The sequence below is a fragment of the Methylobacterium oryzae genome (assembly GCF_021398735.1).
Lineage (GTDB): Bacteria > Pseudomonadota > Alphaproteobacteria > Rhizobiales > Beijerinckiaceae > Methylobacterium.
In genome coordinates, this window is sequence record NZ_CP090349.1 from 782,539 (window position 1) to 840,209 (window position 57,671).

The window sequence follows — 57,671 nt, forward strand, 5'->3', positions numbered from 1 at the left end:
ACGACCACGTCGACGGTATCGCCCGGAAGCTCGGCGCCGACCCGGCCGATCAGGTGCCGTTCGAGAAGTACGCCAAGGCCGCCGAGAGCCTGCTGAAGCCGTCCTCGGCCGCGCGGGCCGTGGCGAACGGCGCGCCCTACATCGAGCGGGTCGACCTGCTGGTGAAGCTCATCTCGCACCAGCTCGGCGAGCCGAACGCCGAGATCGACCGCACCGTCGAGACCGTCGACCGCAAGCTCGACGAGCGCATCATCGAGGGCTGACGGGCGCTGCCCTCGCTTCGCTCCGTCATCACGAGCGGAGCGAAGTGACCCGGGGCGGCGCGCCATCGGTCGGCGTGGCGCCGCTGGATTGCGTCGCTGCGCCCGCAAAGACGGTGGCGAGGGCTCCAACCGGAAACGGTATCACTCCGCCAGATCCAGAAAATGCCGCCCCTGGCGGTCGTCGATCTCGACGATCCAGAGATCGGAATCGAACCGGATCTCCTTGGTCAGGCGCTCCTCCACGTCGAGCGGGCTGCCGCCGGTGACGATCGCGGCGAAGCGGCGGTCGCCGCTCTCCTCGGCCTCGAACAGCGCTTGCGGCGCCGGTCCGTAGAGGTCGGCGCTGCCGTCGAGCCGATCGACCTTCACGAAGATCGCGCCCGCCTCCGCGGATCCGCGCCGGCGCAGCACCGCCGGGATGCCCGCGACGTCCAGGCGCCGCAGATGGGCCGAGACCCAGAAATCGGAGCGCAGGCGCATGCGTCTGTAGCCCTGTGAATCGCGCGGCCCGCGCCGCGGGCGGGCGATCCGGCGCGGCGGTCTGCCCCTGAAACCCGGCCGGTTGTGAGCGGCGCAAGCCCCGCCATGCGTGAAAGCGCCGGCACGGGCAAGCGCGGATGCGCGACGCCGCACCTCTAGAGCAAACGACTCAGCGCGGCGAATAATCCGTCAAAAAATCCAGTATTCTTCGGGATTAAAAAAAAACTGAACGATGTGCGGCAGCGCACATCTATAGTATTTTCTGCTGCCTAACTGAGCAAAGGGCGCCCGAATTCGCATGCCACGATGATTTGAGGAGCAATCCGATGCGGAGAATGACCTCGCTCGCGACGCTGATCGTCGCCTGCCTGTGCTTTGCTGTGCCGTCGGCCCACGCCCGTCCGGAGACGCTCATGGATTTACTGGGCCACCGCGACTCCGCGTCCTGCCCGCGCTACCAGCGGACGCCGAGCGATGCCTGCAACATCGTCGTGCACCGGCCCGGCGGTAATCCCACGCAGGACATGACCGGATCGATCGGCCACGCGAAGTCCTGGCAGGCCAATGGCGGCCCGCGCTGCAAGACGATCTGCCGGTTCACCGGCACGCAGTACTGAGGGACGCGCTCTCACGACGACCGGCACCCGCACCGCTTCCGCGGAGCGGGCGCCGCTTCCGTCCCGCTAGCCGTGGCCCGCCCGCGCCATCAGCTCGCGCAGGGTCCGGCCCGTCGCCTCTCCAGTCACCGGCAGCTTGGCGCCGCGCTCGAACTTCTCGATCGCCGCGCGGGTGCCGGGGCCCATCGCGCCGTCGGGCTTCACCGCGTAGCCGAGCTTCGACAGCGCCTTCTGGGCGCGCAGCACCGGATCGCCGTCCTTCTCGGACTTTGCCGCCTTGGCGTCCGTCTCCTTCGCGGCCGGCTTGGCGGCCGGCCGAACCGGCGACGCCTTCGGGGTGACCGAGGCGGTGGTCTCCTCGGACCGGATCAGCTCGCCGATCGCGTCCCGGGCCGCCGGCTTGGCGGGGACCGGCGCGGCGGCGCGGTCGGCCTCGATGACCCGCACCGGATCCCGCGCGGGTTCCCGGAGGGCCTCCCTGGCGGCCGGCGCCGCCTCGCGGGGGGCGGGCGCCTTCTGGGCGAGCTTCGGCAGGATCGGCGCCGGGTGGCGCCCGGTCTGGTAGCCGAGGGCGTTGACGCAGACGAAGCCCGCCGCGCCGAGGGCGACGAGGCTGCCGAGAACGGCGCCCGGGCTGGTCCGGCAGGTGGCGCCCGTCGCCTTCAGCGCGCCGACGAGGACGGCGCGCCAGTCGCCCTGGACCGCGGGGTGGCGCGGCGCGGCGCGGCGCGCGCGGCCGGGTTCGCCCGGTACGGTGATCTCGCGGTAGCCTGACATCATGTCTCCTTCCGGGGATCTTCGGGTCAGCCGGTGCGGCGCAGGACCGGGTCGGCCGGGGCCGCGGCGAGGCCCGGCTCCGCGTCGAACAGGCCGAGCGGCAGGCGCACCACGCGGCGGGGCGCCGGGGCGCCGCGCACGGCCGTGCGGATCGGGGCCGGGCCGTGGGCGGCCGCGGGGGCCTGGCAGACGAGGGGCAAGGTGACGGTCACCACCGTCCCGGCCTGGGGCGCGCTCTCGATCAGCAGGGAGCCGCCGTGGAGGCCGACGAGGCCCTGGACCACCGACAGGCCGAGGCCGGTGCCCTCGTGCTGGCGCTTGTAGCCGCCGCTCCCGGCCTGGAAGAACGGTGTGCCGAGCTTGGGCAGGTCGTCCGCGCCGATGCCGACGCCCGTATCGGCCACGACGATGTCCAGGGTGCCGACGCCGCGCCGCAGGGACAGGTCGATGCGGCCGCCCGCCGGGGTGAACTTCACGGCGTTCGAGATGAGGTTGATCAGCACCTGCCGGCAGGCGGCGGGATCGGCCGTGATCTCCACCGGTCCCGACGGGGCGGCGGTGACGACGACGCCGGCGGCGTCGGCCTTCAGGCGCATCATGTCGCAGCAGGCCCGGAGCAGGTCCGCGATGTCGAACGCCTCGGGGGCGCAGTCGAAGTTGCCGCTCTGGATCCGGCTCATGTCGAGCAGCGTGTTGACGACGCCGAGCAGGTGGTGGCCGGAGGCGCCGATGATGCCGGCATATTCCCGCGCCTGGACCGGTCCGAGGCTGACGGCGCCTTCGCCGGCGAGGACCTCGGAGAAGCCGATGATCGCGTTGAGCGGCGTGCGCAGCTCGTGGGTGACGTTGGCCAGGAACCGGCCCTTGATCGCGTCGGCCCGCTCGGCCTCGGCGCGGGCGCGCTCCAGCTCGACGGCGTGCCGGTGGTGCTCGGTCATGTCGCGGGTGACCGCCACGACCGCCGTGGCGGCGTCGTGCGCGCCGTGCTCGATCCGGTGGGCGCGCATCTCGGCGTAGATCAGGCTCGCGCCGTCGGCGCGGCCGGTCTCGGGCTCGACGTGCAGGCGCAGGGGCAGGGTCGCGGGCCGTCCGGTCGCGGCGACGTCGCTCACCGCCTTGAGGAAGGCCGGGCGGTCGGCGACGTGGACGCGCTCCAGCAGGCCGTGGCCGCGCAGGCGGGCCGGGTCGCTGCCCAGGAGCCGGACGGCCGAGACCGAGGCCTCCAGCACGCGGCCGTTGCGGTCGTGCCAGGTCACGAGGTCGTCGATCGCCGAGAGCAGCAGCCGGTCGCGGGCCTCGTTGTCGCGCAGTCGCTCGCGCCAGACGCCCTCGTTGCGCATGTGCTCCAGGGCCTGGGCCGCGACGTGGCCGATCGCCGTGATGGCGAAGGCCGGCAGGGCGATCGCGGCCGAGATGTCCATGACCGGCAGGGAGCCGGCCCAGGCGCCGAGGGCCACCACGGTCAGGACGCCGAGGACCGCCATCGCGGCGGCCGCGATCGTCGCGCGGAGCGAGCCGGAGACCAGCGCCTCCAGGGGGATCGCCACGAGCCAGACCGCGGCGGGCGAGGTGACGCCGCCGGTGACGCCCGCCAGGGCGACGACGAGGCCGGTCAGGCCCGCCGACGAGACCGCGTGGGCGACCCAGAGGGAGCCGGTGCGGGTGAGGAGGACGGCGGCGAAGACCGGCAGCAGCAGGCTCGCGATCGCCAGGACCTCGAAGCCCGACGGCACCCCGCGCCACAGCAGGTAGGGCGGCAGCCCGGCCATCATCACGGCGCCGGTCGCCAGCCGCGACACCAGGAAGCGCTGGTGGCGCGCGCGGGCGGCCGGGTTGTCGGCCGCGGATTCGTGGACGAGGCCCGCGAGCCGGTCGTCGATCAGCGACGTCAGGACAGTCTTGATGGTCAAGGTTGGCACGCGTCGCGCTGGCTGCGTTCCCGCATCCGTCGCGCCTCCGGTTCGACTTCGAACGACTACCGGACGGTCGCAGAGCCGGCTTAAACGAGTGTTGCGGGACTTGTCCGAATGGTCGGGATGCTTTCCGCGAGGTAACCAGCCGATCGCGAACAAGCTTCATTCACCATCGTGCGGGAAAGCTCGGGTCGGTAGAGGCCCGGTTCACGAAATCCGTCGAATGCTTCGCGCGATCTCGAGCGGAGAAACCGTTCCATGACCGTCCTGCTGCGCGCCGCGCTGGTGATCGGTGTGCTCTCCTACTTCGCCATGCTTCGCACCGGAGCGGACCCGGCCGCGGAGGCCCGCAGGCTCGCCGGGGCGGTCCCGAGCGCCCAGGCGGTCGTGCCGGCCGCCCTGGAGGCGGTCCCGCCCGAGACCCGGGAGCGGGCGGTCCGCGCCGTGCTGGCCCGCGGCCTGATGGCGGAGCTGAGCCGCCGCGCCGCGGAGGCGCCCTCGAACGACACCCTGCAGGAGACGGACCGGCAGCCCGCTTGGCGGGGCGCCGATCCGGAGAGTGATCCGCAGAGCGATCCCCGGACCGGCCCGCGCTGACGGCCGGCCGGTCAGCCCGGCTCCCCGCCGCTCGCCGTCCGGGCCCGCGCCGGCAGGGGCGGCCGCTGCGCGGCGACGCGCTCGGCGCCCTGGCGCAGCTTGGCCTCCGGGCCGTGTGCCGGCTGATGGGCCTCGCTCCGACCGCGCTCGGCGAGCGGCCGGTCGAGGATCGCGGCGATCAGGTCCCGCGAGGCCGGACGGCTCACGGTGCGGAACAGCCGGACCAGATCGGCGACGCGCTCGGCCGAGCGCGCCACCCCCTGGTTGAGGGTCAGGAAGATGTAGACCGCCTCCTCCTCGTGCAGGCCGGCGGCCCGCAGGCCGAGGGTCAGGAGGTCGTAGCGGGTGCCCGCGTCGGCGACCACGGTCAGGAAATCGCGGGGCAGGCCGAGCCCGTCGGCCAGCGCCGCCATGAAGGCGGGAACGTCGCGAGCGGCGGACAGGCCGGTCAGGGTCTCGCCGAGGCCGCGGGGCGGCGGCGGGCAGGGGCGCAGGGCGGCGGTCGCCTCGACGGCCCGGCCGATCACCGTGCGGCGCATCGGGTCGGCGTGCAGGTACAGGGGCACGAGGTCGGCGGCCGAAACGTCGGGCCGGACCAGCAGCAGCCGGGCGAGGTCGGGGGCGGTGCGGCCGCGGTCCACGAGCCGCGACAGGGCCGCGCCCCGCAGGGTGTGGCCGAGATTGGCCGCCAGCGCGCGGTCGATCTCGGGGCGGCCCTCGCGGGAGAGTTCGTCCACCGCCTCCCGGCTCAGCCCGGCCCGGGCGGCGATGCGGGCGGCGATGTCCGACCCCTCGGCCAGGGCCGCCTCGATCAGGCGGTGGCTCAGGGTCGGGGCCAGCTCCACCACCGCATCGCGGGCACCGCCGCCGCGCAGGGCGAGCGCCTCCAGCACCGCGGGCGGCGTCTCGGGGCAGGGGGCCAGCTTGCGGGCCACGACCCGGGCCGTCTCCTCGTCCACCGTCGGGATGAGTCCGCAGGCCAGGGACTCGAAGATCTCGATCTCGGTCCGGTCCCGGGCCGCGGCCCGGACGAACAGGTCCGTCTGAACCCGGAGGATCACCGGCTTGAGATCGAGATTCTCGATGCGTGACAGTTCGAGGAGCCCGGACAGGTCCGGCGGAGCATCGACGGAAGGGGGCATGGAGGATCGGTTACGCAAGACTGCAGTAAGGTCACGCTAACCGCATCGACGTGAATCGACCTTTAAACCGCCTCCGCGGCGACCGTGCCGTCCTGCGCCAGGATGGCACCGGCGCGGTCCCGCCCCGGCCGGACCGTCAGCGCATCCGTCAGCGCGTCAGCCAGAGCACGAGGCCGAGCCCCACGGCGGCCGCGACGATGATGCCGGCGTAGAGCGGCAGGACCCAGGGCTGCCGCTGGTGCGGGTAACCCTTGGCCGCCCGCTCCGAGGGCGCCCGCTCGTTCTGCCGGGCGATCCGGACCTCCCGGGGCGTCGGCGGCGTCCCGCCGGCCTCCTCGCAGGTCCCGAGCGGGGCCGCGCCGATATCCATGTGCGGGGTCTTGTCGGCGGTGCGGCCGCTGTCGATGTCGCCCTTGAGCTGCGCGGCGGTCGGCGCCTCGGAATCCGGCGGCGGATCGCAGGGCAGGTTCGCGGGCGGTGGCGGGGTCTCGGATCGCAGCGTCATCGGGGGGCTCCACTCTCCGGGGGTAACGCCCGGTGAGCCCCGCCGGCTTCGGCCAGGATGTCGCGGATCTCAGCCGTCTCCGGTGCCCCGCTTCAGCAGCGGCCGCGCGAGCACGGTCCCTTCGTCGGCGAAGCCGGCGGCGGCGCAGAAGGCGCGCAGGGCGGCCTGGTCCGGCCCCGCGGCCAGGAGCAGCCGGTCGCAGCCCGCCTGCCGCGCCGCCCGGCCGGCCGCCTTCAGCAGGACCCGACCGATGCCCCGGCGGCGCGACTCGGCGGCGACCGCGAGGCCGGTGATCAGGCCGAAGGGCCGCGGCGCGTCCAGCGTCCGCACGGGGGCGACGGCGATGAGGCCACTCGGCGGCCCCCATTCCACGGCGACGAGGGCGATGCCGCCTTCCCGCTGCAGGGCCTCGAGCCGGGCCGCGAGGTCCGCGGCGCCGACCGCGACCCCGACCTCGCTGAGCAGCGCCGCGAGACCCGCGGCGTCCGGCCCCGCGGCGGCGCGGATCTCCAGCCCGTAGCGATTGCCCAAATCCCGCTCCCGATCGGCATGTCCGGCGCATGCATGTCCGGCGGTTCAACGCGTGGCGACGCCTCTCGACACGGCGCGTCGCGCTCCTGAGGCTCAAACGCGGCGCCATCCCGCAGATCGCGATCACCGCGGGATCGGCTCCGTCGCGCGCGGCGCCGTCGTGATGCGGCGCGCGCGGAACGCGCCGGGCCGTCCGCGCTTTGCTCTCCCGTCGGCGGATCGGGGAGCGCGCAGCATGGCGGGGCGGGTGACGGATCGAGCCTCCGAAGGGGAGGCCGGCCAGGCGCGGCCGGAGACAGCGCCGGCGCCCGAGGGGCCGGGCCCGCGGCCCGGCATGACCGAGGCAGAGGTCGGGCCGGAGATCGGGGCGGAGGCCGAGGCGGTCGAGCGGCACAAGGCCGAGACGGAGATCGCCGCGGGCGACGTGGCCGACGACCTCGCCGATTTCGCGTAACGGACCGGCGCGCGGGTCGCGCGCCGGCCGGTAACCACGAGCCCGGGCGTTGCCGGGCTCAGGCCGGGCTCAGGCCGTCTCCTTGGCCTTGCGGGTGCGGCTGGCGCGCTTCGGCTTCTCGGCCACTTCCGCGACGGGCTCGGGCTCGGGCGCCGGGGCGGCGGACTTGCGGCGCTGCTGGCCGAGGCCGAGGCTGCGGGCGAGTTCCGAGCGCTGGGCCGAGTAGCTCGCGGCCGTCGACGGATAGTCGCGCGGCAGCCCGAAGCGCTCGCGATACTGCTCGATCGTCAGGCCGTTGCGCGACAGGTGCCGCTTGAGCGTCTTGTACGGCTTGCCGTCGATGAACGAGATCAGGGCGTCCGGCGTCACCGACTTGCGGATCTGGGCCGGCGTCGGCTTGTCGGCCGCCTCGGTGACCGTCGCCGTGGGGGCGGACAGCTTCGTCAGCGCGGCGTGAACGCCGGCGAGCAGACCGGGCAATTCGCTGATCGGCACGGAATTGTTCGAGACATACGCCGAGACGATGTCGGACGCCTGCTCGATAAAGGTCTGCTGCTGCTCAGTGGCGTTGTCGTCCATCGATGATTCCCTCTATCCGACCGTCGTGAGACGGTTCTAACGTCTGTGCAGCAAAATCAAGTCGTCGTCGAGCATTTCCCTACACAATGCCCCCGCCATGAACACGCATATTATTCAAACCGTGGGTCGAGCTGAAATCGACCGTCGAGCAAACCGACACCCCGGAGCCGAAGTTGGACGAGACCGGGCGACGCGGACGGGCGCCGGTTATGCCTTCCGCCGCGATCTCGCCGCGGGCTTCCTCTGCGAAGATCCGTCTCCGGTCTGATGAGAGGCGCAGAACTTCACGCGGCGGCCCGCCGCGATGTCCCGTGAGCCTTCGGGACGGGACGAACGTTTCGGCCGGACTGTCACGTGATCTGCCGCGGACCGGTCATGGCCTCGGAGGCGGCCGGGCGATAAGGATCCGGGCGGGGCAGGATCCGGGGCGATCGGCGTGGACCAGCAAGGGGATCACCAAGTGGATCAGCAAGTGGATCAGCGCTCGGAGACGGGCACCGTCTTCGGCGCCATCATCCCGTTCGTGGATCACTGCGGGATCGAGGCGCTCGACGTGCGCGCGGGCCGGACGCGGCTGCGCCTCGCCCTGCGGCCGGAGCACGCCAACAACCTCGGCATCGCCCATGGCGGCGCGCTCTGCACCCTGCTCGACGTCGCCCTGGGGACGGCGGCGCGGCTGCGGGCGGGGCGCCCCGTGGTGACCCTCGACATGCAGACCCGTTTCCTCGCCCCCGGCCGCGGCGTCCTGACCGCCGAGGGACGGGTCACCCGGGCGGGGCGGTCGGTGATCTTCTGCGAGGCCGAGATCCGCGACGAGGCCGGGGAGCTGGTGGCGACCGCCACGGGGCTGCTCAAGCCCGTCGGCGAGCGGCCGGCGCTCGCGTAGGGGCCGCGTAGGGGCCGCGTAGGGGCGTTGTCGCCGGTCGGGACACCGGCGCGGGAGCCCTGCGCGCGAGCCCTGCGCGCCCGTGCGGGGCCGCGACCGCATTGACGTGCGCCCGGCAGGGTGGAAAAGCCTGTGTCATGACGATGCCGGACGACGCGCGCGCAGCCCTGGCTGCGCCTCCCTCCGAGGCCGACGTGACGGCCATGAAGTCCGAGGCCGCGGCGTGGTTCGAGACGCTGCGCGACCGGATCGTCGCCGCTCTGGAGACCCTCGAGGCGGAGGCGGCGGGCCCGTTCCACCCCGACGCGCCCGAGGGCCCCGGGACGTTCGAGAAGACCCCGTGGAACCGGACCGACCATACCGGGCGGCCGGGCGGCGGCGGCGTCATGGCGATGCTGCGGGGCCGCGTCTTCGAGAAGGCCGGCGTGCACATCTCGACGGTGCACGGCGAGTTCGCGCCGGAATTCCGCGCCCAGATGCCCGGCGCCGCCGAGGATCCGCGCTTCTTCGCCACCGGCATCTCGCTGATCGCCCATCCGTGGAACCCGCACGTGCCGACGGTGCACATGAACACCCGGTTCGTCGCGACGACGCGGGCGTGGTTCGGGGGCGGGGCCGACCTGACGCCGGTGCTCGACCGGCGCCGCACGCAGGACGATCCGGACAGCCGCCACTTCCACGCCTGCCTGGCGCGGGCCTGCGCGGCGCACGGCATCGACCACGCCCGCTACAAGGCGTGGTGCGACGAGTATTTCCACCTCAAGCACCGGAACGAGCCGCGCGGCATCGGCGGGATCTTCTACGATTACCTCTGGAGCGGGACGCCGCAGGCCGACCTCGCCTACACCCGCGACGTGGGCCGGGCCTTCCTGGAGGCCTACCCGAAGATCGTGCGCGACAATCTCGGCACGCCCTGGACCGAGGCGGACCGCCACGAGCAGCAGGTGCGGCGGGGCCGCTACGTGGAGTTCAACCTGCTCTACGACCGGGGCACGATCTTCGGCCTGAAGACGGGCGGCAACGTCGCCTCCATCCTCTCCTCGATGCCGCCGACCGTGCGCTGGCCGTGAGTGCGGGTCTGCCGGCCGCCTACGCGCCGCAGCAGGACGCGGCGCTGAAGGCGATCGCCGCGTGGCGGCGGGACGGGGGATCGCAGGTGTTCCGGCTGTTCGGCTATGCCGGCACCGGCAAGACGACGCTCGCCCGCCGGATCGCCGAGGATGTCGACGGCACGGTGGTCTACGGGGCCTTCACCGGCAAGGCGGCCTCGGTGATGCGCCAGAAGGGCTGCTACGACGCCGCCACGATCCACTCGCTGATCTACCGCACCAAGGAGGCGGAGGAGGGCGGGCCGACCTTCACGCTGAACCGCTCGGGCCCGGCCGCCAAGGCGGACCTGATCATCATCGACGAGTGCTCGATGGTCGATTCCGACCTCGGCAACGATCTCTTGTCCTTCGAGCGGCCGGTCCTCGTCCTGGGCGACCCGGCGCAGCTGCCGCCGGTGCGCGGCGGCGGCTTCTTCACCGAGGCCGAGCCCGACGTGATGCTCACCGAGGTGCACCGGCAGGCCAAGGACGACCCGATCGTCCGCATGGCCATGACCGTGCGCGAGGGCGGCCGGCTGGAGCTCGGCAGCTACGGGCAGAGCCGGATCGTGTCGCGCCGCGCCCTGGATCCGGCCGAGGTGCTCGAGTGCGATCAGGTGCTGGTCGGCTTGAACAAGACCCGCCGCCTCTACAATGCACGGCTGCGGGAGCTCGCCGGCCACACGGACCCGATGCCGGCGATCGGCGAGAAGCTGGTCTGCCTGCGCAACGACCGGGTGAAGGGCCTGCTCAACGGCTCGACCTGGACCGTGCAGGCCCTGCGCGCGCCGCCGCGTCCGGACCTGATCCGCCTCGACGTGGTGCCGGAGGACGACCCGGCGCTCCGCCGGAAGCCCACCGACATCAAGGTGCTGCGCGCGATGATCTCCGGCACGGACGAGGAGATCCCGCTGTTCCTGCGGCGCGAGACGGACGAGTTCACCTACGGCTACGCGCTGACGGTGCACAAGGCTCAAGGGTCGCAGTGGGATCGGGTCACGCTGTTCGACGAATCCTACGCGTTCCGCGAGCACCGGGCGCGCTGGCTCTACACCGGCCTGACCCGCGCGGCGCAGGCGATCACCGTGGTGGTCTGATCCGGCGCCGCGCGACGTCTCGCTTGTGAAGCGGGACCACGCGTGCTACGCACCGCCCGTCTCATCGAGGCACCTTGCGGAGAGGTGGCAGAGCGGTTGAATGCACCGCACTCGAAATGCGGCATGCCTGCAAGGGCATCGGGGGTTCGAATCCCCCCCTCTCCGCCACGTACTTGAATTTAATCGTTGATTTAACTGAGTCTTCTGACGGGGTTGCAGTAGCCGGCCCACGTTGCGCCCTACATTTCGAAACGGCTTGTACCGGATGTAGATTGACGATGTGCCCGCGCGCGAGGGCGAACCCGTTGCTCGCTATCATCACCAAGGCCGATTTCTTCGAGAGTCATTCTGATAGCGCAGCCGGGGCGAGGACCCATGCGGCAGCGGTCATGCTCGCTGCCGGACACATGACTATAGTGATTGGGAGTTCAGATCCGCCCACCGACAGTCAGCGTGAGAGGGCGAGTCGCATCCCGATGACCGGCTCGATCTTGCCCCAGAAGAACGCCGAGTACTGCTCCGCGCGATCGGCCGGGCCGGCGTAGCCAAGTTGGTCAGAGGCCGACCTCGGCGAGTTTTGGCTCGCGACTGCCGATGGTACGCTGATAGGCGAGCGCGAGATGCTCGCCGAGCGCGTCGGCCAGTATCTTCTCACATCGAGTATGGGTGGTGTCTCGTGACCTGACCGGCTGGCTTTGGACCGGGCTGATTGAGAGGATCAGCCAGGACCGAAGGCGTCGGACCTGCGGCGAGGTCAGAAGACGAGCGGGCAGCAGGTCGTGCTGAAGCTGCGCCAGATCGAGGTGCAGACGGCACAAGGCAAAAGCTTGGCGCTGGCGTGCGAGGAGGCGGAGATCTCTGAGCAGAGCGACTCACGCTGGCGCAAGGAGTACGGCGGCCTCCAAGTCGACCAAGCCAGGAAAATGAAGCAGTTGGAGCGCGAGAACGCTCGGTTACGGCGGCTCGTGGCGGACCTGTCTTTGGAAAAGCAGGTACTGGCGGACGTCGCCTCGGGAAACTTGTAGCCCCCGAGCGGCTCCGGCAGGCGGTCGATGGCATCCGGGAGAAGTACGGCCTCTTCCGAACGTCACGCCTGCCGGATCGTCGGCCTGCACCGGGGCACGCAGCCCTACGTGCCCACGCTACGTGCCCACACTGCCGGCCGACGCGGATGCGCTGACCCGCGCCATCATGGCCCTGGCGTCCGAGTACGGCGCGACAGATACCGCCGTTTCACCGCGCTGCTGCAGGCAAACGGCTGGCCGGTGGGCAAGGATCGGGTTCATCCTTCGAGAACCTCAGGACGAGGGCATCTGGCCTCGCGAGGGGCTGAAGGTCCCCCGGGAGCACCGGCCGCGCAGCCGTATCTGGCTGACCGACGGCTCATGCGTGCGACTGCGGCCGCTCCGCCGCAGCCATGTGGGGAGCTTCGACTTCGTGCAGGCGCAGACACATGACGGGCGCAGCTTGCGCGTCCTGACGCTGATCGATGAGCACAGTCGGACATGCCTGGCGCTGAAGGTGGCCCGACGCATCAACAGCGTAGGTGTGATCGAGACGCTGGCCGATGCGATGTGCCTGCACGGCCTCCCGGAGCACATCCGCTGCGATAACGGCCCCGAGCTGATCTCGAAGGCGCTGCGCAAATGGGTCGCCAAGACGGGGCCACAGATTCAGTACATCGCACCCGGCTCGCCGTGGGAGAGCGTGTACTGTGAGAGCTTCAACGGTAGGCTGCGCGACGAGTGCCTACGCCAAGAGATCTTCTGCTCGCTGAAGGAGGCGCAGATCGTGATTGGTCGATGACAATCTACCTACAACCGCGTCCGACCGCATTCGTCGATTGGCTATCGGCCACCTGCGCCTGTCAGCTTCCCAGATCTGGCCTTCCGGCTCTCCATGGCCGCCACCATGCAGTGGTCTCTCAATCGGCTCGGTCCAAAATACCGGTCAGGTCAAGGAGACACCCGAACCGAGGCTATGAAGATGGGGGCATATGCGGACGTTCCGCTGGCGACCCATGCCGGCCGCCCGGATCGCGGCCAAGCTTTCGCCCAAAGCGGTCATCTGCGACCGGCCGCGCACGGTCGGTAGGCATCGAAGTCGGCGGCGACTGTACCTGAGATTCCCTGTTCGAAGCAGTTCAACGCGGCGAACTCGTAAACTCGAGCAGTTTATGTCGCGAGCAACGTCGGTACTCTCGCCCCACGGCGAACGCAGCCGTCGCCGTGAGTGCGCTCATCGACCGGTCCCCTGCTGCATCCGCTGGCGGGGCTTCGAATGCCGTCGCTTGCTCACCCTGCCGAAGGGCAGGCGCAACGTTGCGATCACCGGATAGACGGCGGGAAGAACGACGAGCGTCAGCAGCGTCGCGGTGATCAGGCCGCCGATCACCACCGTGGCGAGCGGGCGCTGCACTTCCGCACCCGCGCTGGTCGAGAGCGCCATCGGCAGGAAGCCGAGCGCTGCGACAAGGGCCGTCATCATCACCGGGCGCAGGCGCCTCTCGGCCGCCCGGGTGGCCGCCTCCCGCGGGTCCAGGCCGGAAGCTTCGAGGTCGCGGATGGTGCTCGTCAGCACCACGCCGTTCAGGATCGCGATGCCGAAGGTCGCGATGAAGCCGATCGCCGCCGAGATCGAGAACGGCATGTCGCGCACAGAGAGGGCAAGGATGCCCCCCGTCGCGGCCATCGGCACGTTGAGGAAGATCAGCCCGGCGCGGCGGATGTCGCCGAACATCACGACGAGGAGGACGAGGATCCCCGCCAGCGCCGCCGGCACCACCACCGAGAGGCGGGCGGTAGCCTCCTGCAGGTTCTGGTACTGGCCGCTCCATTGCAGCGCGTAGCGGGGCGGCAGCTTGACCTGATCGGACACGGCCTTCTGCGCGGCGTCCACGAAGCTCTGCACGTCGCGGCCGCGGACGTTGGCCTGGATCGAGATCCGCCGCTGCAGCCGCTCGCGGCTGATCTGGGCCGGGCCGGAGGTGACCTCCACCGAGGCCACCATCGCGAGCGGCACCGTCATGGCGGGACCGGTCTCCTTGCGCGGCCGCCCCACCGGCAGGGCGCGGATGCGCTCGATGTCGCTGCGGTCGGCCGGGTCGAGCCGGACCACGATGTCGGTGATGGAATTGTCGTCGCCGTAGACCATGCCGGCGGGGCGCCCGCCGATGCTCTCGACCACGTCGAGCACGTCCGAGACGTTGATCCCGTAGCGGGCGGCCTTGACCCGGTCGACCCGGATCGAGAGCGCCGGCATCCCGGCCTGCGCCTCGGCCTTCACGTCCGCCGCGCCCTGAATGCCTGAGACCACCCGCACGATGGAATCGGCCGTGTCCTTCAGGACCTTCAGGTCGTCGCCGTAGAGGTTGATCGCGACGTCGCCGCGCACGCCCTCCAAGAGGTCGTCCATCCGCATCTGGATCGGCTGCGAGAAGCTGTAGGCGACGCCCGGCACCTCCTCCCGGAGGCGCTTATCGAAGGCCGCGACGAGCCCTTCCTGGCTGTCGGCGGTCCTCCAGGTCGAGGGGTCGGTCAGGGTGATGAAGCTGTCGGTCGATTCGACGCCCATCGGGTCGGTCGGGATCTCGGCGCTGCCGGTGAGGGAGACGATCCGCTTCACCTCGGGGAAGGATTTCAGCACCCGCTCGATGCGGGTCACGGTGGCGAGCGAGGCGTTCAGCGCGATGCCGGGCAGCTTCTCGGAGGTGATGACGATCGAGCCCTCCGACAGCTTCGGCAGGAACTCGCCCCCGAGCCGCGTGGCCATCGCGCAGGAGCCGGCGAACAGGGCGACCGTCGTGAGCACGGTGGCGAGCGCGTGCCGCTCGGCCCAGCGCAGCACCGGCGTGTAGACACCCCGCACCGCGTGGACGAGACGCGTCTCGCGCTCTTTGACACCGCGCCCGGCGAGAAAGAGCGCCGCGAGCGCCGGCATCAGGATCAGGGTGACGACGAGCGACGAGGCGAGCGCCAGGATCACCGTGAGCGCCATCGGGGCGAACATCTTGCCGGCCACGCCTTCCAGCGCGAGGATCGGGACGTACACGATGATGATGATCGCCACCGCGAAGATCACCGGGCGGGCCACCTCGGCGGCGGCGTCGCGGATCACGTCGTGGGCCGGGCGGTCCGGGTGCTCGCCCCGGGCGCGGAGCACGTTCTCGATCATCACCACCGCGCCGTCGACGATCAGCCCGAAATCGATCGCCCCGAGGCTCATCAGATTGCCCGACAGGCCGAGCAGCCGCATCCCGGCAAACGCCATCAGCATCGAGAGCGGGATCGCGGCGGCGACGATCAGCCCTGCGCGCAGGTTGCCGAGCAGTAGGAGCAGCACCACGATCACCAGCACCGCCCCCTCGAGGAGGTTGTGCTCCACCGTGCGGATGGTGCGGTCCACCAGCGCGCTGCGGTCGTAGAACGGGACGATCTCGACCCCCGGCGGCAGTTGCTGGCGCAGGGCGGCGATCGTCTTCTTCACCTCCGCGACCACGGCGCTGGCATTCTCGCCGTAGCGCATCATCGCGATGCCGACGACGGTCTCGCCTTCCGCGTCGTGGGTGACGGCGCCGAGCCGGACCTTGGGGGCCTCCTGCACCGTGCCCAGCGTGCCGAGCGTCACCGGCACGCCGCCGGGGCCCGTCGCGACGACGATGTTCGCGATGTCCTCCGGGCCCTTGGCGAGGCCGAGGCCGCGGATCGTCTCCTGCTGGTCGTTGTGCTCGATGTAGGCGCCGCCCCGGGCGGCGTTGTTCTCAGCGAGCGCCGTGTAGACCTGGGCCAGCGTCACGCCGTAGCGGCGCAGCGCGTCCGCCGAGACGCGGACCTCCTCGGTCGGCATCTGGCCGCCGTAGATGTTCACGTCGGCGATTCCGGGGGTGAGCTTCAGCTTCGGCGCGATGGTCCATTGCAGGATGCGCTTGAGCTGCATCGGCGTGTAGGCGGGCCCGCGCAGCTCGAACTGGTAGATCTCGCCGAGCCCGGTCGCCATCGGACCCATCTGCGGATCGCCGACTCCGGCGGGCATCAGGCTCTTGGCCTGGGGCAGGCGCTGGAACACCTCCGCCCGCGCCGCTGTGACCGACACGGATTCGTCGAAGGTGACGTAGACCGCCGAGACGCCGGCCCGGGACGTCGAGCGGACGTTGGAGAGCCCCGGCGCACCGGCCATCGCGTTCTCGACAGGAAAGGTGACGAGCCGCTCGACCTCCAGGGGGCCGAGCCCCGGCGACAGGGTGAGGATCATCACCTGCTTCGGCGAGATGTCCGGCACCGCGTCGATCGAGAGACCTTCGAGGTTAGCGGCTCCGCCCGCCGCCGCGGCCAGCGCGATCATCAGCACGAGGAAGCGGCGGCGGACCAGGATGGCGAACCAGCTCTTCATCGCCGGCGCTCAATCCGTCGAGCCGAGAAGGCTGCGCAGCAGGATGGCCTTCAGGCCGAAGCTGCCCGCGGTCGCAACACTCTCACCCGCCGCCACGCCTCGGCGCACCTCCACCCAGTCGGTGCGCTGGATGCCCAGCGTCAGGGCCCGCCGCTCGAACCTGTCCGGGGCCGTGCGCACGAAGGCGATGGGGCCGGTGTCCGTCTGCTGCACGGCCGCCGCCGGGATGGTCACGCCGTCGCGACCGAGATCAGCCCCGACCGTCACCGAGACGAAAAGGTTGGCGCGCAGGAGATCCTGCGGGTTGTCGAGTTCGATCCGCGCCGGCGCCGTGTTCGTCACCGGATCGAGGGCGGCGTTGACCGAGCGGACATGGCCCTCGAAGGGCGGATGGCCGGGCACCGGGCTCTCCACCGAGACCGCATCCCCGGCCTTCACCCGGGAGATGTCGGCCCCGTAGAGGTTCGCCAGCACGACGACACGGGTGGGATCGGCCACCGTGAAGGCGTCGCGCCCGGTATCGACGACCTCGCCCAGGGTGATGCCGACGCTCGTCACCACGCCGGCAATCGGCGTGACCACGGCGCTGGTGCCCGGCGCGGCGCCCTCGGCCGGGGCGAGGCGCTGGTACTGCGCCCGGTACATCTCCGCGTTCGCCTGCGCAGATTTCACCGCCGCCTGTGCCTTGGCGAGATCGACCTGCCGCCGCTCGACCTCGGCTTGCGCCACGCCCCCGAATTTCAGCTGCTCCAGCCCACGCTTCACCTGGAGCGCCGCCACCGCCTCGGAGGCCCGCGCCTCGCCGAGGGCGGCTTCAGCCGCCTGAAGCCCGTTGCGGGCGTCGAGGAGGCCGGCGGCATCGAGGGTCGCGAGCGTCTGCCCCGCCGTCACCCGGTCCCCGGGCTGGACGGCGAGGCTCAGTACACGTCCCTGCGTGCGCGGCTTGAGATGCGTCACCCGCCGCTCGTCGAAGGCGACGGTGCCCGGCGCCCGCACCGGGAGCACGATCCGGCGGGTCTCCGCCGTGCCGAAGGCCAAGCCGATCCGCGTCTGCCCCGCCCCGTCGAGGGTGACGAGATCGGGGTTCGCCGGGGTGTCGTCGGAACGGTCCGCCTTCGCCTCGGGGACCGCGGGCGGGGCGAGGCCAAGGCCGGCGAGGAGTGGGCCGCGATAGGTCCAGCCCGCGAAGGCCACGGCGGCCAGCACCGCCAGGATGAGCAGCACTCGCGGCGCGCGGCTCCGGCTCACAATCGGAGTCGGCGCGGAGGCATCCCCGCGCCCGAAGCCATCGGTCTCGGATGCCTCCGAGACCTCCGCGGGGCGCGCGGACGCTTCGGTGTTCAGCGACATGGACAGGCAGCTTGCCGACCGGTCGGGCCGGACGCTCCGCGGATGAGGTTCATGCGTCGAAGCCGGTGGGGAGCACCTCGTCGCTGACGAAGCGCCCGGTCTCGACCTCGCGGATCACAACCTCGAAGCCCTCGCCGCGCCATTCCCGCAGTTGCTCGACGGAGACATAGGTGCGGGTCTCGACGTCGTAGAGCCGGCTCTGGGCGTAACGGTTGATGAGGCGGCGGGGCCGCCGCTTCCGGGGCATGTGTGGACTCCCTCAGCGGTGGGGGATCGCGGCGGATGCGGGGAAGCGGCGTAGCAGGAACAACATCGGAGGAGCCCGCTGAGGATCGCGCCCAGCCGAACAGGGCCCGAGGTGCGCGCTAGAGTCATTCTAATAAATTGGACGAAGCCGATGGGGCGCCACTAAATTCTGGTTCACAGTCGCTTCCTCGCGCAGACCGCAGGGCCGACATGCGACACACTGGCAACGCGGGAGGACCGGGTTCACGTGGCGAGGCTGCTGCTGATCGAGGACGACGGGGACACGGCCGGGGACGTGCGCGACGACCTGCGCGGGCGCGGCCACGAGGTCGCCTGGGCCGCGACCGGGCCGGACGGCGCTCGCTCGGCGCGGCAGGGCGGCTGGGACGCGATCATCCTCGACCGGATGCTGCCCGGCCAGGACGGGCTCGGCGTGCTGCAGGACCTGCGCCGGGACGGGGACCGGACACCGGCCCTCGTCCTCAGCGCGCTCGGCGACGTCGACGAGCGCATCCGCGGCCTCCGGGCTGGTGGCGACGACTACCTCGCCAAGCCCTTCGCGCTCGGCGAACTCGCCGCACGGATCGAGGCGTTGCTCCGCCGCCCGGTCGACACCCGCGAGACGCTGCTGCGGGTCGGAAGCCTGGAGATCGACCTGATCGCCGGGACGGGCCGGCGCGGCGCGCGCGACCTCGACCTCCTGCCTCGGGAACTCAAGCTCCTCGCCTATCTGATGCGCGCGCCCGGTCGGATCGTCACACGGGCGATGCTGTTCGAGGAGGTCTGGAACTACCGCTTTACTCCGAAATCGAACCTCATCGACGTCCATCTCGGCCGCCTGCGCCGCAAGCTTGAGGCGGCCGGGGAGGCGCCCCTGATCCAGAACGTCCGCGGCGTCGGTTTCACCCTCACGCCCGATGACTGACCTCCTGCGCTCGACCACCCTGCGGTGGGCGGTGGGGATCGCCCTGTGGTCGGTGCTTCTCGCCCTGACGATGTTCGCCTTCATCTACTGGCAGACGGCCTCCTACCTGCGGGAGGAACTCGCCGAGACCCTGCGGCTGGAAGTCCGCGCGGCCGCCGCCGACCCCGCCGCCACGGCGTTGCGGGTCGACACCTGGACCGCCATGGACCCGCATGCCCGGCACTATGGCGGCGACTTCGCTCCGGACGGCGTCCGGCGCGCGGGTAACCTCGATGCGATGCCGAAGGGGCTGCCGCGGGACGGGGATGCCTACCGGGTGAACGCCACGGTGGAGGTCGGGGGCCGCAGCCTCGCCGACGAGATCTGGGCCGCGGCCCTGGCGCTGCCCGGCGGCGGCACGGTGGTGATCGCCCACGACACCGACGACATCGACCGGGTGCGGGTCACGACGCTGCGGGCGCTCGGCCTCGGGCTACTGCCGATGCTGGCGCTCTCCGGGATCGGCGGCCTCGTCCTCGCCCGCCGGGGCCGCAGGCGGTTCGCCGCCACCGAGGTGGCGCTCGCCGAGGTGATGCGCGGCAACCTCGGCAAGCGCCTGCCGGTCGGAGGCCGGGGCGATGAGTTCGACCGCCTTGCCGCCAACGTGAACCGCATGCTCGACGAGATCGAGCAACTGATGGGCGAAGTCCGCAGCGTCGGCGATGCCGTCGCCCACGACCTGCGGACGCCGTTGACCCGCCTGCGGGCCCGGCTGGAACGCAGCCGGGCGCAGGCGCGAACGGTGGCGGAATTGCACGAGGCGATCGATCAGGGCCTCGCCTGGATCGACCAGACACTCGCGATGGTGACGGCCGTGCTTCGGATCGGCGCGATGGAGGAGGGCCGCCGGACCGCCTTCGCGCCGGTCGATCTCGGGGAGGTCGCCGCTGCGGCGGTCGACTTCTTCGAGCCCGAGGCTGAAGAGAGGGGCGTCCGGCTCGTCCTGTCGGCGGTGGGGCCTTTCACCGTCCACGGCGACCGGGACCTCTGCTTCGAGGCCCTGTCGAACCTCATCGACAACGCCGTGAAGTTCACGCCCCCCAGAGGGACCGTCCGGGTCGGGGTCGCCTGGACCGGCCAAGCGATCGAGGTGGCCGTGGAAGATACCGGCCCAGGCCTGCCGGCGAGCGAGCACGAGAAGGTCTTCCGCCGCTTCTACCGCGCCGAGATGTCCCGCCAGACCCCCGGCAACGGCCTTGGCCTCAGCCTGGTCGCCGCCATCGCCAAGATTCACGCCGCAAGCGTGAGTGTTCGCACGTCGGAAAAGGGTGGTTGCCGTTTCGCGATGACGTTCCCGAATTTGACCATCGAAGACCGCACGTCTTCTACTTATTGGACGGCTTCGAGAAAAGATCCGCTTGTCAATTTTTGAATGAATTTCTGGCCCTGCCCGCTAAATGATCTGCCAATGGGCTCGCGTATCAAGAAATGTCGCGGCACGTCTGCTTCCATGTCTATGCCAGTCGAAAGCGGGCCGTTTCAGATCCACCCATCTTGGACGTTCAGAAGAGCGCGTCGTGGTGGTGACCTGGCCGGTCACTAGGTCGAGCGGGGCGCGTTAGTGCCGGTCCTGCAGAGCTTCGCCACTGAGCGCTCTGTGTTCACGGCGCTGTGGCCGGAGAGCCGACGCGGCGATCCAAACGTGAAGGCTTTCCTGGCATTCCTCGGTGGTATGCTCCCATCCCCGACACCTTGGGACAAGCTGTTCGAAGGTGCGGCGAGGGCGTGAGTGGTCCCCGTGGAGATGTCCGCTTCGGGACATCCGCCGGTCGGAAGCAGGCGGGCAATAAGCCACCCGAAACAGTCTGGCAGATAGTCAGCAGAGCTTCCCAGAAACGGCCGTTCGTCGATCCGGCGCTCCGATCGTGTGCGTCCCGGGCGGCGAACTCTACGACCGAACGTGCTCCCACACCTTGGAGATGACGACCGATCCCTCGCCGACCGAGGCTGCGACCCGCTTGACGGAGCTGGCGCGGACGTCGCCGACCGCGAAGATTCCCGGATGCGACGTCGCGTAAGGCGAATGCGCGCCGATCGCGTCTCCGGTCAGGACGAAGCCGTGGCCATCGAGCTCGACGAGCCCCGAGAGCCAGCCGGTATTGGGGGCGGCGCCCACCATGACGAACACGGCGCAGGTCGAGATCCTGCGCGTCGCTCCGTCGGCGCCGGTGCGGATCGTGACCGCGTCGAGATGGTCGTCGCCGTGCAGGTCGGTGACTTCGGCCCCGTACTCGATCGTGATCGCCGGGTCTGCCTCGAGCCGGCTCGACAGGTACCTCGACATGGAGGTGGCGAGCGATTGCCCGCGCACCAGGAGGCGAACGTGCCGCGCTGAGCGGCTGAGATACATCGCAGCTTGGCCCGCCGAGTTGCCGCCGCCAATAATGATTGCCTCGGCATTCCGGCAGTAGCGCGCCTCGATCTCCGTCGCAGCGTAGTAGATGCCGGCGCCCTCGAACGCTTCGAGGCGGTCGATCGGCAACCTTCGGTACTGGACGCCGGTCGCGACGACGACGGCCTGTCCCCGAACGCGCCGGCCGTTGTCAAACGTCGCACAGAACGATCCGTCCTCGAGCCGCTCCAACTTCGCCACCCGTCGCGGCATCGCGAAGCGAGTGCCAAACTTCATCGCCTGGATCTCGCCGCGCCAGACGAGGTCGGCGCCCGAGATCCCGGTCGGGAAGCCCATGTAGTTCTCGATCCGGCTCGATGTGCCGGCCTGACCGCCGATCGCCACATCCTCGATGACCAACGCGCGCAGCCCCTCCGCACCCGCATAGACGCCCGCTGCCACCCCGGCCGGCCCGCCGCCCACGATGAGGACGTCGAAGGCCTCGTCGTCGACGAGGTTGTAGTCGAGGCCGAGCAGCCGCGCGACCTTGGCGGGCGTCGGCTCGGTCACGACCACGTCCCGGCCGAAGATGACCGCCGGTCGGTTTGCCGAGATCGAGCAGGCCGTTGCGACGCTTGCCGCCTCCGGGCTGCCCAACGGATAGGTCCTGTAAGGAAGCCGGTTGCGACTCGCGAACTCGGCGATCCGCCGTACGCTCCGGTCGTCGTCCTCGCCGATGAGCACGAGCGTGCCGTCGTGCGAGTCGAGCTGCCGCCGCCGCCGTGCGGCGAGGACTGTGATGATGATGTCCGACATCTCCGGGATCTCGGACATCAGTCGCAGCATCTCGGGGCGCGGCACCTCGGTGACGACCGTATCTGCGCTCGCCCGCATGGGCATCGACCAAACGCCGCCGTTCAGGAACGAGATTTCGCCCATGAACTGGGTCGGACCGAGGGTGGATGGGAGATGGCGCTCGTCCGTAAAGGGATTCACGACTTCGATCTCGCCGGCCTCGACATACACGAAGCGATCGGCTGGCTCACCGGCACGAACGAGAAAGGCGCCTGCGGAGTAGTGCTTCTCGGCCCCGATCGCCCGCAATGCGGCGACATGCGATGCAGCGAGGGGTATGCGCTGCATCTCCCGCAGGTCACGGCCGATCGTTTCCAAGGGTCGCTCCCGTCGTAGGCCATCCGCTGCGGCGCAGCATCGATGGCTCGGCCGCTACAGGCAAGACCCTCGATGTTTGATCCCGCGGTGTGGTGGTACGGTCGATCGTCATGCTGCGAGAGATGCCCCGCCGACAGTCCAGAAGTGGCGAACGCGGCAGACGACAGGTGATGCCGCTATGGGGTCGAAGCAGCCCCGTTCGACGGTTCTGACCCCAGCGGAGGAGGTCATCATCGTCGCCTTCCGCCGGCACACCCTGCTGCCGCTGGACGACTGCCTCTACGGCCTACAGCCCACGATCCCGCACCTGACCCGCTCGTCGCTGCACCGCTGCCTGGAGCGGCACGGCATCAGTCGCCTACCAGAAGGAAGGCGACAAGCCCAAGAAGAAGCGCTTCGCCGATCATCCCACGGCTACATGCACATCGATATCGCCGAGGTCAGGACAGAAGAAGGCAAACTTGACCTGTTTGTGGCCATCGACCGAACCTCGAAGCTGGCTTTCGCCAAGCTGGAAGCAGAAGCGAACCGCTACACGGCATCGGGCGTCCTGCGCGCGCTGACGAGACGGAGGGACATGGGTTGCCGCTGCGAAAGCGCAGCGATCCTGCTACCCTGCGCACAGCCGTCGCCGCTCGGTGGCGCACCTCAGCGCGAGGCAAGTCGATCATGCATAGCGCGGCGATCAGGTGGCTCGTTGTCGCGCTTGCGGGCTTCGTGAGCACCGAAGCTGTCGCGCGGCGTTCTCGAGCGAGCAGCCCCGCCCCGCGCGGCGCGACTGCGTTCTCCCCCTTCGCTTTCCCGCGACCGCCCAATACCGCGCCGCGTCCCGCCGGCGACGGGATCATCCACTGGAACACGCCGAACAAGGACGGCAACCTCGGCGGACCCGGAACAGGGGGAGGGGGCGGCGGTGGAGGCTGACCCCGCTCAGCTTCGCCATCGGGCGCCCGTGGTCCCGCACCCCGTCGCGGAAGGGGCGGCTCGGAAGCAGTGGCGGCAACCCTCAGGCAGGGACGCCTGTCAGACTGCACTCAGGCCCATCAGCACGACGGCCATTTGCCAGCCGACCACCAGCATCGCGGCGATCCACACCACCGTCGCCACGCCGCCTGCGACCATGATCATCGTGAGGAAGCGATCCATCCAGGGACGCATGGATTGATCCTGAACCGACACTGTCTCGATGTGAGCCATGATTCACCGTCGCATCAGCCTACCGAGGCGATGTCCGCAAGCTTGGTTCCTGCGGTGGAGCACATAGCCCGCCAGTCAGGCATACAGGAGGTAGAGCACGGTCGCCGGAGCGATCACGACATTGGCTGCGCCGAGGCACACGAGAATCATCACGGCTGTCGCATGGAGGTTCGGCCTGTTCTTGAACATCCATTCCGCAGGAAATGCGAGTACTGTGATCGGCAGCATGCAGAGGACGATCGAGATCCACAGCAGTGCACCCGGCACGAAAATCAGGAGACCGAGCCGGCTTCTGGGCAACCACTCCGTCCGTTGATCGCGTGCAAGGATGGCTTCCGACATCTGACGCGCCGCCCCCTCTTCCAGATGGCTAATGCAACTAAAAGTGGTATATGTCGGATTAGCGTCACCTCAACGGGAAATCCCACGGCGCCTCGGGTTCGGATTACGCAGAACCTGAGCAGCACCCGCCGTTGCGTTGCCCACCTGCCGATGGGCCTGTGAACACAGCAGGATGGCGGCGGCCGACAGGGTGAGCGGTAACGCGTTCCAGCCTCAGCGGCGGCGTGCGACCCTCGCCGCGACCCAAGGTGAGGCTGGCGCGGGTCTCAGCAGCGCATCGCCGGCCTCGAACCTCGCCACCTCATGGTCCGTGCCGCCCCCGGACCTGCTCTGAAGCGGGCTGTGGACCTCCTCAACATGGAGAACGCCCGATACCCGAAGACACGGAAGACCCGCGGAAGCTGCGTACGCTGCTGGGCGCGAGGCCCGCTTCGGTGCTGAGCGGCAGACCGCTCCTTCCGCCGGCTCCGGATGCGGCAGGGCTTGGCTGACGTCCCGGCGGTCGGCCTCTCGCGAAGGACCGCGATGAGGGCGATGTCGCGAAGCGGGAGACCGGAATTTGAGCGCGCCGGCTGGCGCAGGTCGATCCTGCCAGCCTCATGCAACAATCGGAGCAATCCTGGCGACATCCAGCTTGACCATAAGGCCGCCTCGGAACAGCCGAGCTGACGGGGCCACGATGACCAAGCCGATCACCCTGACGAACCGTCTCGTCGACGCCGTCGTGACGGCCGCCATGGCGTTCAGTCTCGTCGTGCACGCCCAGGTCATGATCCTGCCGCCGCACTTCGTGTGACGGACGATCGAACGTGGAGGATGCCGAATTGTCTCACCCGCTGTCGCGCGCGTGAGAAGGGGCCGTCGGCCCCGGCTCGGCAGTGCCGAGCAGCTGATCCCTCGCGAACCCAGCAGTTTGCCACATTGAACCATCACCGTTTCATGCACGTATGCGTTGTATATGGAGCTTGGAGGTTGTGATGCAGGCATCCGAATGCTGCATCATCCGGGTATCTATCGCCGCGAGCCTCGGCTGGCTCATCGCGATTACCCTGATGTGGAAGCATGGCGTGCTGGCCGCGCTGATCGTCAGCCCCTTGTTCGGGACCGCGGCGGCGATCGCCGCCATGACCCTGTTCTGGTTCGTGAGCCTGTTCGTCTCCTGCGAACCCATCGGGCCGCGGGCGTCTGACACCAACCGGTAGCAGGATCGGAGAAGGTCGCAGCGCCGAGCCATGTGCACCGGGATCGGCACGGCGCCGGCCGGCGCCCGATCGGAGCCGGGCGCGTCGGGGCGTGTCAGGTCCGCATCCTGCGAGGAGCAGGCGCAGCTGCTAAGACGTGGCCATGAAGCGGAGACCGCCTGACCGACTCGCGACGATCGCGATCCTCGCGGTCACCGCCGCGCTCGCAGCCGTGCTCGTTGTGAGGCTTCGTGACCCCACGCCACCGCACCGTGGCCCCCTGCCCAGTGCGTCCGCCGCCAGGCGATGAAGCTCCACAGCCCGCGTTGAACAAATGCAGCGGGTGGAAGCGGAATGGCTTCTCGCATGCGCGCCGCCCGCGAAGGCGGACGTGCGTTGGCCGGTGCTTCCCCGTGCTCGGACCGGCGTTTCGCCGAGCGCGACACAGTCGGTCCTGTAGGGATCGGCTCCGCGATCTCCGCAGGTTCCGTGACCGTCCATGCGGGCGACCGGGCGGATCTCACTTCTCCCGGAACGCCCGCCGGGCTTGATCGACGAGCGGCTTGGTGAGGTAGGAAAGTACCGTTCGGTCAGCCGTGCGGATGAAGGCCTCCACGGGCATGCCGGGCATCAACTTGGCCCCGTCCAGTCGCTTCATCTCCTCCTTCGTCACGCCCAGGCGAACGAGGTAGTAGAAGCTGCCGGTCCGCTTGTCCTCGCTCACATCGGCCGCGATCCGGGTCACGCGCGCGTTGAGTTCGGGTGTCGTCCGCTGGTCGAAGCTCGGGAAGCGCAACCCCGCGGCCTGACCGGTCTGCAACCGGTCGATGTCCTGCGGCGCCACACGTACCTCCGCGACGAGGGAATCCGCGGTCGGCACGATCAGCATGATCGGCTCGCCCGGGGAGATCACACCGCCGCGGGTGTGGACCGCGAGTTCGTGCACGTAGCCGGTCTGCGGCGCGCGGATCTCGATGCGCTGCAGCTGGTCGAAGGCCGTGATCCGCTGCTCGGTCAGCGTCGCCGCCTTGGCGCGGTTCTCGGCGAGCTCCTTCGCGACGTCGCTGCGGAGATTCTGCTCGAGCTGGATGATCTGCAGCTCGGTCTCCGAGACCTTGCCCTTGGTCTGCGCGATGTTGGCGACGAGGACGCCGCGCTCGCCTTTCAGGCGGGACATGTCGCGCTGGAGGCTCGTGAGCCGGGTCAGCTGGATGAGGTTCTTCCGCCAGAGATCCTCGACGCCCTCGTACTCCCGCCCGATGATCGCGGTCTCCTGCTCCTTCGCGGCGGCCTGCTCGGACAGGCCTTTGATCTCCTCGTTCAGCTGCCCGACCCGCTCGCGGAGCTGCGCCTTCTGGCCCTGGAGCGCGTCCTGTCGGAAGCGGAACAGCTTGCGCTCGCCGTCGACGATCCGGGCCACATCCGGTCCGGCTCCCTCGAGTTCGGGGGCGATGGCGAGGCTCGCGCGGCCGTCGCGTTCGGCCTCCAGCCGGGCATTGCGCGCCGCGATCTCCCACAGGCTCTTGGTGACGCTGTCGTAGGTGGCCTTGGCGGTGGTCGCGTCCAGGCGGACCAGCAGGTCGCCCGCCTGGACGCGCGCGCCCTCCTGAACCGACAGTTCGGCGACGACGCCGCCGGTCGGATGCTGGACCTTCTTGATGTTGCTCTCGACCACCAGCGAGCCCGTGGCGATGATGGCGCCGGACAATTCCGTCGCCGCCGTCCAGGCCCCCGCGCCCGTGGCGACCACGATCACGGCGGCGACGCCGGCGACGTGCCGCCGCAAGGAGCGGCGCGTCTCGTATGTCGGATCCGTAGCCGGCCCGTCAGGCGTGCGATCCGTCGTCATGCGACCCTCGTGGGCGTCTGCCGCGTCAGGGCGTTCAGCTTCGACAGAACTTCGTCGCGCGGGCCGTGCAGCTGCACGCGCCCGTCCCCGAGGACCAGGATGCGATCGACCGCCGCCAGCGCGCTCGGCCGGTGCGCGATCACCACGACGATGCCGCCGCGGGCGCGCACGCCCTGCACGGCGGCGGACAGGGCGCGATCGCCGTCGACGTCGAGATTCGAGTTCGGCTCGTCGAGGACCACGAGGAACGGATCGCCGTACAGCGCCCGCGCGAGCGCGATCCGCTGCCGCTGACCCCCGGAGAGGCCCAGGCCGCCGGTACCGACGCGGGCGTCGTAGCCGCCCGGCAGCCGGAGCACGACCTCGTGCACGCCGGCGGCCCGGGCAGCCGCCAGCAGGGCCTCGGGGTTGGGCTCGGGATCGAAGCGCGTGATGTTCTCGGTGATCGTGCCGTCGAACATCTCGATGTCCTGCGGCAGGTAGCCGACCGCGCGCCCGAGGGCATCGGGATCCCACTGATCGATCGCCGCGCCGTCGAGGCGGATCACGCCGCGGTTCGGGCGCGCCAGCCCGACGAGGGCACGGGCGAAGGTGGATTTGCCGGAGCCGCTGGCTCCGATCACCCCGAGGGCGCTTCCGGGCGCGAGGGCGACGTTGACGTCGTGGAGCACCAGGGTGTCGGTCCCGGGCGCCGCGATCGACAGGGCCGTCACGCGCACGCTCTCCCGCGGCGCCGGGAGCGGCGTGAGGGCGGCGGGCTCCCGCCGGGGCAGGAACGCGACGAGGCGGCCCCAGGCCTGCCGGGCGCCCGAGAACGACTTCCAGTTGGCGATCGCCAGGTCGACCGGCGCGAGGGCGCGCGCGGACAGGATCGTGGCGGCCAGCATAACGCCGGCCGTCGCCTCCTCGCGGACCACGAGGAAGGCGCCCAGGCCGAGGATGCCGGATTGCAGCACCGTGCGCAGCAGGCGCGCCGTCGTGCCGAAGCCGATGGCCAGGTCGTTCCCGTACGCCGCGACGTCGAGGTTCCGCCGGGCCCGGATCTGCCAGAGCTCCGCGATGCGGGACCGCATCCCGAGCGCCGAGAGCAGCGGTGCCGTCCGGTGCGCCATGTCGGTGAAGGACCGGCGCTCACCGGCCGTTCGGACGGCCTCCTGGGTGGACGCGGACGAGGCCCAGTCCGTGAGGATCGTCAGCACGCACAGGAACAGGGCGCCCCCGGCCACCGCCGCGCCGAGCCAGGGATGGAACAGGAAGCAGACCGCGACGTAGAGCGGCACCCAGGGCAGGTCGAAGAAGGCGCTGACCGCCATGCTCGACACGAAGCCGCGGACGGTGTCGAGATCGCGCAGGGCCTGGGGCCCGTCATCGCTGCGCGGCATCTCGGCGCCGCGGACCAGCAGGGTCCGGAAGATCCGCGGACCGAGGCGCTCGTCGACGAGGCGCGCGAAGCGCGCCAGGATCCGGGCACGGAAGATCTCGAAGACGCTCTGGATCACGAGCAGCATCAGCGTGATGCCGGCGAGACCGACGAGCGTCGCGATGCTCCGGCTCGGCAGCACCCGGTCGTAGACCTGCAGCATGAAGATCGGGGCCGTGAGCATCAGCAGATTGATCAGACCGCTGACGATCATCACGGTGATCAGGCACGTGCGCCCGGCCCTGACGGCGGACCAGAACTCGCGCCGCTTCGCGACACGCAACACGCGTTCATCGGTCACAGGTCGATCCCTCGGCTTGGCACGTCAGCGGAGCGGTTCGGGCCGAAGCGGGTCGGGCCCCGGCGTCGCGGAAGCCCCCGCCGCGTCGGCGGCGCGGGCCGCGTTTCACAGGCCGAGCAGGTGCAGGCCGCTCGTGGCCGTGTGGGGAGTCGGGTCCGTGTGCTGGACTTCGGTGTGGCCGCCGAGATCGATCGTGGCGACGCCGAGATCGACGCTCACGCCCTGGGAGGCGCCCGCCTCGGCCGGCGCGGCGGAGGTCCCCGACACCGCGTCCACGAGGTGGCCGACGAGGGAGTCGGCACCGCCGCCCGTCTGCGGCAGGTGGATGCTGTCGCCGCTGAGCAGGTTCGCCGTGGCAAGACTCGGCTGATCGGCGCTCACCGCGACCGCGCTCACGTCGACGGTGTGGGCCGGATCGGCGGCGGGCGTGAGCACGGCGACGTCCGCCACCGGCGTCGAGGTCGTCGGGCCCGCCGACACGTCGATCAACGGGTGGGTCTCGGCTCCCGGCTCGCCCGACGTGCCGCCGGTGAGCGTGCCGAGCAGGTTTCCGACGGCGCTCCCTGCCCCACCGGTCTCGCCCCCGCCCAGGACCGTGGTCACGGTCCCGACGACGCCGTCGACCGGGGAGCCCGCCTGGTGGCCGTCCCCGCCGGCCGCGGGAAGGATCCCCGCCACCGAGCCCACGACGCCGCCGGCCGCCTCCGTCACGGACCCGAGATCGCTCGCGACCTGCGTCACCGCGGGGCCTCCGTCGCCGTTCAGGACCGCGCCCGGCAGATTGACGACATCGGTCACGAGGTTGCTCGACCCGCCGAGCTCCCCCAGGCCGACCGTGGTTCCGAGGTTGATCACGGCGTGGAGCGGGTCGTTCAGGACCGGCACATCGTGGCCGACCTGTTCCAGGGCCGCATGGACGCCGTCGATCAGCGTATTGGCGACGTCTCCGACCGGCTGCAGCGGCGCGTTCGTCCCGAGCAGCGCGCCGGCCGCGCCGGAACCCGGGCCTCCGTTCAGGCCGCCCAGGAGACCGTCGAGGGCTCCGGCACCCTGGTCCCCCGTCAAGCCGCCGAGGGCGGAGGTGACCGGTGCCAGGAGACCGCCGCCCGGCAGGCCGGATCCGAGACCGCCGCCGGCCGAGTCGAGGAGGCCGGTCGCGGAGCCGACGACGCCGCCCAGCGCGCCCGCCACGTGCCCGAGGTCGTCGACGACCTGCGCCACGCCTCCGGGCGCGTTCCCGGTCAGGATCGCGCCGGGCAGGTTGATGGTGTCGGTGAGCAGGTTGTGGCTGTCGCCGAGTTCCCTCAGTCCGACCGTGTTGCCCAGCGCGATCACCGCGTGGAGCGGGTCGTTGAGGAGCGGCACGTCGTGTCCGACCTGCTCCAGCGCCCCGTGGACGGTGTCGATCAGCGTGTTGGCGACAGCGCCCACCGGCTGCAGCGGCGCGTTCGGCCCGAGCAGGGTGCCGGTTCCGTCCGGAGCGCCGCCGGTCACGGTGCCGAGCAGGCCATCCACCGCGGCGGTGACGCCGCCGAGCAGTCCGCCGGCCGCACCGGCCACCGCGCCGACATCGCCGAGGATCGGGGACAATGCGCCGAGCCCCTGGCCGCCCAGCAGGGCACCGGGCAGGGCCGCGGCGTCGGTCAGCAGGTTTCCGCCCTCGCCCAGATGGCCGAGTCCGAGGGTCTCGCCGAGATTGGTCAGGCCGTGGACAGCGCCGTTCAGCAGCGGGACCTCGTGCCCGAGATTCTCGAGGGTCATGTGGACGTCGAGGACGGCGGTGTTCGCGAGGTTCGCGACCGGGGCGAGAAGGCCGCCCGACGCGAGCAGCCCGCCGGCCGTCGCGGCCCCGGTGACGGAGGTGATCAGCGTGTCGGTCGCTCCGAGGATGGAACCGAGATCCGCGAGGACCGGCGTGGCCGAGCCGAGGCCGCCGCCAGTGAGGAGCGATCCCGGCACGGCGAGCGTGTCGGTCAGGAGATTGCCCGCCTCGCCGATGCGACCGAGGCCGACCGTCTCGCCGAGGCCCGTGAGGGCGTGGATCGGCGCGTTGAGCACCGGGACCTGATGGCCGACATCCTCCAGCGTCGTGTGCAGGTCGAGGACGGCTTGGTTGAGAATCCCCACCGCCGGCGCGAGCGTGCCGCCGGAGCCGACAAGGCCGTTGCCGGCCACGGGCAATGCTGTGACGGTATTCAGCAAGGTTCCGGCAGCCTCGGCGACCTGCCCGGCATCGTTCAACACCGGGACGACGCTGCCGGCATCGGTCGGGTTGGCGACGGCGCCGGTCAGGTCCGTGATCAGGTTGCCGGCCTCGCCGATATGACCGAGCCCGACCGTCTCGCCGAGATTGGTCAGACCGTGGAGCGGGCCGTTCAGCGCCGCGACCTGATGACCCGCGTTCTCGAGCTGCGCATGGGTGTCGAGGACGATCTGGTTCGCGGTATCGGCCAGCGCGCCGGGAAGCAGTGATCCGCCCTCGTCCGCCGCACCGACGTCGACGGCACTCTCGATGAGCGAGGTAATCGGACCGAGACTCGTCAATTGGCCGGTCGACAGTGCGGTGGAAGACAGTAGCGCGCTGGACCCGACCAGCCACTCAAGCGAGCGTGACGACGGGTTGAGCGCGGCGAGAGGGGACGACGACATGGGCACCTCCGGTTTTGATGCGTAACCGGCAGTACAATTATGGGTTGCGGACCCGAGCGTCGGTAAAGAATACCGAGCCTGCGGCCTGCCGTTGCTGCGTGCGGCCGGTCACGACACCGCCGAGGGAGGAGGTCCAACCGCGTCGCGCTTCGGTCGCGGACAGCAATATGCGTCGCAGAAATGACGTGCTCGACTATCATTTGTATTAGTATTTTGTATATAAAATCAGCCAGAATGGCAATGCTCGTTGTAATCCTAAAATCTCGGAGGATTACGGGATATACTTTCAAATATTCGCTGTCGATCGGCTCCTCCGTATCGATCTGCTCGGATCGACGGCGGCATCCCGCGCGTCGTGCCATCGACCAGACCGTGCCCGGCAATCATCGTCGGAACCCAGGCGCCCTGTTTTCCGATGCAGCTTATGATTGTATCGTGCGGCGCGGCCACTTCAGTGCGTGGCACGAATGGGCAGGTGATCCGTGGCCATTGATCCGAGGAATCTCGCCCAGACGGCGACACTCACCTACAGCCAGGACTTCAACACGCTGCCGCTCTGGGACGGCACTTCGGGTCTCGACACGTCCGGCGGCCCGCAGTGGAGCATCCACGTCACGTCGACCGGGACGCGGCCCTTCAATCAGGAGCAGCAATGGTATGTCCGCGCCGATCAACCCGACGGCAGCGCGCTCCCGAACCCGTTCCGCGTCCACGACGGCATCCTCACCATCACAGCCGCGCCGTCGGATCCGTCTCTGATCCAGGACCTGGGGGATCAGCCCTACACGTCGGGAATGGTCAATACCTTCCACAGTTTCAGCCAGACCTACGGCTATTTCGAGATGCGGGCCGAACTGCCCGCCGGTCAGGGCTTCTGGCCGGCGTTCTGGCTGCTCCCGGCGGACGGTTCCTGGCCGCCCGAGATCGACGTGATGGAGATGCTCGGGCACGATCCCGGCACGCTCTACACCACGGTGCACAGCCTGGCGCCCGGCCAGACACCCGGCAACCACACGATGAGCCAGGGGATCTCCGCAGTCGCCGACATGAGCGGCGGCTACCACACCTACGGCGTTGACTGGCAACCGGACACGCTGACCTTCTACTTCGACGGACAGGAGATCTATCGTACGCCGACGCCGGCCGGTCTGGACAAGCCCATGTACATGATCGCGAATCTCGCCGTCGGCGGCTCTTGGCCGGGCGACGCCGACGCGTCGACGCCATTTCCCGCGCAGATGAATATTGACTACATGCGGGCTTATCAGGCCAGTCCGGGCGCCGCGGCGCTTGAGCCGGTTTTTCACTTCTACGACGCCGCCTCAGGACGGCATTTCTACACGGCAAGCGCTGCAGAACGCGCGCAGCTTGAGAGCACCCCGTCGGGCTACGCCTATCAGGGCGTCGGCTGGGCCGCGCCAGTGTCATCGTCTGCCACGGCTGACGTCTTTCGATTCACCAACCCGACGACCGGCGACCACTTCTACACGACCAGCACCGCGGAGCGCGACGGGCTTCTCTCGGACGGTTCCGGCTACAACTATGACGGTGTTGCGTTCGACGCCTACGCGAGTTCGACCGCCGCGGGATCGCATGCGTTGACCGTCGAGCGGTTCGTCAACACCGAGAGCGGACGGCACTACTACGCTTCCAGCGCCGATGAGATCAGCTACATCGAGCAAGGTCACGCCGGAAGCGGCTGGATTGATGAGGGTCATGCCTTCACGTTGCATGCCCCGACTGCGAACATGTTCGGCATGTAATAGTCCTTCCGGAAGACCGGCTCCGGGGCAGCCAGTCCCACTTCTCGTCGCGACCGGGCCGCTTCAGCCGACATCCACGGCAGGCTCACCGCCCGTCGGCACGGGCGGTTCGGTCCCTCGACTGCTCCACCAGGGTCGCGTTCTCGGCGCCTGTCCGCCCACCCTGAGGCTCGCAGGCCGCGGTGCGGCGACAGGGCCGCGATCAGAAGCTGTACCCGACGCGCAACCGCATCTGATGGCGGTCGAAGCTCGACAGGTCGAGCGGGCCGGGCTCGCCCGTCGCCTGCCCGGCGACCTGGAAGCTCCAGGTGAACGAGGCCCAGGCCTGGGGTGACAGGGTCATGTAGGCGGTCGGTCCGAGATACACGGCCTCGCCCGCGAACCGGTCGAGCGCCAAGCCGTCGTAGGTCCGGGCATAGCGTGCCTCGCCGCCGAGGAAGAGGCCGGGCCGGACGCAGTAGGCCAGCGCCCCCGCCACCTCGATCCCCGATCCGCGCACGGGCGCGTCCATCACGGTCAGCCGCGTCGTCGAGAGCGCGAAGCCGACATTGACGGCGGCGATCAGCTTGCCGGGGATGATCTCGCGATCCGCCAGCAGGCCGATCTCGGTGGCGAAGCTGCGCGCCGGCACGCCCGTCCCGCTGTCGACGGTTCCGTAGCCCGGCACGATGTTGAGGGTCAGGCCGAGGGGGGCCGTCCGGCGATCCATCAGGCGCACCCGGGTCTCGAGGAAGCCGCCGTTGAAGCCGCCCGTGGTCCGGGCCGGGGTGCCCGGCGCGCCGATGTCGTAGGCGTTGAAGGTGACGCCCGGGGCCAGGCGGAAATCGTTGGTCAGCGGCACCTTCAGGGCCAGGGAACTGTCCACGGTCAGGAAGCGGGCGACGCGCCGGCCGAGTCGCCCGCTCGTCTCCCATTCCAGCTCCGCCTCCCCGGGAACGCCGAGGTCGCTCCCCTCGGTGAAGCCGAACAGATGCTCGCTGTCGAGGTCGCCCGGCGTCAGGTTCTCGGCGGCTGTGGGCAGGGACTGGGCCAGTGCCGGCCCGAGCGCTGCGGCCATCCAGAGCCCCGCGGCCAACCCGAGCGCCGCGGCGAGGCCGCACAGGACCGATCCTAGAGCCGAGAGGCGACGCGGAGCGCCGGTGTGCGTCATAGCCCTGACCCATCATTATAGCTAATGCTATATCTAATAGGGTGGGCGATGTAAGGCCGTCAACGGTCGAGCATGCCGGACGCGTGGTCTCCGGAGGTCCGGTCGCGGATCCGGCGCCGCGCGTCGGAGGGAACGGCGTCGCGCGGTGACGGCGGCGCGGGGCGGAACCGCGCCGCGTCCGCGCTCCGGCTCACGCCGGTCCGGTCTCGGGGGTTGTCCCGGCCGGGGGCGGGGACGCGACAGGCCCGGGCTGCCCCCGGCGCGCGCGGCGCTCCTCGATCCGCTGCAGGATCACGTAGAAGGACGGCACGAACAGCACCGCCAGGCAGGTCGAGGCGAGCATGCCGCTGAACACCGTGATGCCGATCGACTTGCGCGCCGCGGCCCCGGCCCCGGAGGCGGTGACGAGCGGCAGCACGCCGAGGATGAAGGCGAACGAGGTCATCAGGATCGGGCGGAAGCGCAGCCGCGCCGCCTCCACGGCGGCGGCCGCGATGTCGAGTCCGGCCTGCCGCTTCTCGCGGGCGACCTCGACGATCAGGATGGCGTTCTTGCTCGCCAGCGCGATCAGCAGGATCAGGCCGATCTGCGTGTAGAGGTTGTTGGCGACGCCGAGCAGCAGCAGCGCCCCGACCGTGCCCAGCAGCGCCAGCGGCACGCCGAGCAGGACCGCCAGCGGCAGGATCCAGCTCTCGTACTGGCCGGCCAGGACCAGGTAGACGAGGAGGATGGCCAGCGCGAACACGAGGTAGATCTGCGCGCCGACCGCCTTCTCCTGGTACGACATCGCCGTCCAGTCGTAGCCCGTGCCCGGCGGCAGCACCTTGGCGGCGATCTGCTGCATCAGGTCCAGCGCCTGCCCGGAGCTGAAGCCCGGCGCCGCCCCGCCCACGATCGTCGCCGTCGGGTAGAGGTTGTACAGGCTGATCAGGGACGGGCCCTGCACGGACTTGATCTCCACGACGGTGCCGAGCGGCACCATCACGCCGTTGCCGGCGCGCACCTTCAGGTTCTCGACGTCCTCGGGGCGGAGCCGGTAATCGGGCGCGGCCTGCACGTAGACCTGGAAGGTCCGGCCGAACTTGTTGAACTGCGTGACGTAGGACGACCCGACGTAGCTCGAGAGGGTCGAGAAGACCTGCCCGACCGTCACGCCGAGGGCCTCGGCCTTGACCCGGTCCACCGCGATCGCGATCTGCGGCACGCCGGCCCGGAACGAGGTGTTGAGCTTCCGCAGCCCGGATTGCGAGTTCCCGTCGGCGACGACCGTCCGGGCGAGGCTCTCCAGCAGGGGGTAGTCGAAGTCGCCGTTGCGCAGCTCGATCTGCATGGTGAAGCCGCTGGCGTTGCCGATGCCCTGGATCGGCGGCGGGATCAGCACGAAGGTCTCGGCGTCCTCGACGCCCGCCAGCATCGTGTTGAAGCGCTCGTAGAGGCTGCGCAGATCCTGGCCCCTCTCCTTGGCCCGGACATCCCAGTTCTTGAGAACCACGTAGGCGACGCCGGCATTGGGCAGGCTGGCGCTCGAATCGAGGACCGAGATCCCGCTGATCGAGAGCACGTTGTCGACGCCCGGCGTCGCCTTCGCCTGGACGCTGATCCGCTGCATCACCGCGTCGGTGCGCTCCTTCGAGGCCCCGTCCGGCAGCTGTGCGCCGATCAGGACGTAGCCCTGGTCCTCGGTGGGCAGGAAGGCGGTCGGCAGGCGGGTCAGCCCCCATCCGGCGAGCCCGATCAGCAGGAGCGCCACGGCGACCATGAGGCGGCTGCGCCGGACCATGGTGGCGATCAGCCGGGCGTACCAGCCCTCGAGGACCCCGTAGACGCGGTTGAAGCCGCGGTAGAACACGTTCCGCTTCTCCGGCGGCACCGGCTTGCGCAGCCACAGGGCGCACTGGGTCGGCTTCAGGGTGGCGGCATTGATCGCGCTGATCAGCGCAGTGGCGGCGATCACCAGGGCGAACTGCTTGTAGAGCTGCCCGGTCAGGCCGGGCAGGAACGCGGCCGGCACGAACACCGACATGAGCACCAGGGTGATGCCGATGATCGGGCCGAACAGCTCCTCCATCGCCTTCTCGGCCGCCGCCCGGGGCGAGAGGCCCTCGTCGATGTGGTGGGAGACCCCCTCGACGATCACGATGGCGTCGTCCACCACGATGCCGATGGCCAGCACGATCGCGAACAGCGTCGAGAGGTTCACGCTGAAGCCCATCGCCGCCATGGCGGCGAAGGCGCCGATGATCGTCACCGGCACCGTCGTCGCCGGCACCAGCATGGCGCGCCAGTCCTGGACGAAGACCAGGATGACGATCAGGACCAGGACGGCCGCCTCGAACAGCGTCATGTAGACCTCGTGGATCGAGGCCTGCACGAACTCCGTCGTGTCGAACGGGATGGCGTAGACGAGGCCCGACGGGAAGGTCTTCGCGAGCTCGGCCATCCGAGTGCGGACCGCGTTCGCCACCGTCAACGCGTTCGCCTCGGGCAGCTGGTAGATGCCGATGCCGGCGGCGGGCTGCCCGTTCAGCGTGAACGACTGGCTGTAGGTCTGCGCGCCGAGCTCGACGCGGCCGACGTCGCGCAAGCGGGTGATGCGGCCGCCGTCCTGCGCGTCCGCCTTGACGACGATGTTCTCGAAGTCCGGGGCGCTGTTGAGCCGCCCGTTGACGTTGAGCGTGTACTGGAAGTCCTGGCCGGCCGGGACCGGCGGCATCCCCACGGCGCCCGCGGTGACCTCCTGGCTCTGCTGCTGCACGATGTTGATGATGGCGTCGGGGGTGAGGCCCCGGGCCTGCACAAGGTCGGGATCCAGCCAGATCCGCATCGCGTACTGGCCGGCGCCGAAGACCGTGACGTTGCCGACGCCGGGCAGCCGGGCCAGCTCGTTCTGCACGTTGATGACGCCGTAATTCGACAGGAACAGGCTGTCGAACTTCCCGTCGCTGGCCGACAGTGTGACGAATTGCAGGACCGCGGTGGATTTCTTCTGGGTCGTGACGCCCTGGACCTGGACCGCCTGCGGCAGCGACGACATCGCGATCGCGACCCGGTTCTGCACCAGCACCTGGGCCTGATCGCCGTCCGTCCCGATCGCGAAGGTGACCGTGAGGGTGTAGGTGCCGTCGCTCGCGCTGGTCGACTGCATGTAGAGCATGCCCTCGACGCCGTTGACCTGCTGCTCGATCGGGAGCGCCACCGTGTCGACCACCGTGCGGGCGCTCGCACCCGGGTAGCGGGTGGTGACCTGGACCGTCGGCGGCACGACGTTGGGATACTGCGACACCGGCAGGTTGAAGAGCGACACCGCGCCGATCAGCACCATGACCAGGGCCAGCACGTTGGCCAGGACCGGCCGCTCGATGAAGAAGCGCGAGATCATGCCGTTGGCCCTCGGTGCCGGCGTCTCAGGGGCGGCCCGCCGCCAGGGCGGGACGCGGGGTGGCGGAGATCACTGTCCGATCGTCGGGCGTGTCGGCCTCGTCGGCAGCGCCGGGACTTCCGGACGACGGCTCACCGCGGGAGTGGCGCCGGGTCGGGCAAGGCTTCGGCCACCGCCACCTTCTGGGGCGCGACCTTCGCCCCTGGGATTGCCCGCTGGATGCCGTCCGTGACGACCCAGTCGCCGGGTGCGAGCCCGGTCTCGATCACCCGGTAGCGCCCGTCCCGGGGCCCGAGCGTCACCACCCGCTGCGAGACCGTGTCGTCGGCGCCGACCGTGAGCACGTAGCTGCCCTGCTGGTTCGTCCCGATGGCGTCGTCGCGCACCAGCAGGGCCTTGTCCTGGCGCCCGACCGGGACCCGGACCCGAACGAACAGGCCCGGGAGGAGCGCGTGGTCGCCGTTCTCGATGAGCGCCCGCGCCATCAGCGTGCCGGTGGACGGGTCGACCTGCGGCGCGAGGTAGTCGAGCTTGCCCGCATGCGGATAGCCGGTCTCGGTCTGCAGGCCGATCTCCACCGGGATCCTGGATAGGTCGCCCAGCGTCCGGTGCGTGGCGAGCAGGTGCTCCTTGACCAGCAGCACCTGCTGCTCGCTGATGTTGAAGTAGACGTAGAGCGGATCGATGCGCACGAGCTGCGCCAGCTTGGTCGGTCCGCTGATGCCGACGAGCGCCCCGACATCCGCGAGGTGGTTGGTGACCACGCCGTCGAACGGTGCGGAGACCTGCGTGTAGCCGAGATTGATGGCGGCGATGTCGAGGTTGGCCTGCGCCTCCATGACGGCGGCGCTGGCTTGGTCCTGCTTGGTCTTCGCGTCCTCGACGCGCGCCTGCGAGGCGAATTCCTGCCGGCCCAGCGTGGACTGGCGCTGATACTCGGACTGGGCATTCGCTAGGGCGGCCTGCTGCGCCGCCAGGGCGCCCTGCGCCTGCTTGAGCTGCGCCTCGTAGGTGTTGCGTTGGATCGAGAAGAGCGGCGTGCCCTTCTTCACGACGGCGCCGTCCTTGTAGGTGATCGCCTCTAGGAAGCCCTGGACCCGTGCCTCGAGCTCGACGGCCGCGAACGCCTTGGTGTTGCCGGTGAGTTCGAAGTAGCGCGTGACCGTGCGCACGAGCGGTTGCGCGACCGAGACCGTCGGCGGCGGTGGGGGAACGTACTGGTTCGCATCGCGGCAACCGGCGGCGAGGCCCGCGATGGCCGCCAAGGCGAGGAGACGGAGGGATCCGGGAAGCTGCAGCACGATCGGCACGGTCGACCCTCAACCTGAGAGCGTTACGGGACGGTCTTCGGTCTCGGTCCTGACGCGCACTACTGATCGTCCTCGGCCTTGGCTTCCCGGGCGAGGGTCAGGCACTCCAGCAGATCGACGTAGCTGGGCAGGCCGTCGAGCTGGGCCTCCGCCGCGCAGCGCGTCCGATCGACCGCCGGGAAGCTGGACCACTTCTTCGCCACCTCGGCACGGGCCGACCCCTCGTCCTGGAGGCAGAGCTTCTGCCGAACGGGATCGAGGGTCATCGCCGTCGTCGCCGCTCGGCAGCTGCCGTGAACGTCGAAGACCGGCATCTTGTCCGAGACCGGCGTCGTCAACGCCAGCTCCAACAGCAAGGCGGGGACAGCAAACATCATGATCGGCACACCCGCGCGTCGCGTCGACCGGACGGTCCGGTCGATCCTTGTTCTGGCGGCCCCACACGGTTGCCGTGCCCTGCAGCAATACAGGTTCGATACTCAAGACCGGCCCGATTCGGTCGCCTATCCTGTATCGATAGCATATGTCGCGGTTAAGTTGTTGCAGCAAAAATCGTTATCAACCACGGCGCACTACCTAAAGCGGTGGCGTCCGGCAGAGCGGCCGTATGATTTCTGTGATGTCTGCCAAGTGAGTAAGATAGAATGAAAAATTGGAACGTTTGCTAAAATAATGAGAGCTTTCCCGCGTAATAGGTCGATTGGGCGAGTACGCAGGGCAACTGTACGATCGCTCGGGCCGCGGGCACCGGCGCCAGCCTGGCGCTGTCCGTCGCGCCCGGCGCGGCCAGTGGCTCCGGCTCCGGGACAGGCCGAGGCGTCGACGGTGTCCGTCATGCCGGCCGGCGAGGCCGTTTCGATCGGTGCGCCGGGTCCCGGCCATGGCGCGGCCGGGACCCGGTCCGCCTACTTGTCGAGGGCGTTCTCGACGGCGTCCTTGGCCTTGCCGCGCTCCTGCTGGGCCTGGCCCCGGAGCTTCTGGTCGCGTCCCTCGGCCTTCAGCGCCTCGTCGTCCGTCAGGTTGCCGACGCCGCGCTTGGCGCCGCCGACCGCCTCGTTGGCGAGGCCCTTGAGCCGGTCGACCGCGCCCGCCGTCGTCGGCGTGTCGTCGGCCAGCGCCGGGCCTGCGAGGGCGAGGCCGAGGAGGGCGCCACGAAGCGCCGTCTTGCGGGTGCTGCTCATCCGGTTCTCCCGAGAGGTTCGAGGGAGCGCGGTCTGACCGACCGTCCGCGCCGGCGCAATGACACACACGTACCGGATCGCCGGACCGGCAACCGGTACGGCACCGGTCCGCCGGTTCGGGCGTGTCCCGTGGCGCGGACGGCCCTGCGCGGCCGAGATCCCGGCGCGGGGCCGGTCAGGCGGCGGACCGGAACGCCGCGCGCCCGTTGCGGAGGATCGAGATCAGCGCACCGACGAGGCCGGCCAGGATCACCCCGTCGATCGCCAGGAGGGTGATCGCCCGGTTCCACAGCCGGTCGAGGCCGAGATCGGTGGTGACGGACTCGGGATGCGCCGGGTCGGCCATCACGCCGATCGTGTAGTCGCCCGTGTGCAGGCCGGTGAACACGTAGTTCACCCGGCGGGTCACGCTGCCCTGGGGCGTCCGCAGCGAGAGCGTCGCGTCGCAGATGTGGAACACGAGCTTGGTGCTGCACTTGCCGTCGCTCACGCGGGCGTTCGGGACGGGCCGGGCGGCCTCGCGGACCTGCCAGTCCGAGATCAGCACGGGCGCCGTGTAGACGGCGCTGGCTGCCAGGAGGCCGCCGAACAGCACGAAGCCGAACAGCACGCCCAGGATGACGGTCCAGCTCGCGCGGTCGGGCGGCAGGCGCAGGGTCTCGGCGGTCTCGGGCTTGGCGGGCGATCCCATGCGATCCTCAAGCAGGCAGGGCTTCGGGAGAGGGGGTGTGGGCGGCGACGGTCGCGCTCGCGGCGCGCTCGGCCAGGGCGCGGCGGGCGTGGTGCGCGGCCTGGTAGCGGGCGATCAGGTCGGCGAAATCCTGCGGCTTCATCCGGCGCGGCAGTCCGACCGTGAGCGTCACGATGCGGCGCTTCGGGTCGAGCTTCACGGGGTGTCGCCCCGGGGCCCGCTCCGGCCAGTCCGCGCCCGGCGGCAGCAGCAGGCGGGTGACGATGCCGCCGCGGCTCAGCGACATGTCGAGATCGGCGACGGCCTCCCAGGGGATCACCCTGTCGAGACCGGGCGCCGTCAGCCCCGCGGGGCTCAGGATCAGGGCGATCGGCTCGCCCCGCGACAGGACGAAGGCGCCCGCCGCGCCGAAGGCGGCCGCGAGGGTCAGCGCCACGGCCGACACGATCCGGGCCTCGTAGGGCGACAGCCCCGGGACGCGGAGCAGCACGAGCGCGAGCGCGGCGGCGGCGAAGAGGCCGGCGCTGGCGGACAGCGCGAGGCCGCGAGCGCGGTGGCTGGCGCGCAGCACCCGTTCCTCGGTTCCGACGTCCGCGGCGGTCGCCTCCAGATGCGCGCGGGCGGCGGCCTCTCGCGCGCGGACCGCGCCGAGGAAGTCCCGCGTCGCGGCCCGGCACAGGCCGTCGGGGTCGGCGAAGTAGGCGGCGAGCTGGTCGCGGGCCCGGGCCGGCGGCGCGGTTCCGGCCGCGGCGAGCAAGTCGGCGTCCACCGCCAGTCCGAGGGCCGCGACGCGGTCGCGGGTCGGCGGGTGGGTGTCGGTCGGGTGGGCCTGCTCGTCCTCGAGGCGCGCCGCGGGATCCTCGAGGCCGCGCGCGATCGCGCCGTCGAACGCCGCCGCCACGAGGTCGGCGGCGGCCGTCTCCGGCGCGTCGGCCGCCGCGTCCAGGGTCTCGACGACGCGCGGGCGCGCGGCGCCGTAGCGCAGGAGCGCCCGGGCCGAGGCGTCGGGGGAGGTCACGGCGGCGCCGGCCGCGTCGGCCGCGAACTCGCGCACCCGGCTCCAGTGGCGCACGGCGAGGTGGAACTGCTCCATCACGAACAGGCCGAGGCGGATCGACGGCCCGAGCACGCCGAGCGCGCCGCGCTCGCGCTCGGCCATCGCGTCGAGGGAGCGCCCGACGCCCGCGTAGATCGGCAGGAAGCGCTGGCTGTAGGCGGTGTCGCCGCCGGCGTAGTGGGCGAGTTCGTGCCCGAGGATCGCAGCCGTCTCGTCGACGCGCAGCAGGGCGAGATAGGGCAGGGGCACGTAGAGGATCCGGCCGTCGAGCCGCGCGCCGCCGGGCTCGAGCACGGCCGGGCCGGCGCTGACGAAGAAGCCCTCGGTGAGGCCGACGACCAGGGCCTCGGGCTTCAGCGCGCCCATCCGGTCGGCGAGCGCCTCGACGAGGCGCCAGAGACCCGGCGCCTCGGCCGGCGCGATCCGCCGCCCGAGGATCGGCAGCGGGTCGGGCGCGAAGGCGACGAGGGCCCGGCGCAGGCCGATCAGGGCGCCGCACGCGGCGAGGATCGTGGCGCCGACCGCGCCGGCCGCGATCGCCAGGAGCTTCACGCCGCCGCCGCTGAGGCCGCCGTCGACGAGCAGCCCGGCCTCGAACAGGACCACCGCCACGAGGCCGGCGGTCGCCGCCACGATCTGGGCGGCGAGGGCGGGCGGAAGCAGCCGCCGCACCAGCGAGAAGCCGCGGACCAGGGCGTCGCGCGACCCGCGTCCCAGCTGCCCGAGCAGGCCGCCGACGAGCAGAACGAGCACGGAGAGCGCCGCCGCGATTCCGCCGCCCGCGACCGCGACCGCCGGCAGCCTGCGCCGCCAGTCCATCACGGCGGCGAGGGTCCCCGCGTGGTCGCGGATCTCGCGGGCCTTCACCGCGGCGTAGGGGCCGCCGTAGAGGCGGCCGTCGTGCCGGAACTGCAGGCTGAAATCGGGGCGCCCGTCCCGCGGAGACCGCGCCTCCAGATCCGCCACGACCGCGCCGAGGCGGTCGCGCTCGGCCGCGAAGGCCCGCCAGTCGTCGCGGCCGCGCTGGCCCTGCCAGAGCCCGATCAGCAGGATCGCGAGCGGCAGCAGCACGGTCGCTGCCAGGAGCCCGGCGAGGGCGCGCGGTCGCGAGCGGTCGCGCGGGGGCGCTGCTTCGGCGATGGTCGGCTCCTGGATAGCGAGACGCCGGCGCGGCAGGGCGGGCGCGGCAGGATTGCGGTCGGGTCGGCGTCCCGGTATCGAGCCGGCGCAGCGAACAGTCTCGGTCCAGGAGGCTATAGATGCGGTCGAGCTACAGCTTCCGAGCGACAAAGATTGGGCGCAACCGGATCGATAACCGATTCGACGGCCGGTTTTCTAACCGGCCGAACGGCCACGTCAACCGAATGCTGCGGTCCGGCCTCCGAGGGCTCCGGGCGCGGCGCGCCTTGCCCGGCCGGCGCGCCCAGAGTGGGGCGGGCCCGGTTTGGATGCCAGCCTCGGAGGCGCCGCTCCGCGGGAAGACCGGAAGGGAGAGACCATGAATCTGCTGAAGCGGCTGTTCGGACGCGCCGATGCGGCACCGGCGGAGGCGGCGCCGGACGAACCGCTTCTCGTCAACGCCTACGCGACCGTGCGCGACCTGCCCGCGCTCCCCTTCGACCACGCGCTGAACGGCCGGCGGGACCTGTCCGACCCCGAATTGCAGCCGCATCTCGACGGGTTCATCGGCTACGTCATGGGACGGGGCGACGGGCAGATGACCGCCCACCGCTACCATCTCTGGCGCCACCTGCAGCGCGTCCGCAACCACGTCAGCTTCGCGGTCGCCGCGTCCGACCTGCCGCGCGTGGAAGCCTGGGCGCTCGCGGCGAACGCCGTCCTCTTCCTGCCCGACGGATCCGTGCGGGCGCCCGACATGGCGCTCCTCCTGTCGGCCGCGGGCGAGACGGACGCCGCCGCGCGTCTGCCCTACCCGCCCGACGCCGTCGCGCGCCGCGCCCGGACCCTGGAGCACCTCGAGGATCTGGACCCGAAGCCGCCGGCCGGCATGCCCCCCGCGCTCGGCGAGGCGGAGCTCGCGCTGCGACCGCCGGCGGAGGTGCTCCGGCGGGCTCTGGCCCTGCTCTACATCGCGGCCTGGGGGCAGGCCTTCGGCGCCGGCACGACGCTGCGCGAGCCGGGGCAGAGGACGCTGAATCCGATCGGCTTCGCGGCCCTGTCGCCGGCCGAGCGCGCCCAGATCGAGGCGGCGGACCCGAAGGACGCCGCGGCGGCGTCCTGGCGCTACGAGGCCGCGAACACCCTGCTGTGGGCGCTCGGCGTGCGCGCGGCCCGGATCGCCGACAGCGACGCCACGGTCGACGTCGACGCGCTCTGGCGGGCGGTCGCGCCGCTCGCCCGGGACGCGGGCGCGGCCGACGCCGCGCGGCTGCGGCCGCCCGGCGAGATCCTGGAGGCGCTGGACCGCGCGTGGCGGGCGCACTGGGTCGTCCGGCAGGCGCGGCAGAAGGGGACAGCCCCCGCGGGGCTCAACGGCGACGTCGTGGCGGAGCGCCACGTCGCGCTGAACTGGCTGACCGGATTCCAGAACGACCGCGACACGCCCTGGGACGCGACCGACACGCCGACGTGACCGCGCCGCGGCTCAGCGCAGACCGTCGAAATAGTCGAAGAACACGCGGTCCGGATCGTGCTCGTCGCGCAGCGCGCACAGCCTCTGCCACTTCTCGGGCGTGAACGCCTGGGCGACGATCTCGGGCTGCTCGACCGTGTTGGTCTCGCCGATGTAGTAGCCGATGTTGAGCGGCTTCAGCGCGGCGATCACCGCCCGATGCCAGGCGGCGTTGGCCTGATCGTCGTCCGCCGCGTGCCACATGGTCCAGGGGCCGCCATAGACCTTCGAGGTCATGGAGCGGGCCATGTTCCGCTGCGGCCCCGGGACGTCGGGTCCGCAGAAGATCGTCGACAGGAACACCGAGGTCGCCGAAGGCGCCCGCTGCCACAGGGGCAGGATAGCCGCCATCACCGCGCCGGGGCTGTGATTGGAGAAGGTGGCCTCGACCCGGGATCGCACGCCCTCCGGGAAGAGCGCGCCGGACGCGTCGAACAGCTGCTCGAAGTCGAGGGGCGTCACCCGCGCGCTCGACAGGGGCGCGACCGGTGCGTCATCGAGCGGCGCCAGCGCGCGCCGGGCCGCCTCCGGGGTGTCCTCGAAGGCGGTGGCGGTGACCATGCAGACCCAGCCGTTCCGGTCCGCCGCCGCCTCGGCCAGCGCGGGCGGCGCCTTCACGAGGAACTGGGTCAGCTCGACGCTCGGCGCGATCGCGGGCGCCGCCTCGCCGAGCCACGTGCCGACGGCCGGCGCATCCTCGAGGCGATAGAAATACTCGCTCCCGTGAATGGCCTTCGGCAGCGCGTGGAGCTTGAGGAAATACTTCGTGACGATCCCGAAGAAGCCCGGGCCGGCGCCGCGCGCGGCCCAGAAGAAGTCCGGGTTCTCGGTCTCGCTGGCCCGGATCCGCTCGCCCTGGGCGGTGACGAGCTCGATCGCCTCGAGGCTCTCGGTGCCGTAGCCCCAGACCGTGGGGTTCCAGGCCATGCCGCCGCCGAGGAAGTAGCCGCTCGCCTTGACCTGGGGGCAGTGGCCGGTCGGGAAGGCGAGTCCGTGGGCGTTGAGCGCCTTCTGGATGTCGCGGTTGCTGACGATCGGCTGGATGACCGCCCGGCGCTGCGCGACATCGATCGCCAGGATCCTGTCGAGGCTCCCGAGGTCGATCAGGATCCCGCCGTTGCGCAGGGTCGGCTGGCACCAGTTGTGGCCTCCGCCGCGGACGACGACCTTGAGGCCGTGCGCGCGGGCGAACTTCACGGTGGCGACGATGTCGTCCTCGTCGGCGGCCCTGACGATCATCTGCGGCGCCCGGTCGGGGATCAGCCTGTTCCACAGGTTCCCGTGAAGGGCCTCCCGGAACTGCGGGTCGCCCGCGTCGATGACCGGGCCCTTGCAGGCCGTCCTCAAGGTCTCAGCATTCATGACTGGGCACTGCGCGGGCGTGGGGGCCCGCTCGGGCGACGCGGCCTGAGCGGGCGGAGCAGGACGGCCGATCTCGCGATCCGGCCCTCAGTAGGGGACCCGGTCCGCCTTCTGGGCGTACTTCTTCCAGACCTCGACGGCCTCCTCGCGCATGATCTGCTGGGTCGGGATGGAGCGCTCGCCGACATCCTTCTTGAGCTCGGCGTAGATCATGCTGTCGTCGAAGCCGCCGTATTCCAGCGCGTCCTCGACCTGCGCCGCGTAGTAGACGTTCTTGACGCCGGCCCAGTAGGCGGCCGCCATGCACATCGGGCAGGGTTCGGCGCTGGTGTAGAGCGTCGCGTTCCGGAGCTTGAAGCTGCCCTGCGCCTTGCAGGCCTTCCGGATCGCCTCGATCTCGCCGTGCCAGGTCGGGTCGTTCTCGGCGACGACGCGGTTGGCGCCCTCGGCGATGATCTCGCCGTCCTGGACGATCACGCAGCCGAACACGCCGCCGGCACTGTCGACCAGCGACGTCTTCTCCGACAGGGCGATCGCCCGGGCCATGAACTTTTCGTGGTTGTCAGACATTGGAACCTCTGTCGTCGCGAAACGGGTCGGTTGGTCGAGACTATGGACCGCGAAGATTTCTTAATCGAGGGGCGGTCCCGATTGTTGTGTCGGACCGCACTAGACTTCGCGCGGCGTGCTTAACAACTCCGGGTCGGCCGACCGGCATTGGCTTCGGGTCGAGCGATGTCGCCGCGCGGCTCGACCGAGCGGTGCGGGCTGTCACGGAGCGCGACCGCCATCGAGCCGCGCGGGCAGGATCGGCGACGGGGCCGCGCGCGGATCGGGACGTTCCGCTGAAACCGTGCGTCCCGCGAAACGCATGTTCGTCAGCAGTAACGAGCGGCTACGCGCGGCTTGGCGACAGAATAGACAGGGCCGGAAGTGCCGCGTCAACGCCGGCCCGCGATCGTCGGCAGTCGAATTGTAAATATAGGGAAATGCAATAAAACGACCGTGAAGAGATGATCGATCACGGTCTCCGGCTCGATCCGAGCAGCACATCCGGCGCGTCGCGGGCACGGCGGCGGCTCCTGATCGGGACGGCGGCGCCCCGGCTGAGACGGACGGACAAGAAATATTCCGTCCCGTCATGGCAGGCCGCCCCGGCCTGCGCCACACCTTCCGCCGCGCCCGGCGACGATCGTCGCCGCCCCGTTTTTTCATTGTCGCTCCGTCCCAGCTCGGCGTGGCTCGGGCGGAGCGGGCGCCGAAAAAGTCCGGCGTTCCGGGCCGCGCGCGCGGAAGATAAATATCGTGCAAGCGTTTCCGCTTAAAAGACGATTGCCGTAGAGAACGTGCTGTATTTACAATTAAAATATTCGACCTCCGCGCTGAGGTCTTGACTCCGCTCGAAGCTTGCCCGCTGATACAGGTATGCAGAGCGGTGCTGCCAATGGAGTGGCGGGCGCTGGATGCAAGATCAATTTTCGGTTGTTTATCCTCGTGTTCCGCGGCGCGGCAGATCCCTGCGGGTCCGCCGCCGCCTCGGTGCCGCGGTCCACGGACCGGCCGTCCCGCCCGCCGGAGGTGGCGCCTCTCGGCCCCCCGGACCCATCGGGCGGTGACCGGGCGCGGCGCCGGGGGCCGCGCGAAGCGAACGCGCGAGTGCAGGCAGCCGTGCAACGGAAGCGCGTCGGTTCATGAGCGGTGCCACAACGTCCGTCAGCATCGTGACGCAGACGACCATCCGGCCGGAGAGCGCGGACGCCTTCGCCCGCTGGCAGGTCGACACCAGCGCCGTCGTCGCGGCCTTCCCGGGCTTCATCGAGCAGCAGCTGATCCCGCCGCGCCCGCCGCTGCAGGTGGACTGGGTGATCGTGCAGCGGTTCCACAGCCTGGAGCAGGCCATGAGCTGGATGGCCTCCCCCGAGCGGCAGGCCCGCATCCAGGGCGCCACGCCGATGCTCGTCGGCCGCGACGACGTCCACATCGTCAAGGACGACGCCAGCGCGGCCCGGACCTCGCCGGTCAGCGCGGTGATCAGCACCCGCGTGAAGCCCGGCATGGAGGCCGCCTACCTCCGGTGGGAGCAGAAGATCGCGGCCGCGCAGTCGCGGGCGCCCGGCATGCAGGGCTACCGGTTCGAGCCGGCCGTGCCGGGGGTGCAGGAGGACTACGTGGCGATCCTGCGCTTCGACAGCGAGGCGAACCTGCGCACCTGGATGGACTCGCCCGAGCGGCGGGCCCTGGTCGCCGAGGCGGCGCCGATGACCGCGGAATTCCACACGCGGACGGTGCAGAGCGGCTTCGAGCAGTGGTTCCGCAACGTCGCGCCGCCGGGAGAGGGCGCGCCCGCGGCGTGGAAGATGAACATGATCGTCGTGCTGACCCTCTACCCGACCGTGTTCCTGTGGGGCGTCCTGGTCGGCGCGCCGATCCTGGCCGGCATGCTGAAGGTGGATTTCCCGGTCGCCCTGTTCATCGGCAACGTGTTCAGCGTGCTGCTCACCTCGCTGATGGTGCCCTGGACGGCCAAGCGGCTGGGCTGGTGGCTGACGCCGGATCCGGCGCGGCGGACCCGGGTCAACCTGCAGGGCGCCGCGCTGCTGATCGCCGCCTACGGGCTCATGATCCTCGTGTTCTGGAAGCTGTTTTGACCGGCCACGCGCCCGGGCGGTCGCGGCCCGCGCGGCGCCGTCGCGGGCAGGGGCCGGGCGCGGGGACAGGGCGCGCGATGCCCCGGTCGGTGTCCCGGGCGAGCCCGCGCCCGGCGGCCGGGCTGCTGATCCTGGCCTGCGGAGTCGGTCTGGCCGGGCCCGCCTGCGCCGAGCCTGCGCCCGCTCCGGCCACGGCCGCGGCCAGTTCCTCGACCACGTCGGGGGCGGGTGCGGCCGACGGGACGCCCGTCGCGGCCGCGGCCCGCGCGCGGCGCCAGGAGGCCGGCGTCGCCGTCGCGGCCGCCACCGTGATGGCGGCGCCGCCGCCGTCGTTCTTCAACTTCTCCGACACTGTGGTGAGCTACCGCTTCCAGGGACCCTCGGCGGAGCCCGGCCTCCGTGTCCAGCGTCCCGACGGCCAGTTCGTGGGGCGCGAGGTCCCCAAGACCGTCATCAACCTGTTCCACGCCAACGCGTGGGCCTACGGCACCAACCTGCTCTCCCTCGACATCCTCCGGTCCGGATCCCAGGACCCGGCCGGCAATCAGGTCCGCCGGTTCGAGGGCGTCGGCGCCACCGAGTTCTACCTGATCTACCGGGGCGTCCTGAGCCTCAACAAGGTCTTCGACACGCAGGCCCTGGCCATCCCCGGCTTCGTGAAGGATGTCGGCCTGTCGTTCGGGGCCGACGTCAACACCAAGGACACGACCTTCGACTCCGAGAAGCGCGCCGGAACCTTCGGGCTGAGCTTCGCCTTCGACGTGCCGGCCGGGTTCGTGAACCTGAAGGTCCAGGGCTACAAGGAGTTCTCCCGCAACGGCTTCGCCGGATACGGGCCGGTGCCGGGCTTCGACTACGCGCACTTCCGCAGCGTCGAGTTCAAGATGACGCCGGAATTCGAGATCACCTACACGATCCCGCTGCCGTTCACCGGGCTGCCGCTGTCGCTCGCCGGCTTCAACACGATCGTGCTGCCCAAGGGGCGCTACGGTCGATTCAACGAGAACGACACCCAGCTGGAATTCGTCTCCCAGACCAACCTCGTGCTCGATGTCGGGCAGCTCGTCGCCGGCACGCCCAACCGGGTCGAGGTCTTCGCCGGGTTCCAGTACTGGCACAACAAGTTCGGGGGCGACCCGCGGCGCACGCTCAACACCGAGGAGAAGGCGCTGATCGCCGGGGTGGCCTACCACCTGAAATGAGCCGGTCGGATCGGCCTGTCCGCGGCGGGGACATGACGGGCCCGATGTCGGGCCCCGCGAAGCGGGGCCTCGGTCGCGGCCTCAGGCGCGGACGAGCTTGCCCACGACCGCGAGCAGCTGCTCGGGCTTGAACGGCTTGGTGATCCAGCCGGTCGCCCCGGCCGCCTTCGCCTGCTGCTTGATCGCCTCGTCGGATTCCGTGCTCAGGAAGAGGATCGGCACGCCCGTGCAGCTCGGCAGCGTCCGCAGCTGCTTGATCATCTCCAGCCCGTTCATCACCGGCATGTTGAGATCGGTGATGACGAGGTTGACGCTCTCGCTCCTGGCCTTCGCGAGGCCTTCGGCGCCGTCGCCGGCCTCGATCACCGTGTGGCCGGCCGGGCCGAGCACCACCTTGATCATCTGCCGGATGCTAGGCGAATCGTCGACGGCGAGGACAGTGGCCATGACACGGATTCCGTTCTTGTGCCTGACGCGCGCCTAGAGGAGCGGCGCGCTGGGGTGTTCGATCGCGGCGCGCCGGAACGCGCCCTCGACCGCCGGGGGGACGTTGACCAGCGCGATCCCGGCGGCCCGACCCCGCGCCGTCCGGTCGGCCGCGAGCACGATCTGGACGAAGGTGACGTCCGCGCGCTCGACCGCCGCGCAGTCGAGGGTGAGGCGCGCCCCGCCGGCGAGCGCCGCCGCCAGCGTGTCCTGCAGGGCCCGGACGGTCCGGATGGTGCAGTCGGGACCGAGCGTGAGGACGGGAGCCTCGGACATGCGGGTTCGTGACCTCGACGACGGACTTGCGGGGCGACGCGCCGCCGCGCCCGAGTCAACACCGCGGCGGGTAAATTCTTCCTGAAGGTTCGGCCAATCGCGGACGGCCGACGCGGCCGCGGGCCCAGCACAGGAGGGAGGTCTGCCCGGCCTGGAACAGTGTTGATTGGCTAATACTGTGATCTGTGCCGGCCGTTGCGGCCATCGGCCGGGCGATAACGCTTTCTTCAACGGCGATCCTTACCCTCGGTCGGGTACCGACCGTGGGATTGTTCATGACCCGCGCGCGTCGGACGATGCCGAGAGACCCGCCCGCCGATGGCCTTCCAAGTCGCCCACGACATCCTCAGGCAGGTCCCGGCCCGGTTCCGCCGGCCCGAGATGCGGTCCGAGGCGGGGTCCGATGACCGGCGCGGATCGGGCGCGGCGATCCCGGCCGCCCCGCTCCCGGAGGCGGCCGCGTCGTCCAGCGAGCCCGCGCCGCCGCCCGCCGCGATCGTGGCCGAGCCGGCGCCCGCCGCGCAGGCGGCCGACCTGCTCCAGGCCTGGCTCGGCCTCTCGGCGCAGCAGCGGACGCTGCTCGACGCCCTCGTCGCCGAGCTCGGGATCGTCTCCACCGACGTGGAGGCCAACGTCCACGGCCTGTCCAACCGCTTCCAGAGCATCGCCGCCACGACCTGCGAGCAGTCGGAGATCGTCCGCGGGCTCGTCGCCTCGGTCCAGACCGTCCGGATCGACGACCGGACCCTGCAGCTCGGCGACGTCGCTGCCGGCCTCGGCGAGACGCTCACCGCCCTGATCGAGCGGATCACCCTGATGTCGTCCCGCGGGTCGACCCTCGCGCAGGGTCTGGCCGGGGTGCTCGAGGGCCTGTCGTCGGTCGAGGGGAGCGTCGCGCAGATCGAGCGGATCAACCGCCAGACCAACCTGCTCGCCCTGAACGCCAAGATCGAGGCGGCCCGGGCCGGCGCCAGCGGCGCGGCCTTCGCGGTGGTCGCCGACGAGGTGCGCGGCCTCGCCACGACGATCAACGCCCTGTCGGACGTGATCAAGCAGCAGATCGGCACCATGGCGGCCGGCCTGCGCGGCAGCCATGCCCTGCTGGGCGACATCGCGGCGATCGACATGTCCGAGGAGAGCCGGACCGCCGAGACGCGCGTCCGCATGGTGATGCGGGCGCTGGTCGAGCAGAACGCGCAGGTCGCGGGCATCCTGCAGCAGACCGCCGAGACCACGCAGGCCATCACGCAGGACGTGTCGGCGGCGATCGTGGCGATGCAGTTCCAGGACCGGGCCAAGCAGCGCATCCAGAACGTCGAGGGCCTGCTGCGCTCGGCCGGCGCGGAGCTCGGGCGGCTCGCCGACCACAGCGCGGACCGCGTCGCGGCGCCGGATGCCGCGGCCGATCCGGCCTGGATCGCGGCGGCGATCGCCGGCTGCACCCTGGGGGAGGTTCGCGCGCGCCTGACCGAGCGCCTGCTCGGGGGGGCTCCGGCCTCCGAGACGCCGGCCGACGCCGCCGCCGACGATCTGGACGGCATCGACCTGTTCTGAGCGCGCCGGCGCGCGCCGAGGGCAGCCCGTTCGGGCCCGGTCGGCGGTCGCGCCGCGGCCGGGCCTTCCCGCGCCGGACCGGCCGCGACCGGCCCCGTTCCCGGTTCCAGTCCCATCGCGATCCGCGCGCCGCCCGCAGGGACCTGCCGCGGCCCGCATCCGCGCGGCTGCGCGCCGGTGGACGTCGATGTTCGTCCACGCCCGTCCACGCCCGTCCGCGTCCGTCCACGTCCGACTGAGTCCATCGACGTTCGTCGACGCGCCGTGATGGCCGGAGCCGTGCCGCACCGCGCGCCCGAGATCCTGTGATCCGCGTCTCACACGATCGCAGTATCCGACAATCAAATTCTTCGAAACCGATGTGGATATACTTCCTGTTCAGGATTCAAATCTGTTCGTTAACCGAAAATTTCTGGTCCGATTATATACAACCCACGAAGTCAGGCGGCGGCTTCGCGTCGTGTCCCGTCACCGCGCGGTCGCCGCGCGCCGGGACAGTCTGTTCGACTGCTTGATCGCGAAAGACGCGGCCGGTCTCCGGTATCGGCGCGTCCGTTCGCGCTCAGGATCGGGCGGTTGGTTCTGTATCTGCGTTCTGTGTCCGGGGGTCCGTTCGTCCCATGACTGCTCTCGATCCCGCGGAGATCTTCCGCGCCGAGGCCGCCGAGCTGCTCGCCCGCCTGGAGACGACGCTGCTCGACCTCGGCGACCGGCCCGAGGACCGGGCCCTGATCGACACGGCCTTCCGGGCCCTGCACACCATCAAGGGCTCGGGCGCCATGTTCGGCTTCGAGCAGGTCGCCGCCTTCACCCACGATTTCGAGACCGCCTTCGACCGCGTCCGGCGCGGCGAGGTCCCGGTCGGCCGCGACCTCGTCAACGTCTCCCTCTCGGCCAAGGACTACATCCGCGGCCTCATCGAGGAGCCCGAGGCGAGCGCCCCGATCATCGGCGAGGCCATCCTGGCCGAACTCGAGCAGCTGCTCGGCGCCGCGTCCCGCCCGGCCGCCCCGTCCGCGCTCCTCCCGGAGCCGGCCGCCGAGCGCGCTGCGGCGGGGGAGGGCGGCTGGCAGATCGGCATCGCGTTCGCGCCCGAGATCCTCCGCAACGGGACCAATCCCCTGGCGCTCCTCGACGAGCTGCGCGACCTCGGCGCCTGCACGATCGTGCCGCGCCTCGACGCGCTGCCCGAGCTGCCGGCCCTCGACCCCGAGAGCCTCGCCATCGGCTGGGACGTCACGCTGCGCGCGGCCGTGCCCCGCGAGGCGATCGAGGACGTCTTCCTGTTCGTCCGGGACGAGATGACCCTGACGCTCGTCCCGGTCTCGGCCGCGCCACCGGACGCGGCGCCCGAGCCGGCCGAGGCCGCACCGTCGCCGTCGGGGCCGCCGTCGAGGCCGCCGTCGAGGCCGCCGTCGGGGCTGCCGTCCGGCGCGGTTCCGGCCGCCGATCTCGCCGGCCGCGGGTCCGGCGAGACCGGACCGGCCGGGCCGGGGGCGGTCGAGCCCGCGGGCCGGGCCGCCGAGCGCGTCCCGGCCCGGCGGGCCGAGGAGCGGCCGGCCAGCAGCGTCCGGGTCGAGGCCGAGCGGCTCGACGAGCTGATGGACCGGGTCGGCGAGCTGGTCATCGCCCAGGCGCGGCTCAGCCAGCTCGCCGGCCTGCATGCCGATCCCGGCCTCAAGGCCATCGCCGAGGAGATCGAGCGCCTGTCCGCGCGGCTGCGCGACACCACGATGAGCATCCGCATGGTCGCCATCGGCGCCCTGTTCGGCCGCTTCCGCCGCCTCGTCCACGACCTCTCGCGCGATCTCGGCAAGCCGGTCGAGTTCGTCACCGCCGGCGAGGAGACCGAGCTCGACAAGACCGTGATCGAGCGCCTGGCCGACCCGCTCGTCCACCTGATCCGCAACGCGATCGACCACGGCATCGAGGCGCCCGAGCGCCGCGCGGCCGGCGGCAAGGCCGCCACCGGGCGGATCACGCTCACCGCCGAGCATGTCGGCGCGCAGGTGCTGGTGAGCGTGCGCGACGACGGCGCCGGGCTCGACGCGGCCCGCATCCGCGCCAAGGCCGAGGAGAAGGGCCTGTGCGCGCCGGGCGCGGTGCTCACCGACCAGCAGATCTACCAGTTCCTGTTCGCGCCGGGCTTCTCGACCGCGCAGGAGATCTCGGCCCTGTCGGGGCGCGGGGTCGGCATGGACGTCGTCAAGAAGACGATCGAGAGCCTGCGCGGCACGATCGACATCGCGACCGAGCCGGGCGGCGGCACCTGCGTGGCGCTGCGCCTGCCGCTGACGCTGGCGATCATCGAGGGGCTGCTGATCCGGGTGGGGGAGGGACGCTACGTCATCCCGCTGGCCGCGGTGGAGGAATGCGTCGAGCTGCCCGCCAGCGAGCGCGGCGGCCGCGGGCGGGACTTCCTCAACATCCGCGGCGCGCTGGTGCCGTTCCTGCGGCTGCGCAGCCTGTTCGGGGCCGCGGGCGAGCCGGACCTGCACCAGAAGGTGATCGTGGTGGCCGCCGGTGAGGCGCGGGTCGGCCTGGTGGCGGACCAGATCATCGGCAACCACCAGACCGTCATCAAGTCGCTGTCGAAGCTGCACGCGGACGTGGCGACCTTCTCCGGGGCGACGATCCTGGGTGACGGCACGGCCGCGCTGATCATCGATGTCGGCCGCCTCGTGAGCGGCGGGCGCGCCGAGGGCGTGCGCGAGTACCAGGAGGTGGCGTGATGAGCGGCGGCGTGGCGCGCGGAGTCGTCGAGCCCGGCCCGCAGGCGGCCGCCGACGGCGGCCAGCGGGACGGTCGGCAGGGCGGCCAGCAGGTGGTGATGTTCCGGATCGGCTCGGAGAGCTTCGCGCTGGAGGCCGGGATGGTGCGCGAGATCATCGATCCGATCCCGGCGACGCGGGTGGCGGGGGCGCGCCCGCATATCGATCGGATCGTGAACGTGCGCGGCAACGTCGTGCCTCTGGCCGACATCCGCGAGCGGTTCGGGATGCCGGCGGCGTCGGCGAGCCCGGACACGCGCTTCCTCGTCCTGGAGGTGCCGGTAGCGGGCGACCCCGTGGTCGTCGCGCTGGTGGCCGACAAGGTGTTCGCGGTCACGGAGGTCGATCCGGCGCAGTGCGAGGCGGTGCCGCCCGTCGGCACGACCTGGCGCCCGGAGTACATCCGCTCGATCGTCAAGGCGGGGGACGAATTCATCATCGTCCCCGAGCTCGAGCAGATCCTCGACTGAAGTCTTTCCGAAGTCTTTCTGAAGTCCTGTCAGAATCTCGTGTTTGCGTAGGGGTAAAGGGCGATGCGTTTCTCGATCAAGGCCAAGCTCGGGGTGGGCTTCGGCGCGATCCTCGTTCTCCTGGGGACGGCCAGCGGGGTCGGCTACCAGAGGCTCACGGCCGCCGACGCGACGATGAAGTACGTCCTGAGCCGCGCCGAGATCCAGAAGCAGGTTCTCGAGGGCAAGGCGCACGCCATCCGCAGCGCGTTCAACGTCCGCGGAGCCCTGATCAGCCCGGACGAGACGCAGATGACGGAGTTCGCCAAGCGCTCGGCGACCAACCACGGTGACGCCATGGCGTCCCTGGCCAAGGTGAAGACTCTGCTCATGACCGACGAGGGCAGGAGGCTCTACGAGGACCTGTCGGCCAAGTACGAGAAGCAGAACGCGCTGGGGAACCGGGCTCTGGAGCTGACCCGCGACAATTCCAACGGGAAGACCTGGGCCGAGATCAATGCGGCGGGTCGCCCGGCGCTGGCCGCCCTGCGCACGGACCTCGACGCCCTGATCAACACGGCGACCGACGCCCAGAGCCCCGCCGGAGAGCGGCTCGCCCGGGTCGCCGCGGTGTTCAAGAGCCGGGTCGAGCGGGCCTGGGGGCAGCTGACCTCGGCCACCGGGACCACGAGCGTCGAGGCGCTCCAGCAGCGCGTGGCCCTCGCCAAGCAGTCGCGCGAGGAGATTAACCGGTCGGTGGACGAGCTCGCGGCGGCGTCCCAGGCGGCGGGAATCGCCGTGACGGCTGTCCGCGAGCGGTTCGGAACCTGGGCGTCCTCCTTCCAGCGGGCGCTCGCCCTTGTCGAGATCGGCAGCTCGGTGAAGGCGGCAGAAGTCGCCTCGGGCGAGTACGCCACGGTGAGCACGACCGCGATCAACGCGTTCGAGGCGCTGGCGGATCGGCAGAAGCGGTTCATGGACGACGCCGCGGCCCAGGCCACCGCGGAATCCGCCCAGGGTCAGACGATCCTGCTGAGCGTGGCGGCGGCCGCGCTCCTCATGGGCCTCGGCATCGCGACCTGGCTCGCGCTGTCGATCTCCCGCGGCCTCGGCCGTGCCGTCTCGCTCGCCGACGCGGTGTCGATGGGCGACCTGAGCCAGACCGCGACGGTCACGACCAACGACGAGCTCGGCGACCTCGTCGGCGCCATGGGCCGCATGACCGAGAACCTGAACGCGACCGCGGCGCTCGCCAACGCGATCGCCCAGGGCGACCTCACCGTGGAGGCCCGGCCGCTCTCCGACAAGGACACGATGGGCCTCGCCCTGCAGACCATGCTGTCGAAGCTGCGCACCGTCGTGGCCGAGGCGACCGCGGCGGCCGGCAACGTCTCGGCGGGGTCCCAGGAGCTCTCGGCCTCGGCCGAGCAGCTGTCGCAGGGTTCGACCGAGCAGGCCTCGTCGACCGAGGAAGCCTCGGCCTCCATGGAGGAGATGGCCGCCAACGTGAAGCAGAACGCCGAGAACGCCAGCCAGACCGAGACGATCGCCCGGCAATCGGCCCAGGACGCCGAGGCGAGCGGAATCGCCGTCGGCCGCGCCGTCGAGGCCATGCAGACTATCGCCCAGAAGATCACCATCGTGCAGGAGATCGCCCGCCAGACCGACCTGCTGGCGCTCAACGCCGCCGTGGAGGCGGCCCGGGCCGGTGAGCACGGTCGCGGGTTCGCGGTGGTCGCCAGCGAGGTGCGCAAGCTCGCCGAGCGCAGCCAGGCGGCCGCGGCCGAGATCGGCACGCTCTCGTCCGACACCGTCAAGGCCGCCCAGCAGGCCGGCGACATGCTCGGCAAGCTCGTGCCCGACATCAAGAAGACCGCCAGCCTGGTCGAGGAGATCACCGCCGCCTGCCGCGAGCAGGATGTCGGCTCGGGCCAGATCAACCAGGCGATCCAGCAGCTCGACAAGGTGACCCAGCAGAACGCCAGCGCCTCCGAGCAGGTCTCGGCCACCTCCGAGGAGCTGGCCACCCAGGCCGAGAAGCTGCAGGCGACGATCGCCTACTTCCGGATCACCGAAGCGGCCGCGCCGGTGGCCGGTGTCGACCAGGCGGTGACGCGGCTGCGCGCGACCGCGGCGCGGATGGGCACGCCCTCGGCGGCGATCCGCTCCCCGAGCCCGAAGCGGGCGGGCGCGCGCGGCCCGGCCGGGGGCGGCGGCTTCGCCCTCGACATGGGCGAGGGCGACGCGCAGGACGCCGCCTTCACCCGGGTCGCCTGACACCTCGCCCGAGGCCCGGATCCGCGCGGTGCCCGTGCCCGCGCGGATCCCGCCGCCGTCGTCAGCCGCCGTCGTCAGCCGTCGTCGCGAGCCGCCGTCGCGCGCCGCGCTCCAGCCGGAGACCCTGCATGTCCAGTGTGTGGCAGTACCTGACCCTCGGCC

The 57,671-nt window shown here is 70.8% G+C and carries 45 protein-coding genes, 1 tRNA gene and 2 pseudogenes (2 of these 48 only partly in view); 21 read left to right on the forward strand and 27 right to left on the reverse strand.

Annotation, left to right across the window (positions count from 1 at the left end; translation table 11 throughout):
- Positions 1 to 263, forward strand: partial view of a ketopantoate reductase family protein gene (locus LXM90_RS03680; protein WP_026604621.1) — the 3' end only. The gene continues 787 nt to the left of window position 1, outside the view; 263 of the gene's 1,050 nt are visible here — the last part of the coding sequence; its start codon lies beyond the left edge, outside the window; its stop codon occupies positions 261 to 263.
- Between the two features lie 141 nt (positions 264 to 404).
- Here the strand turns inward: LXM90_RS03680 and LXM90_RS03685 are convergent, their stop codons facing one another.
- Positions 405 to 743: a DUF1491 family protein gene (locus LXM90_RS03685; protein ID WP_020091141.1), complete on the reverse strand. Its 339-nt coding sequence runs from the start codon at positions 741 to 743 to the stop codon at positions 405 to 407.
- Between the two features lie 326 nt (positions 744 to 1,069).
- Between LXM90_RS03685 and LXM90_RS03690 the strand changes: the two genes are divergently transcribed.
- Positions 1,070 to 1,360: a hypothetical protein gene (locus tag LXM90_RS03690; protein ID WP_026604620.1), complete on the forward strand. Its 291-nt coding sequence runs from the start codon at positions 1,070 to 1,072 to the stop codon at positions 1,358 to 1,360.
- A 66-nt stretch (positions 1,361 to 1,426) separates the two neighbouring features.
- Here LXM90_RS03690 and LXM90_RS03695 read toward each other — a convergent pair whose 3' ends face one another.
- A complete protein-coding gene (locus LXM90_RS03695; RefSeq protein WP_026604619.1) occupies positions 1,427 to 2,137 on the reverse strand; it encodes a peptidoglycan-binding domain-containing protein in 711 nt (236 codons plus the stop codon).
- 26 nt (positions 2,138 to 2,163) lie between these two features.
- Entirely contained in the window at positions 2,164 to 4,056 is a 1,893-nt protein-coding gene (locus tag LXM90_RS03700) for a sensor histidine kinase (RefSeq protein ID WP_026604618.1), read from the reverse strand.
- Positions 4,057 to 4,308: 252 nt separating this feature from the next.
- On the opposite strand from LXM90_RS03700, the gene LXM90_RS03705 reads away from it, so the two are divergent.
- Positions 4,309 to 4,647: a hypothetical protein gene (locus tag LXM90_RS03705; RefSeq protein WP_020091137.1), complete on the forward strand. Its 339-nt coding sequence runs from the start codon at positions 4,309 to 4,311 to the stop codon at positions 4,645 to 4,647.
- Between the two features lie 11 nt (positions 4,648 to 4,658).
- Here the strand turns inward: LXM90_RS03705 and LXM90_RS03710 are convergent, their stop codons facing one another.
- From LXM90_RS03710 to LXM90_RS03725, 4 genes are all read right to left on the reverse strand, one after another.
- Positions 4,659 to 5,789, reverse strand: coding sequence for a DUF2336 domain-containing protein (locus LXM90_RS03710; RefSeq protein ID WP_020091136.1), 1,131 nt, complete (start codon positions 5,787 to 5,789; stop codon positions 4,659 to 4,661).
- Positions 5,790 to 5,937: 148 nt separating this feature from the next.
- Entirely contained in the window at positions 5,938 to 6,294 is a 357-nt protein-coding gene (locus LXM90_RS03715) for a hypothetical protein (protein ID WP_020091135.1), read from the reverse strand.
- Between the two features lie 69 nt (positions 6,295 to 6,363).
- Positions 6,364 to 6,825 (reverse strand): GNAT family N-acetyltransferase, encoded by a 462-nt coding sequence (locus tag LXM90_RS03720; RefSeq protein ID WP_020091134.1) that lies wholly within the window; start codon positions 6,823 to 6,825, stop codon positions 6,364 to 6,366.
- A gap of 523 nt (positions 6,826 to 7,348) precedes the next feature.
- Complete coding sequence (locus LXM90_RS03725; RefSeq protein WP_020091131.1) at positions 7,349 to 7,858, reverse strand: MucR family transcriptional regulator; 510 nt, start codon at positions 7,856 to 7,858, stop codon at positions 7,349 to 7,351.
- Between the two features lie 472 nt (positions 7,859 to 8,330).
- On the opposite strand from LXM90_RS03725, the gene LXM90_RS03730 reads away from it, so the two are divergent.
- The 5 genes and pseudogenes from LXM90_RS03730 to LXM90_RS03750 all read left to right on the forward strand — a co-directional run.
- Entirely contained in the window at positions 8,331 to 8,744 is a 414-nt protein-coding gene (locus LXM90_RS03730; protein ID WP_020091130.1) for a PaaI family thioesterase, read from the forward strand.
- Between the two features lie 137 nt (positions 8,745 to 8,881).
- Positions 8,882 to 9,814: an oxygen-dependent coproporphyrinogen oxidase gene (gene hemF, locus LXM90_RS03735; RefSeq protein WP_020091129.1), complete on the forward strand. Its 933-nt coding sequence runs from the start codon at positions 8,882 to 8,884 to the stop codon at positions 9,812 to 9,814.
- Positions 9,811 to 10,929, forward strand: a complete 1,119-nt coding sequence (locus LXM90_RS03740) for an ATP-dependent DNA helicase (RefSeq protein ID WP_012321591.1) — start codon at positions 9,811 to 9,813, stop codon at positions 10,927 to 10,929. The genes hemF and LXM90_RS03740 overlap by 4 nt, the downstream gene beginning before the upstream one ends.
- 78 nt (positions 10,930 to 11,007) lie before the next feature.
- Positions 11,008 to 11,097, forward strand: a tRNA-Ser gene (locus tag LXM90_RS03745).
- A gap of 575 nt (positions 11,098 to 11,672) precedes the next feature.
- Positions 11,673 to 12,846: pseudogene (locus LXM90_RS03750) on the forward strand (IS3 family transposase); the annotation flags it as partial.
- Between the two features lie 321 nt (positions 12,847 to 13,167).
- Here the strand turns inward: LXM90_RS03750 and LXM90_RS03755 are convergent.
- The 3 genes from LXM90_RS03755 to LXM90_RS03765 form a co-directional block, all read right to left on the reverse strand.
- Entirely contained in the window at positions 13,168 to 16,317 is a 3,150-nt protein-coding gene (locus LXM90_RS03755; protein ID WP_234081784.1) for an efflux RND transporter permease subunit, read from the reverse strand.
- A gap of 9 nt (positions 16,318 to 16,326) precedes the next feature.
- The gene (locus LXM90_RS03760; protein WP_234081785.1) at positions 16,327 to 17,541 is read right to left on the reverse strand and encodes an efflux RND transporter periplasmic adaptor subunit; all 1,215 of its coding nucleotides are present in this window, start codon (positions 17,539 to 17,541) and stop codon (positions 16,327 to 16,329) included.
- A 175-nt stretch (positions 17,542 to 17,716) separates the two neighbouring features.
- Positions 17,717 to 17,914 carry a polyhydroxyalkanoate synthesis regulator DNA-binding domain-containing protein gene (locus LXM90_RS03765; RefSeq protein WP_056526371.1) on the reverse strand — a complete coding sequence of 66 codons (198 nt, stop codon included), beginning with the start codon at positions 17,912 to 17,914 and terminating at the stop codon, positions 17,717 to 17,719.
- A gap of 246 nt (positions 17,915 to 18,160) precedes the next feature.
- On the opposite strand from LXM90_RS03765, the gene LXM90_RS03770 reads away from it, so the two are divergent.
- Both LXM90_RS03770 and LXM90_RS03775 read left to right on the forward strand, forming a co-directional pair.
- Positions 18,161 to 18,838: a response regulator transcription factor gene (locus LXM90_RS03770; protein WP_020091096.1), complete on the forward strand. Its 678-nt coding sequence runs from the start codon at positions 18,161 to 18,163 to the stop codon at positions 18,836 to 18,838.
- On the forward strand, positions 18,831 to 20,249 hold the full coding sequence (locus LXM90_RS03775) for a HAMP domain-containing sensor histidine kinase (RefSeq protein ID WP_042672347.1): 1,419 nt from the start codon (positions 18,831 to 18,833) through the stop codon (positions 20,247 to 20,249). The genes LXM90_RS03770 and LXM90_RS03775 overlap by 8 nt, the downstream gene beginning before the upstream one ends.
- Positions 20,250 to 20,765: 516 nt before the next feature.
- On the opposite strand, the gene LXM90_RS03780 is transcribed toward LXM90_RS03775, so the two are convergent.
- Positions 20,766 to 22,382 (reverse strand): FAD-dependent oxidoreductase, encoded by a 1,617-nt coding sequence (locus LXM90_RS03780; protein ID WP_026604614.1) that lies wholly within the window; start codon positions 22,380 to 22,382, stop codon positions 20,766 to 20,768.
- 127 nt (positions 22,383 to 22,509) lie between these two features.
- On the opposite strand from LXM90_RS03780, the pseudogene LXM90_RS03785 reads away from it, so the two are divergent.
- Positions 22,510 to 22,944 (forward strand): annotated as a pseudogene (locus LXM90_RS03785) (IS481 family transposase); the annotation flags it as partial.
- Positions 22,945 to 23,405: 461 nt separating this feature from the next.
- Here the strand turns inward: LXM90_RS03785 and LXM90_RS03790 are convergent.
- Positions 23,406 to 23,579, reverse strand: coding sequence for a hypothetical protein (locus LXM90_RS03790; RefSeq protein WP_165923179.1), 174 nt, complete (start codon positions 23,577 to 23,579; stop codon positions 23,406 to 23,408).
- Between the two features lie 75 nt (positions 23,580 to 23,654).
- Positions 23,655 to 23,921, reverse strand: coding sequence for a hypothetical protein (locus LXM90_RS03795; RefSeq protein ID WP_020091092.1), 267 nt, complete (start codon positions 23,919 to 23,921; stop codon positions 23,655 to 23,657).
- Positions 23,922 to 24,898: 977 nt separating this feature from the next.
- Here LXM90_RS03795 and LXM90_RS03800 point away from each other — a divergent pair.
- Positions 24,899 to 25,123: a hypothetical protein gene (locus LXM90_RS03800; protein ID WP_020091090.1), complete on the forward strand. Its 225-nt coding sequence runs from the start codon at positions 24,899 to 24,901 to the stop codon at positions 25,121 to 25,123.
- Positions 25,124 to 25,622: 499 nt separating this feature from the next.
- Here the strand turns inward: LXM90_RS03800 and LXM90_RS03805 are convergent, their stop codons facing one another.
- The 3 genes from LXM90_RS03805 to LXM90_RS03815 all read right to left on the reverse strand — a co-directional run bounded on the left by LXM90_RS03805 (position 25,623) and on the right by LXM90_RS03815 (position 31,321).
- Complete coding sequence (locus LXM90_RS03805) at positions 25,623 to 26,951, reverse strand: HlyD family type I secretion periplasmic adaptor subunit (RefSeq protein ID WP_132368515.1); 1,329 nt, start codon at positions 26,949 to 26,951, stop codon at positions 25,623 to 25,625.
- Complete coding sequence (locus tag LXM90_RS03810) at positions 26,948 to 28,672, reverse strand: type I secretion system permease/ATPase (protein WP_234081787.1); 1,725 nt, start codon at positions 28,670 to 28,672, stop codon at positions 26,948 to 26,950. Before LXM90_RS03810 ends, LXM90_RS03805 begins: the two co-directional genes overlap by 4 nt.
- A 105-nt stretch (positions 28,673 to 28,777) precedes the next feature.
- Positions 28,778 to 31,321: a hypothetical protein gene (locus LXM90_RS03815; protein WP_234081790.1), complete on the reverse strand. Its 2,544-nt coding sequence runs from the start codon at positions 31,319 to 31,321 to the stop codon at positions 28,778 to 28,780.
- Between the two features lie 482 nt (positions 31,322 to 31,803).
- On the opposite strand from LXM90_RS03815, the gene LXM90_RS03820 reads away from it, so the two are divergent.
- Positions 31,804 to 33,084 carry a family 16 glycosylhydrolase gene (locus LXM90_RS03820; RefSeq protein WP_020091085.1) on the forward strand — a complete coding sequence of 427 codons (1,281 nt, stop codon included), beginning with the start codon at positions 31,804 to 31,806 and terminating at the stop codon, positions 33,082 to 33,084.
- Between the two features lie 202 nt (positions 33,085 to 33,286).
- Here the strand turns inward: LXM90_RS03820 and LXM90_RS03825 are convergent, their stop codons facing one another.
- From LXM90_RS03825 to LXM90_RS03855, 7 genes are all read right to left on the reverse strand, one after another.
- Positions 33,287 to 34,234: a hypothetical protein gene (locus LXM90_RS03825; RefSeq protein WP_234081791.1), complete on the reverse strand. Its 948-nt coding sequence runs from the start codon at positions 34,232 to 34,234 to the stop codon at positions 33,287 to 33,289.
- A 190-nt stretch (positions 34,235 to 34,424) separates the two neighbouring features.
- A complete protein-coding gene (locus LXM90_RS03830; protein WP_020091083.1) occupies positions 34,425 to 37,613 on the reverse strand; it encodes an efflux RND transporter permease subunit in 3,189 nt (1,062 codons plus the stop codon).
- 131 nt (positions 37,614 to 37,744) lie between these two features.
- Positions 37,745 to 38,917, reverse strand: a complete 1,173-nt coding sequence (locus tag LXM90_RS03835; RefSeq protein ID WP_042672342.1) for an efflux RND transporter periplasmic adaptor subunit — start codon at positions 38,915 to 38,917, stop codon at positions 37,745 to 37,747.
- Positions 38,918 to 38,982: 65 nt separating this feature from the next.
- On the reverse strand, positions 38,983 to 39,261 hold the full coding sequence (locus LXM90_RS03840; RefSeq protein ID WP_234081793.1) for a hypothetical protein: 279 nt from the start codon (positions 39,259 to 39,261) through the stop codon (positions 38,983 to 38,985).
- A 567-nt stretch (positions 39,262 to 39,828) separates the two neighbouring features.
- Complete coding sequence (locus LXM90_RS03845; protein WP_020091080.1) at positions 39,829 to 40,104, reverse strand: CsbD family protein; 276 nt, start codon at positions 40,102 to 40,104, stop codon at positions 39,829 to 39,831.
- 175 nt (positions 40,105 to 40,279) lie between these two features.
- On the reverse strand, positions 40,280 to 40,795 hold the full coding sequence (locus LXM90_RS03850) for a hypothetical protein (protein ID WP_020091079.1): 516 nt from the start codon (positions 40,793 to 40,795) through the stop codon (positions 40,280 to 40,282).
- A 7-nt stretch (positions 40,796 to 40,802) separates the two neighbouring features.
- Positions 40,803 to 42,923, reverse strand: a complete 2,121-nt coding sequence (locus tag LXM90_RS03855) for a M48 family metalloprotease (RefSeq protein WP_234081795.1) — start codon at positions 42,921 to 42,923, stop codon at positions 40,803 to 40,805.
- 427 nt (positions 42,924 to 43,350) lie between these two features.
- Between LXM90_RS03855 and LXM90_RS03860 the strand changes: the two genes are divergently transcribed.
- Positions 43,351 to 44,445: a DUF4272 domain-containing protein gene (locus LXM90_RS03860; protein WP_234081798.1), complete on the forward strand. Its 1,095-nt coding sequence runs from the start codon at positions 43,351 to 43,353 to the stop codon at positions 44,443 to 44,445.
- A gap of 12 nt (positions 44,446 to 44,457) precedes the next feature.
- Here the strand turns inward: LXM90_RS03860 and LXM90_RS03865 are convergent, their stop codons facing one another.
- Together LXM90_RS03865 and LXM90_RS03870 are read right to left on the reverse strand one after the other, a co-directional pair.
- Complete coding sequence (locus LXM90_RS03865; protein WP_234081800.1) at positions 44,458 to 45,846, reverse strand: FAD-binding oxidoreductase; 1,389 nt, start codon at positions 45,844 to 45,846, stop codon at positions 44,458 to 44,460.
- Positions 45,847 to 45,933: 87 nt separating this feature from the next.
- Entirely contained in the window at positions 45,934 to 46,416 is a 483-nt protein-coding gene (locus LXM90_RS03870) for a nucleoside deaminase (protein WP_012321704.1), read from the reverse strand.
- Between the two features lie 1,121 nt (positions 46,417 to 47,537).
- Here LXM90_RS03870 and LXM90_RS03875 point away from each other — a divergent pair.
- Positions 47,538 to 48,494, forward strand: coding sequence for an antibiotic biosynthesis monooxygenase (locus LXM90_RS03875; RefSeq protein ID WP_234081802.1), 957 nt, complete (start codon positions 47,538 to 47,540; stop codon positions 48,492 to 48,494).
- Positions 48,495 to 48,571: 77 nt separating this feature from the next.
- Positions 48,572 to 49,696 carry a hypothetical protein gene (locus tag LXM90_RS03880; protein ID WP_234081805.1) on the forward strand — a complete coding sequence of 375 codons (1,125 nt, stop codon included), beginning with the start codon at positions 48,572 to 48,574 and terminating at the stop codon, positions 49,694 to 49,696.
- A gap of 81 nt (positions 49,697 to 49,777) precedes the next feature.
- Here LXM90_RS03880 and LXM90_RS03885 read toward each other — a convergent pair whose 3' ends face one another.
- Positions 49,778 to 50,143 (reverse strand): response regulator, encoded by a 366-nt coding sequence (locus tag LXM90_RS03885; protein ID WP_020091072.1) that lies wholly within the window; start codon positions 50,141 to 50,143, stop codon positions 49,778 to 49,780.
- Positions 50,144 to 50,176: 33 nt separating this feature from the next.
- On the reverse strand, positions 50,177 to 50,458 hold the full coding sequence (locus LXM90_RS03890) for an STAS domain-containing protein (protein ID WP_103984592.1): 282 nt from the start codon (positions 50,456 to 50,458) through the stop codon (positions 50,177 to 50,179).
- A gap of 318 nt (positions 50,459 to 50,776) precedes the next feature.
- Between LXM90_RS03890 and LXM90_RS03895 the strand changes: the two genes are divergently transcribed.
- The 5 genes from LXM90_RS03895 to LXM90_RS03915 form a co-directional block, all read left to right on the forward strand.
- A complete protein-coding gene (locus LXM90_RS03895) occupies positions 50,777 to 52,012 on the forward strand; it encodes a methyl-accepting chemotaxis protein (RefSeq protein ID WP_234081807.1) in 1,236 nt (411 codons plus the stop codon).
- A 620-nt stretch (positions 52,013 to 52,632) separates the two neighbouring features.
- Positions 52,633 to 54,744 carry a chemotaxis protein CheA gene (locus tag LXM90_RS03900; RefSeq protein ID WP_042669782.1) on the forward strand — a complete coding sequence of 704 codons (2,112 nt, stop codon included), beginning with the start codon at positions 52,633 to 52,635 and terminating at the stop codon, positions 54,742 to 54,744.
- The gene (locus LXM90_RS03905; protein ID WP_020091068.1) at positions 54,744 to 55,253 is read left to right on the forward strand and encodes a chemotaxis protein CheW; all 510 of its coding nucleotides are present in this window, start codon (positions 54,744 to 54,746) and stop codon (positions 55,251 to 55,253) included. Before LXM90_RS03900 ends, LXM90_RS03905 begins: the two co-directional genes overlap by 1 nt.
- A 63-nt stretch (positions 55,254 to 55,316) precedes the next feature.
- Positions 55,317 to 57,509 (forward strand): HAMP domain-containing methyl-accepting chemotaxis protein, encoded by a 2,193-nt coding sequence (locus LXM90_RS03910; RefSeq protein ID WP_020091067.1) that lies wholly within the window; start codon positions 55,317 to 55,319, stop codon positions 57,507 to 57,509.
- Between the two features lie 128 nt (positions 57,510 to 57,637).
- Positions 57,638 to 57,671 carry the 5' end (the start) of a chemotaxis protein CheW gene (locus LXM90_RS03915; protein ID WP_026604606.1) on the forward strand. It continues 440 nt past the right edge of the window, so 34 of the gene's 474 nt are visible here — the first part of the coding sequence; it begins with the start codon at positions 57,638 to 57,640; the stop codon falls past the right edge of the window.

Coding starts and splice junctions, on each gene's coding strand:
- LXM90_RS03725 (WP_020091131.1), bottom strand. CDS start 7,858: ATGGACGACAACGCCACTGAGCAGCAGCAGACCTTTATCGAGCAGGCG.
- LXM90_RS03860 (WP_234081798.1), top strand. CDS start 43,351: ATGAATCTGCTGAAGCGGCTGTTCGGACGCGCCGATGCGGCACCGGCG.
- hemF (WP_020091129.1), top strand. CDS start 8,882: ATGACGATGCCGGACGACGCGCGCGCAGCCCTGGCTGCGCCTCCCTCC.
- LXM90_RS03865 (WP_234081800.1), bottom strand. CDS start 45,846: ATGAATGCTGAGACCTTGAGGACGGCCTGCAAGGGCCCGGTCATCGAC.
- LXM90_RS03850 (WP_020091079.1), bottom strand. CDS start 40,795: ATGGGATCGCCCGCCAAGCCCGAGACCGCCGAGACCCTGCGCCTGCCG.
- LXM90_RS03910 (WP_020091067.1), top strand. CDS start 55,317: ATGCGTTTCTCGATCAAGGCCAAGCTCGGGGTGGGCTTCGGCGCGATC.
- LXM90_RS03805 (WP_132368515.1), bottom strand. CDS start 26,951: ATGACGACGGATCGCACGCCTGACGGGCCGGCTACGGATCCGACATAC.
- LXM90_RS03875 (WP_234081802.1), top strand. CDS start 47,538: ATGAGCGGTGCCACAACGTCCGTCAGCATCGTGACGCAGACGACCATC.
- LXM90_RS03905 (WP_020091068.1), top strand. CDS start 54,744: ATGAGCGGCGGCGTGGCGCGCGGAGTCGTCGAGCCCGGCCCGCAGGCG.
- LXM90_RS03715 (WP_020091135.1), bottom strand. CDS start 6,294: ATGACGCTGCGATCCGAGACCCCGCCACCGCCCGCGAACCTGCCCTGC.
- LXM90_RS03690 (WP_026604620.1), top strand. CDS start 1,070: ATGCGGAGAATGACCTCGCTCGCGACGCTGATCGTCGCCTGCCTGTGC.
- LXM90_RS03685 (WP_020091141.1), bottom strand. CDS start 743: ATGCGCCTGCGCTCCGATTTCTGGGTCTCGGCCCATCTGCGGCGCCTG.
- LXM90_RS03885 (WP_020091072.1), bottom strand. CDS start 50,143: ATGGCCACTGTCCTCGCCGTCGACGATTCGCCTAGCATCCGGCAGATG.
- LXM90_RS03695 (WP_026604619.1), bottom strand. CDS start 2,137: ATGTCAGGCTACCGCGAGATCACCGTACCGGGCGAACCCGGCCGCGCG.
- LXM90_RS03830 (WP_020091083.1), bottom strand. CDS start 37,613: ATGATCTCGCGCTTCTTCATCGAGCGGCCGGTCCTGGCCAACGTGCTG.
- LXM90_RS03775 (WP_042672347.1), top strand. CDS start 18,831: ATGACTGACCTCCTGCGCTCGACCACCCTGCGGTGGGCGGTGGGGATC.
- LXM90_RS03880 (WP_234081805.1), top strand. CDS start 48,572: ATGCCCCGGTCGGTGTCCCGGGCGAGCCCGCGCCCGGCGGCCGGGCTG.
- LXM90_RS03845 (WP_020091080.1), bottom strand. CDS start 40,104: ATGAGCAGCACCCGCAAGACGGCGCTTCGTGGCGCCCTCCTCGGCCTC.
- LXM90_RS03765 (WP_056526371.1), bottom strand. CDS start 17,914: ATGCCCCGGAAGCGGCGGCCCCGCCGCCTCATCAACCGTTACGCCCAG.
- LXM90_RS03815 (WP_234081790.1), bottom strand. CDS start 31,321: ATGTCGTCGTCCCCTCTCGCCGCGCTCAACCCGTCGTCACGCTCGCTT.
- LXM90_RS03900 (WP_042669782.1), top strand. CDS start 52,633: ATGACTGCTCTCGATCCCGCGGAGATCTTCCGCGCCGAGGCCGCCGAG.
- LXM90_RS03800 (WP_020091090.1), top strand. CDS start 24,899: ATGCAGGCATCCGAATGCTGCATCATCCGGGTATCTATCGCCGCGAGC.
- LXM90_RS03755 (WP_234081784.1), bottom strand. CDS start 16,317: ATGAAGAGCTGGTTCGCCATCCTGGTCCGCCGCCGCTTCCTCGTGCTG.
- LXM90_RS03795 (WP_020091092.1), bottom strand. CDS start 23,921: ATGTCGGAAGCCATCCTTGCACGCGATCAACGGACGGAGTGGTTGCCC.
- LXM90_RS03710 (WP_020091136.1), bottom strand. CDS start 5,789: ATGCCCCCTTCCGTCGATGCTCCGCCGGACCTGTCCGGGCTCCTCGAA.
- LXM90_RS03790 (WP_165923179.1), bottom strand. CDS start 23,579: ATGGCTCACATCGAGACAGTGTCGGTTCAGGATCAATCCATGCGTCCC.
- LXM90_RS03705 (WP_020091137.1), top strand. CDS start 4,309: ATGACCGTCCTGCTGCGCGCCGCGCTGGTGATCGGTGTGCTCTCCTAC.
- LXM90_RS03870 (WP_012321704.1), bottom strand. CDS start 46,416: ATGTCTGACAACCACGAAAAGTTCATGGCCCGGGCGATCGCCCTGTCG.
- LXM90_RS03890 (WP_103984592.1), bottom strand. CDS start 50,458: ATGTCCGAGGCTCCCGTCCTCACGCTCGGTCCCGACTGCACCATCCGG.
- LXM90_RS03895 (WP_234081807.1), top strand. CDS start 50,777: ATGGCCTTCCAAGTCGCCCACGACATCCTCAGGCAGGTCCCGGCCCGG.
- LXM90_RS03825 (WP_234081791.1), bottom strand. CDS start 34,234: ATGACGCACACCGGCGCTCCGCGTCGCCTCTCGGCTCTAGGATCGGTC.